This is a genomic window from Collinsella sp. LCP19S3_A7, assembly GCF_052121995.1.
Lineage (GTDB): Bacteria > Actinomycetota > Coriobacteriia > Coriobacteriales > Coriobacteriaceae > Collinsella.
The window spans coordinates 1-57,671 of record NZ_JBQKDE010000007.1 but is presented as its reverse complement, the minus strand read 5'-3'; the positions used below and the strand labels follow the sequence as shown (position 1 = coordinate 57,671).

Below are 57,671 nucleotides of genomic sequence, written 5' to 3'. Positions count from 1 at the left end.
CGGACATGACCCAGGCGCTGATCTCTTCTTCAACGGCATCGGGAAGCTTCATGCCCTTGCGACTAAAGAACTTGATGCCGTTAAACTCCGGCGGATTGTGTGAAGCGGAGATGACGATGCCGCCGTCGAGGTCGTTTTGGACGGTGAGCAGCGCCACGGCCGGCGTAGGGATAACGCCGCAGCAGTGCGGGCGACCGCCCTCGGCCATAATGCCAGCGGTCAGAGCGCTCTCGAGCATGGTGCCCGAAAGACGCGTGTCGCGGCCAACGCAAATGTCCGGACCAAGGAACTTGGTCGCCGCACGGCCAAGGCGAAACGCGAGGTCGCACGAGAGGTCGGCGTTGGCGACGCCACGGACGCCGTCGGTGCCAAAGATGTTCTGGGGCATAGGATCGCTCCTTCCCAAGTGGGCAAAACGCACTCGCCCACCCTAGTCGAAAAAGAAAAGCGGGACCCGCCGAGCAATCGGCAGGCCCCGCTTGTACATTGTATCTCGTAAGGAGATAAAACCTTAGCGCTTGGAGAACTGGGGAGCGCGGCGGGCCTTCTTGAGGCCGTACTTCTTGCGCTCGACCACGCGAGCATCGCGCGTAAGGAAACCGGCCTTCTTGAGGTCAGCACGGTAGTCGCCAGCGTTCAGAAGAGCGCGAGCGATGCCCAGGCGCAGAGCGCCGGACTGACCGGAGATGCCGCCGCCATCGCACAGAGCGATAACGTCGAACTGACCGGCGGTATCGGTCACCTTGAAGGGAGCAAGGGCGTTCTCAACGAGCTGATGACGGCCGAAATACTGCTCGGCGTCACGCTTGTTGATAGTCACCTTGCCGGTGCCGGGGACGAGACGGACGCGGGCGACGGCGTTCTTACGACGGCCGGTACCCTGGTAGACAACGGTGTTCTCAGCCATCTTTAAGCCTCCAGCTCAATCTTCGTGGGGTTCTGGGCAGCATGCGGATGCTCGGCACCAGCGTAGACCTTAAGCTTGGTCATCTGGGCACGGCCGAGGGTGGTCTTGGGCAGCATGCCGCGAACGGCGCGCTCGATGACCTTCTCCGGGTGCTTCTCCATAGCCTGGTGGAAGCTCTCAGCCTTGAGGCCGCCGTTGTAGCCGCTGTGGCGATAATAGGTCTTCGTGTCGGCCTTGTTACCGGTAAGCTGGACCTTATCGGCGTTGATGACGACAACGAAGTCGCCGCAGTCGCTGTTGGGCGTGAACTGGGGCTTGTTCTTACCGCGCAGGATCATTGCGATCTGGGTGGCAAGACGGCCCAGGACAGCACCATCGGCGTCGACGAGAACCCAGTTGCGCTGGACCTCGCCCTGCTTGGCGTAGTGAGTCGATTTCGAAATCACTTAGACTCCTCCATGTACAGTACGTGTTGTTACAGAGATTCACGGGGCTCTGCAAGTAACCCGTCCATATTACCCCGCCCGTCGCCCGAGTCAACAGGTATTTTGGCTCTGACCAGACTTTCTGCACATGTCGTCCATCGGTAATGATGTCGCGACGCTAGCGCTCGACAAATGCCTCGATATCACTCAGCAGACGCTTTGCCTCCTGACGACCCTGAATATACAGGTCGAGAAGCTTTGCCGGATCGTGCTCGACGTGACCGACCTCGACAGGCTTTTGCGGGGCAACGACCAGCGCGCGGCCCTCGCGCTCATACTTCCACAGATGCATGCGCTGGATGTTATAGCGGTCGTGGCGCGTCTCGATAGCCTCGAGCAGATAGGGGTAGTCGGCATAGCGGGCGCGTGCGGCAGGCATAAACTCGTAGGGCTTTTTCTCGTACGAGCGGTCCTGCGTGACAATGACAACCGCGCGATCGAAGCCGGCCTCCTCCAGCACGTGCTCGATGGGGACCGAATCGGCTACGCCGCCGTCGACGTATTTGTGCCCGTCGATCTCGACCGGCGGCGTCACCAGCGGCAGCGACGTCGAGGCGCGCACGGCATCGAGGTCGAGCACGGCGCTTTCGACCGGCAGGTATGCAGCGGTTCCAAAGAGCATGTCCGTCGCGACGGCGTACATCTCGATGGGGCTCGCGTCGAATGCCTCGTTGTCAAAGGGATCCAAGCGGTCCTGGACATCGTTGAAGATGAAGTCGTAACCCACGATGGAACCCGTAGACGCAAACGATGCGGCACCCATGAAGCGGTTGTCGTTGCAGAAAGTCAGGTTGATGCGGTTGGCACGGCCGATCTGGTGCGACTTGTAGTTCACGCCGTTGAGGGCGCCGGCCGATACACCGTAGACAGCCGGAATCTCGACGCCAGCCTCCATGAGGACGTCGAGCACGCCCGCGGTAAACTGCCCGCGGAAGCTGCCGCCCTCCAAGACGAGCGCGACCTTGCCGGCGTTCTTTGCCTTATCTTCTGCCGTCATGTTGACCTCCTACTGTTTCGTTTTGGCCTTCTTCTACCCAGTTTTGAGATGGAGAGCGCATGGGTTTTGGAGTTGAGGAGGACGGGGCGACTGGCGGAAAGCACGTCCCGTTCTGGGGGGCGATTCCGGGATGGACTTTCCGCCAACAACCCATCCGGAAAACGCATCCCATTCTGAGCGTAGATTCTGGGATGCAACTTCCGCTTGAGGCGTCAACGTGAGTAGTCAATTTGGGACGGGGCTATTTTAGCTGCCCTTTGACTGTCGACGAATTATTGGGGACCGGAACTAATATCGACTGGCTTATAGGGGTAGCTAAAATAGCCCCGTCCCAAATTGACTACTCCACCTTGTAGAGGCTTTGCGCGGAGAATCCGCGTATTTGCTTCGCAAATCCGCACCGGCTTCGGCCGCCTGCCGGCGTCCTCGCCCGCGGGCTAAAAACGCTTACGCGTTTTCTTTACGCCCGCGCCCTGCATAGAGTTCGGTTCTCCGCGGTGCGGGGATGACGCTGGCGCAGGGCGTTGCCGGCTGTCATCCGATCGGCATCGCATCTATATAGGGTCGAGGCTTTGCGCGGAGAATCCGCGTATTTGCTTCGCAAATACGCACCGGCTTCGGCCGCCTGCCGGCGTCCTCGCCCGCGGGCTAAAAACGCTTACGCGTTTTCTTTACGCCCGCGCCCTGCATAGAGTTCGATTCTCCGCGGTATCTATAAGTAATAAAAAAGCAGGTAGGTGCGTTTACCTACCTGCCTGTAGCTATTGGTGGAGGCGCGGAGAATCGAACTCCGGTCCACGAAAGCCCCCTGATTGGCATCTCCAAGCTCAGTCGCTGGTTTAGTCTCGGACGCTTTGCGCGCAGCGACACGCTCGCGGCATCCCAACCGGTTCGGTCTTAGCCCGCGCCATACCGATTACGTGCGCGGGAGCATTCCCCTAACATGACGTCGCGCCGGTGTCGGGGAAATCACCGGGTTGACGCGCCGCTATAAACTAAGCAGCGAGAGCCATAGGCTCAAAAGAAGAGTTGTTGTCAATTCAATTTGACGGTACCCCTGTTTAACGAGGCGAGGAGACCTCGGCTTGCTTCCTCTCTCAGAGCTATCGTGTCGAAACCAGTCGCCCCCGAATGTTGGGAAAGTCTGGATGGTATCGGGCCTGCAAACACCCGATAGCCGTCGACTTTTCAAGGAACACGCGGGGTAAACCCCGCTCGTGGATAGCTATCTTACCACGTTCTAAAGGCAGACAGCTGCTCTATGCACGAGCTGTGAAGACCCTAATGTGCACCATACTTCGCATTTTTGCCACTGAACGCGTCACGTATATTTTCGCCAAGCAAAATTGACCCGTCGAAAGGACAGTTATGGATACCAAGCAGCAACTCGTCAATGCCCTCGCAGGCCTGGGCTCAACCATTACCGAAGCTATGGATGTCATCGAAGGCTTTGTCCCCTGTGGACATCCCGCCCTCACGGTATCGAACGCCCTTGTTGCGCTGGACGCTGACGATGATGCAGCTCTCGCCCAGCAGTTTGAGACCGTCGCGGGCTTTATCGACCACGTGAGCGAGAACCGCGGCGTGGCCGCCTACCACGGCATCGAGGTCGAGCTCGCGGGTCCCAAAGCCGATCTGCTCGCAGCAATCCGCGAGGTAGGCGCCCTTATGCAGACCGCAGGCGTCAAGAACACCCAGGTCAACGAGTGGGTCTACCGCAGTCTAGCAGCACTAAACGATTCCGACGAAAAGGCCGCCGAGAAGCTCGTCGAAGCTCCCGTCATCAAGGCAGCGCTTTTGTAATTAAAGGATGCGTGGCCTTCTGAGCGCCGACGTTCCGAAGGCCACGCAAACAGTTCGCGCTAACCGATAGCCGCGCCACCACGTTCGGCCAAAGCTAGAATCGGCATCATTTGGCGCGGGGTCTTTGCTGCAAGATCGGCATGTTCGAGCAGCTTGCGATTGTTGGTCACCAAGTAATCGATCTGCGCGCGCTTGCACGCGGCGAGTACCAAGTTGTCCTCGTAATCGCGATGGAGCGTCAGATATTTGTCGGCTAGCCACAGATCGGATGCATCAGTACCCACGGCCGTGGCGTTTTCGGTCATGTTCCGAACAAACGCCAACGCCGCATCGCCAATTGCACGGACAGATGCCTCGTCGAGCGCTCCCCCGCCGGCAAGAACGCTACGCTTCAGCTCGTGTTGGACAACGTACAGCACGTCCTTGGCAATATGCACCGGAAAGAACAGCAACGCCCCCGTCTCCGTCGCCTGCCCAATAAACGTACGCGCGGCAAGCGACTCGGTATGGTCGGCGCAAAACGAATCGACCCATACGTTGGCATCCACCATGATCCTAAGGGGACCTCCACTCACAGGATCATCCCCTTTTGGCGATAATGCTCATCCATGGCTTCGGAATAGATTGTGTCCCAATCGCGATCGTCGGATACGGGCGACGTAGCGATGCCCAGGTCCGCGTAAATCTGATCCACCGCCGCCCATGATGCGACAAACGGCGAGGTGGCACCAGCGCTAGGCGGCTGGTCGTCAATGGCCGACAACACCTCTTCGCACGAACCGCCACCCTGCGCAACCTTGGCCACCACCTTTTTGATGAGCTCGGGCAGTGACCCGCCCGAAAGCCGCAGCGCCTCCTCGGCGCGGTTCTTGACCTGGCGATCCACGCGAACGTTCACCTGCGCCATGCCGCTAGCAGCACCCACGTCGATCTCGCTCCCTTCAATTGCTAGCCTCGATAGCAACTCTATATAGAGACGCTATCAAATGGTCAAATACAAAAGGCCTGCATCCGGACGACACCGATGCCGTCTGGGCGCATGCCAGATAACGTGGGCAAACACGTCTCCTAACGCAGATATGCCTTCGCGTTGCTCAGGCTGTAGGCGATCGTCGAGCCGTTGTGCAGCAGCGACGATGCCTGCGAGGCAATCGTGCCGGTAATGCCCAGTGACAAGAGTGCCGAGTTGGTGAGCATCACCTTAGAGTAGGAGCTCGTCAAACGATCAACAAGACCCTGGCTCATGCGGCGCAGGCGCACGATCGCAGCAGGATCCGTATCGGTCAGGATGATATCGGCGACCTCCTTGGCGATGTCGCTTCCGCCACCCATTGCAAGCCCCACGTCGGCCAAAGCGAGTGCCGACGAATCGTTGACGCCGTCGCCCACCATGACAACATGGCTCCCCTCGCCCTTAATGCGCTCCGCATACGCGTACTTGTCCTCGGGCAGCAGCTCGGCCTTAAACTCGTCGACCCCTGCCTCTCGCGCAATGCGCTCGGCCGTGCGCTCGGAATCGCCTGTGAACATAACGACATGCTTGACGCCCAGAGCATGCAGGTCGGCGATGACCTCACGGACCCCAGGCTTGAGCGGGTCCTCGATGCCGAGCACGCCGACGACCTTGCCATCGACCGCCAAATACAGCGGCGACAGGCCCTGCATCTGAGGCTCGATTTGCTCCTAAATGTCTGACTCGAGCTGCGCGCCCTCATCCTCGAATACAAAATGGGCGGAACCGATGATGGCGCGACGCCCTTCGATGGACGAAGCGATGCCGTGCGCCACGATGTACTCGACGGCAGCACGCCGCACGCAATGCCCTGCACGCAGGCATTCTTTACCGGAGCGCTGGCGAGCAGCTTGATGCCAGCCGTACCAAGCAGAAAACCGCCACCGACAAGCAGGGTGTTAAACGTCGGCTTCTTCATGTTGCTTCTCCCTTTTGCCGCATTGGACACGGCACGGTGCCTCAGCACCCGAGTGAATAAGTTTACTAAAGCACACTTTTGGAAAATAATTTAATTTATCTAACTATTAAGGTCAAAAATGGTTAACTTTCTGGAAATCTTAGGGTGCAGACCGGCCGACTTTCGACAATCCGTCTGCCGCAACGTACATCTCCGGCATCCAAGAAAGACTCTCCCCCGTCCCAGCAAATCGAGGTCTAATACTTTTCCCGAGAAGTGAACGAGCAAAATCGGACCCCTGAAGCATCCGCATTTTTTAGTAACAAAACCGCAGGGAAAACTCGGCAAAACCGCAGGAAACAGTGTCCAAAAAGTGTCGATGCTTCAGAGGTCCAAATAAGGTCGTTCACTTCTCGGGAAAAGTATTAAGCTTCGCTTTCCACAGCCCAAAAATGTGACCAAGGGACCGTCCCTGCGCCACATCCACAAAAAAATGAGGGTGCCAACGGCACCCTCATTCACCAAATTCCATTTAGCCCCTCCTGACCCGAACGGCCGAGTCGTCTGGCCAGCGAAGCCCCGAGTCGCCGGGGTGTTTGCTCCAAATGAGTTCCGCATGCAAAGAAGGCCACTAAATGTGGCCTTCGTCTTGCATAGGACTGTTTGAAATTTGGAGGAAATACCCCGGCGACTCGGGGCTTCGCTGGCCTCGCAGCTACGAGAGCGACGTTCTCAGCAACTCGTTGAAGAGCTTCGGGTTACCCTTGCCGCGACTCGCCTTCATGCACTGGCCCACCAAAAAGCCGATGACCTTCTGGTTGCCGTCACGATACTGCTGTGCCTGCTCGGCACAGTTTGCCAGCACCTCGTCCACAATCGGCTGCAGCGCGCCGGCATCGCTCACCTGACGCATACCGCGCTCGTCGACGATCTTGTTGGGGTCGTCGCCGGTCTGGGCCATGGCCTCAAAGACCTCGTGAGCCTGGTTGGAGCTGATGGCATCGGTCGCCAGCAGCTTGGCAAGCGCTGCCACCTGAGCCGGCGCGATGCCGGACTCGGCGAGCGACACGCCCGCGCCCTTAAGGTAGGCGATCATCTCGTTCACCAGCAAGTTTGCAACCGTCTGGGCCTCCTTGCCAGCCATACCGGCAGCGGCGGCCTCAAAGAACTCGGCAAACTCCGGGTCACCGGCGATTTGCTCGGCATCGGCCGCCTTAATGCCAAAATCGGCCTCAAAACGGGCGCGCTTGGCATCGGGCAGCTCGGGAATCTCACCTCGGCAGCGATCGATGAACTCGTCGTCCAGATCGAACGGCGCCAAGTCGGGGTCGGGGAACAGACGATAGTCGTCGGCCGTCTCCTTCACACGCATGACCACGGTGCGCTTGCGGCTGGGCTCCCAGTGGCGGGTCTCCTGATAGATAATGCCGCCCTCCTCGAGCACCTCGGCCTGGCGGCAAATCTCGTAGGCAAGGCCGTCGTGCAGGCTCTTAAACGAGTTGAGGTTCTTAAGCTCGGTTTTGGTACCCAGCTTGGTCTCGCCGCGACGGCGCAGCGACACGTTGCCGTCGCAGCGCATAGAACCCTTCTCCATGGAGCAGTCCGAAATGCCCAGCGTCACAAAGATGCGACGGAGCTTTTCCATAAACAGGCGAGCCTCCTCAGGCGTACGCAAGTCGGGCTCAGTCACGAGCTCAATCAAAGGCGTACCGCAGCGGTTGTAGTCGACGAGCGACTCGGCCGCGGCGGTAATGCGGCCCTCGGCACCACCCACGTGGACCATTTTGGCGGCGTCCTCCTCCATGTGGATGCGAAGGATGCGGATGGGCACCGTGTAGGAACCGTCCTCGCGACGCTCGGGCATCTGCAGGTTGGACGCGTCATAGCTGGCCAGATGGCCGGCGCGCTGATTGCCCTCGCGCATGGTCGACGTCATGGACGTGGACAGGCCCTCGGCGTTGGCCGAGGCGCTCGCCAGGCTCTGGGCCTCGGCCTCGCCAAACGCGCAATCGGGGCGCTCTGCAGCGCCGCGACCAGTCACGTCCAGGTCCAGGTGACCGTACATGGCAAAGGCGACCGGACCCTGCGTGGTCTGGAAGTTCTTGGCCATATCGGGATAGAAGTAGTGCTTGCGGTAGAACATCGAGTGGCGCTGGATCTCGCAGTTGGTGGCGAGGCCGGCCTTAACGATGCTCTCGATGGCGCGCTTGTTGGGCACCGGCAGGGCGCCGGGCAGGCCCAAGCACACCGGACACACGTTGGCGTTGGGCTCGTCATCGTGGCTGAGCTTGCAGTTGCAGAACATCTTGGTATCGAGTGCGGTGAGCTCGGTATGAATCTCCAGGCCGATCACGGCCTCCCAATCCTGCAGGACCTCGGAAAGCTCTTTCATTACAGCTCGCCTCCCTTCCCGGCAAAATCGGGCGCGACGGAAAGCGCGGGCGCACCCGTGGCGGCATCGGCAAAGCCGCGCTCCAGGGCGCGGGCAAACGTTAGCAGCTGACGGTCCTTAAACGCCGGACCCACCAGCTGGGCAGAAACGGGCAGCTGAGTATCCTCGCCCAAGCCCAGCGGCACCGAGATACCACCGTTGCCGCAAATGTTGAGCGAGATGGTGTACAGGTCGGAGAGGTACATCTGCGTGGGGTCGCTGATCTCGCCAAACTTAAAGGCCGTGCGCGGCGAGGCAGGCATGAGGATGGTGTCCACCTTGGCATACGCGGTGTCGTAGTCCTGCGTGATGAGCGTGCGGGCCTTTTGCGCAGCGTAGTAATACTTGTCGTACACGCCCGAGCTCAGCAGGTAGGCGCCGAGCATCTGACGGCGCTTGGCCTCGGCGCCAAAGCCGTGGGCGCGCGACAGCGAGCTCTGGTCGGACAGGTTGGCGCAGCCCTCCTCCTGATAGCCGTAGCGAATACCGTCGAAGCGGGCCAGGTTGGAGAACGCCTCGGCCGGGCCGATGACGTAGTAGGCGGCGATGGCGGCATCCAGGTGCGGCAGGTCGACCTCGACCAGCTCGGCGCCCTGGTTCTGCAACTCCTGGGCGGCGCGCTGAACAGCGGCCTTGACCTCGGACGTCAGGCCCTCGGCCTCCATAAACGCGGGGATGATACCCACGCGCTTACCCTCGATGCTGTCGTTGAGATGCTCGGTAAAGTCGACGGCGCAATCCTGGCTGGTGCAGTCGTAGGGATCGTGGCCCGCGCCGGTAAGCGCGTTCATGGCCAGCGCGACATCCTCGACCGTGCGGCCGAAGGGGCCCACCTGGTCGAGCGACGAGCCAAAGGCGACCACGCCGTAACGGCTCACGGCGCCATATGTGGGCTTAAAGCCCACCACGCCGCACAGCGACGCCGGCTGGCGAATGGAGCCGCCGGTGTCCGAGCCCAGCGAGAGCGCGACCTCGCCCGCGGCGACGGCGGCAGCGGAGCCGCCCGAGGAGCCACCGGGCACGCGCTCGGTATCCCAGGGGTTGTTGGTGCGGTGGAACGCCGAGCTCTCGGTGGAGCTGCCAAAGGCAAACTCGTCCATGTTGGCCTTGCCCATGGGCAGGCAGCCGGCATCGAGCATGCGCTGGACGCAGGTGGCGGTGTAGACGCTCTGGTAGTTCTCGAGCATGCGGGAAGCGCAGGTGGTGCGCGTGCCCACAAGGTTCATGTTGTCCTTGATGGCCAGCGGCACGCCCGCGAGCGGGGGCAGCGGCTTGCCTGCGGCACGATCGGCATCCACGCGCGCGGCGGCCTCGAGCGCAAGCTCGGGCGCCACCTGTAGGAATGCCTGGACCCCGCCCTCGCGCGCCTCGATGGCGGCAAGGGAGGCCTGGGCCACCTCGGTAGCGGTAAAGTCGCCAGCGGCAACGCTCGCGGCAATCTGGACAGCGGTAAGGGAATCGAAGCTCTGCGCCATTACTCGCTCTCCCCCTCTCCCAAAATGGACGGCACGCGGAAGTAGCGGTCGCGCGCGCTGCCGGCGTTTTCGAGCGCGACGTCGAGCGGCAGGTCGCGCTCGGACTCGCGCAGGTCATCGCCCATCACGTTGGACAGGCTTCCGATGGGATGGAACGTGGGCTCCACGTCGGGCAAGTCATATTGCAAGACGGGCTCGAGCATCTGGACGGCATCGTTCATGTAGGACGTCATCTGGGCGAGCTCGTCATCGGTCAGTGCGATCTTTGCGTACTCGGCGATACCGCGCACGTCTTTCTCGCTGAGTGCCATAGGCGCTCCCTTCCGCATAACAGTTAAACCGCTCTAGTATACAAGGCAACGCCGGCTTGGAGCAGGCGCTTTACCCAAATGCAGCGAAAACGTAACGAGGGCGGCGGTTGGCAGGCGGCGGGCCGGCGGTTCTGCAGCGAAACCGTACCGTCCATAGCGAAAACCACCACAAAGGTGCCTGTGAACTGCGCCCTTTGTGGTGGCCGGATCCGCAGGATGGCATGACCCGGGGCGCAAACCATCACAACATTCGACGTTTTTCGGCAAAATCGCGATTTTCATCGAATGTTGTGATGGTTTGGAAGTCCCGAACACCACAAAGGTGCCTGTCCCCATTGTGGTGGTTCTGAACGATGCCCTATGCCGAGACCTTGGCCTTGCGGCGCTTGCGGATCGCGTGGATCACGATGTCCAGCAGCAACAGCACAATGGCCACGACCACGATGAGCACGGCAAACTCGCGCTTGCCCCAGTGGCGACCAGCCAGCGACTTTTGCTTGTCGACGTCCTTCTTGCTGTACTTGGTGCGCACGCAGTGCACCAGCAGACGATGGTCGTTCACGCCGTAGGGCGTGCAGGTGACGAGCGTAACCTTGTCGGCTCCGGGCTCGATGGTCAGCGACTCCATCTCCTCGGGCAGCACCACCTCGGAGTCCACCATCTTGTAGGCGAGCGTCTTGTTCATGGTGTGCAGCAGCACAAGGTCGCCGGCCTCCAGCGAGTGGATGTCGTCGAACATGCTCAGGTTGCGCATGCCCGAGTGCGCGGTGAGCACGCAATGCGTCGAGGTGCCGCCCACCGGCAGGCTCGTGCCCTCCAGGTGGCCGACGCCCGCCATGAGGACTTCCTCGCTCGTGCCGTGGTAGATGGGCATGCTCACGTCGATGGAGGGAATCTCGACCCAGCTCATCATGGGGTCGCGGTCAAAGATAAGTTGCTGAGCGTAGGGCTCGATCTGATCGGCGGGAAGCTCGGTTGCCTCGCCCGCCAGCTGCTCGTTATAGGAGCGCGCCTGGAGCAGAATGCGCTCGCGCTCCTCGGCAGACAGCGCATCCACGGTGCTGGACACGGTGCTGATCTGGTTGAACACGCCCGAGGCCTCGAGCCGGTCCAAGATCCACGGCCAGGTCATAAGGCCCACGCCGATAAGGATGATGACGATGGTGATGAGCCGGTCGGCCCAGCGCGGCAGCCGCTTGCGACGGCGCTTAGGTTTTGGTTGAGGTTTAGACTGAGGGCTTGAGCCACCGTTGGCCGCGGCGTTATTGCTCTTCATATGTTTGGCGCCCTGCACCATCGCCAGTCACTCCTCTACAACTCAAGTTGTCTAAACAAATAATAGCTGATTAGCGAGCTCCTGTGCCGGACAACACAGCCAGACTGCATCATCCGGTCGAGGATAGGCCAGCATTTGCGTTTTCAAAATGTCCCGAATCGGCGGGGCGATTCGGGATACAATAGCTACAGGAAACGACGCACCCCGCGTAAGTACTTAGGAGCGCGGGCGACCAGTTTCCGACGTTGTTAAATGCCCGGGCTCCGAACCCCGGGCATTCTTATTTGCGCTTGTTGCGGCGCAAATGCCTTCTACCGTCCGCACCGCGCGTGCGCCTACGGACCTTAAACCGAACCTCATACGAGTCAAGAAACGCGATGACGAACGTGCCCACCGCCGCGAGGGCGGCGAGCGCGTTAAGGAATTTCAGCATTTGGGGACCTCCGATCGAGTCGTCGGCCGCCCGCGCACGGGATGCGTCGCAAGGTAATTTTACTGCGAGCGCATGCGCTTGCTCCCGGCAAGCGCAACATTTGCAAACATTTGTTCGATATTCATTACACCCGACCTTACGAGCATCGGCACACCGGCTGCTATATCCAAAAAATGGGGCAAACTCCAGTGCGGAATCTGTCCCGAAAAGAGAATGGCAAAGCAAGAACGTCAATGGACGAGAAAAGTGTCCGCAAGTCTCATGGCCATCACATCCCACCTGCCAAAGGGATGGGTGAGCGAGCGTTACTCCTGCTCGGACTCCTCAGCCTGCTTACGGCTGCGGATGAGGTGCGCCACGCCGATGCACAGCACCGCGCCACCAGCGATCCAAGTGAAGGTCACGCCATTGAGGCCGGTGAGGGGAAGGCCGGAGCCCTGCTGGTCGACAATGATGAAACTGAGCTTACCGGTAGACGCGGTAGCCGAATTGTTCTTCACGACACCATTTGCTGCATTGATTGCAGAATCCGCACTAGGGGTAACGTCATCGCCATTCTGGTTAAGATCGCGCTTGATGGTAAAGGTCACACCGTTTGCTGCGGAGTTGTTGTAACCAGGGGCGGGCGTAACCTCCGTGAGGACGTAGGTGCCCTCGTCGAGACCAACAACGTTAAGCTTGCCGGAGTCATCAGTTGTCAGCTTAGCCTTTGCTTCATCGGTCGTCTTGACACCATTTGCCATGATAAACTTGTTAATATCACCCTGCTCTTGCAGCGTAAACTCAACACCTTTGAGTCCCTTTGTTTCATCATCAGAACCGACCTTGGTGACATCGATACCGTAGGTGTAATCATAGGCAGGATGCTCAACCGTGGCGCCAACACCTTCGGCATGCGGATTGTTGGAATAAGTCAGCGTAACCTTATTTTTCTGGGCTTTACCAACCAAACCTTTGAATTCATCTTTGATCTTGCCATTTTCGAAAATCTTGGTGGAGTCGAGCTTGGCCTTGTACTCGACAGTCACCTTCGAGCCACTGTTCAACACAATAGAATTGCCACTCTCATCCGTGCAGTTCTTGAGATCGGTGAAGTCGACAGTTATCTTATCGTTCACGTACTTGGCGGTGTAGCAGTCAGTCTTGACCTCGGTATCACCGATCTTGACCGTGACGTCTGGCGTCGTGCTACCATCCTTAAACTTCGGCGTCATGGATTTGGGGAGCTCATCAGTGAAGGTGTACTTGTAGGTGCTGTAGGTGTTGATGTTGCTTGCAACCGTACCGGTAAGAAGATAGTCGACATAGTCGCCCATCTGAGAGTCAGCAGCCTTGTTGGGATTCTCGAATGTACCAAACGTGCCATCCACTGCGTCATCCTTGACGGCCTTGGTCACGTTGGGGACGTCCTTCTTGGGCTCCGCCTTTACATCTTCACCACCGACGACAGTGAAGATTGGCGAGGTATAGGCGTCGGTATTGCCGTTGGCCGAATCGCTAGATGTGGTCGAACCAACATTTGCAGTCACAAAGAGCCAATAGCCGGTGTTTAAAGCCTTAAAGTCTCCCTTGCTGGAATCGCCTGGGTTTGTCCAGGTTAGAGTCGAACCCTCAAGTGCGGCAGCAATCTTATCCAACGTGGAGCCAGCGTCAACCTTAGCAGTCTGGCCAACTTTATTACCGGCATTATCTTTAATGTACTTGGCCCAAGCCTGAGCGCCTGCATTCGCAGCAGGAGCCTCCGCGACGTCAGTAAATGCACCAGTCACAACACTCATAACATCAGGCGACGCCCAATCAATATCGGAAAGGGTCTTTTCGCCAGACCAGGCACTTCCATCATAATTCTGCGTAACCTTTGCCTTGAAAATCTGGATGCCCTTAAAGGTTGTGTCCTTATAGGTCTTCTCGTCAATCTTTACATTGCCGTCCGTGGCCACCGTCGGCGTGCCCGCCGCAAACGCCATGGTCACCGGGGCCATCACGCCGCCGAAGCTCAGCACTGCCGTTAGGCCGGCGGTTACTGCCAGGCGTGCGATGTTCTTGCTCATGCTCATCTTCTTTTCCTCCGTTTTCCGGTTGGTTCTCATTTGATTGGTCATCATCTGTCTGTGTCTTAGCATTTACTTCGCTACGTCTCGCCCCGCTCTCGGTGGGGCTGCCAGCTACTCTTTATGGCTGCCACCTCCCCGCCTGATCAGGAGCGCGACCACGATGAGCGCGGCTCCGGCGACCGCTGCGGCGACCGCGGCGTACATTGCCATATCGCCAGTCGAGGGCATAAAGCCTCCGGTGGTAATGCTAGGGGGTGTGCCGGTGGGCGTGTTGATGAGCGACGCCTCTAGGCTGCCCGTCGACTCGTCCGCGCTGTCGGCACGCAGGGGCGACTCGGCCGTGATGGTGAGCTTGGGCTTGGCGGCGGCCACCTGGCCGACGTCCAGGCCCTCGGCCTTGACCGTCACGGAGCGCGTGCCCTTAAAGGCGGTGTAGCCCTTGGGCGCCTTGAGCTCGCGGACCTCCAGCTTGCCCGAGTCCACGCCCGAGACGGTCACGCGGCCGTCCTCACCCGTGGTGACGGTGGCCTTGCCCTCCGCATCCCACGTGCCGCCGGCCGCCAGCGTACGACCGCGGTCGTCGGCGATGCTCAGGACCGCCCCGGCAAGCGGCTTGTCGCCGTCGCTGCCGCGCTTGGTGAGCGCGAGATCCCAGGTGTAGGCGCACGCGTCGTCGCTCGGCGTGCGGGTGAGGCCGGCGTCGCCCGACTGGTCGGCAAAGGGAGAGCGCGGGTAGCGCAGGTAGACCTCGTTGGGGTTGCCCTTCGCGATGCCGTGGTTGCATGCGCTGTTGAGCGGCGCGTTGTACACGGCGACCACGCGGGCGCCCGCGGTAAAGGCGTCGGCCCCGCCGAGCGCGGCGATCAGGTCGCCGGTGCGCACGGTGAAGGTCTTGCCGTCCGCTGCTACCTTGGTGGCGCACTGGGCCGTGATGTCGGTCCAGCCCTTCGCGGGCTCAGTGCCGGCGCGGCCGTCCTTACCGGCCGAGACGGCGTCGAAGCCGCCGTCCGCACCCGCCGCCACGTACACGCGCATGCTCGCGGCCACCTTGGAGGGGTCGAGCCCCGCGCTCATGGCGTCGACGAACCGCACCGTGTAGGTGTCGTAGGCCTTGAGCCCCGCCGGGACCGTGGCAGAGAGGCGCCAGTACAGGTCGTCGGCGACCGTGGCGTCGGCGGCCTTCTGCCAGGCGGCGGTGCTGTCCTCCAGCACATGCTTGGAGACCTTGGGGGTCGCCGCCTTGGGCTTGACGGTGACGGCGCTGCCGCCGACCAGGGCCATGATCGGCGCGGTGCCGGCCTCGCCCTGGGCGATGGCGTCGTCGTCGGCGACGATGAGCCAGTAGCCGCAGGGCAGTTCGGCCGCCGTGCCCGCATTAAGGGCCACGGACACGGCGCCAGAGCTCTGGAGGAAACGAGCGAGCTGTGCGCTCAGCGCGCTCGTAAGGTGGGAATCGGCGTTGAGCCACTCGGCAGCTTCCTGCGCTGTGGTCTGGGATTTGGGCATGCCGGCACTGTGCAGCACAGGCATTGCGGCGTCGCGCACGTCGTCGCTTGCCCAGGCGAGGTCGGTGGCTATTTTAGCGTCGTTGTCGCCATCGATGACGTTGGCGCTAAAGATCTGGTAGGCGTCGTAGCTGCTCGCCACGGTGCCGCTCACCGTGATGGAACCGGTCGAGGTCGGCGCGGCCTGCGCGGATGCGGGGAACACAACCGCGCAGGTGCCGATCAGGAGGGCAAGCAGCGCAGACAAGATCGGGAAGGAGCAAACTTTCTTATTCACGACGCTCACCTCCCTTCGCATTCGCCTTGCGACGAATGTGCATCCAGGCTGCAGCAGCGCAAAGCACCGCCGCGCCGGCAAAGTACGTCAGAGTGACGCCCGACATACCAGAAAGGGGCAAAGAGGTGGAGTAGGTGTTGGTGAAGGTGGGGCCGTGCTCATTGGGATTGTTACTGTTAAAGACAATGGGCTCCTGGTCGTCGATAGGATTACCGCCAGCGTCCTGGATCTTGGTGTAGGTTACCGTGGTGGCCTTGATTGTTCCGTCTTTTTGGTCCGTCATTGTGACATCAAATCGATAGACCGACTCGTCGTACTTGTAGTTCGTAAACGGCGTGGTCGGCCGCTGTTCGCGAACGTAATAAGTAAAGGTTTTGCTCGCACCGCGACCCGTGGAGTCGGACGCGAGTTTTTCGAGGTCTTTTAGTTCGTACTTAATCTCGTCGAAGCTTAAGGTCTGGGACTTACCAGCGTCGGTCTTGGTCGACTTATTCTGAACGTTCTTCGTGAACTCTTTGTCGGTCGCAAGCTGAAGCGTAAACTCCTTCATCTCGCCGCCCTCAACGACCTTAGTCGCCTTAGGAGTCCAGGAGCCGCTGGAGGTGTACGGAGTGTACTCGTTGGTGAAAGTCGTTGAGCTATCTTTGCAGGCAATTGGATAATAGTCATCGCTCTTCTGCAAGTTGTCCCATGATTTTGTGACACTCCACATCCCAGATGACTTGTCGAGTTCATGCTTGGTCACTTTGACCTTTTCAATCGTGTAGTTATGGATTTTGAGAGCTATCTGTACGTTCGGCTCGTCCTTTTTCGGAGCAGTCATGAGCTCGGTCGGGTTATCCTTGGCGCTTACCACAATCTCATACACAGCGGAGTCGTACGTGATACCGGGTTCAGCGCCGGAATCTTCGACCAAGTAGTATGTGATAGTGGTTGTGTCAGCTGTACCACTCGTTGCGAACTGTTCATCAAGATCAAACGTGATGTTACCGCTTGCGTCATTTTTTGCAGTTCCTACCTCAGTGCAAGCGTCGCGATTGAATTTCCCATTAACGAAAGGATCTTTCGAATCCTTGCGGTAGACCGCAAAGGTGAACTCATTCCCGGTGAGCGTTTTGTTCTCATCAGCCTGCGAATCGATTAGCTTCTTGGTCGCCTTCAGCTTAAGGCTCGGGTAGACGTACGTATCCGCAGGCACGCCTAGGTACAAGTCGCCATTTGACATGATGCCGCCGCCATGGTTCCAGGAATAATTGCCCGTGATAAACGTCTTTGCCTCGTTTCGCGCCTCATTGATCGCCGCGAGGTCTTGAAGGTCTTGAGCATTAACACCCGAGCTCAGGCCGATGCTGTTATATACCTGCACGCCACCGTTAGCGGGGATAGTAATGGCACCTCTAAGCTCTTTACTTCCCGAGTACTTGGCATCACCGCCGCCAAGCATCTTGCCGGTCACTGCCGCGATTGGTTCGCGGTGACCCTCCGCTGCAAGGAAGAAATCGGCGTGACCGTTTTCGCGAAAGTCAGGACTATTGTAGGCGGTAGTATCCTGGTTCTTTTTGTGGACAAGGCCTTCGTAGCCACCAGCGGATAGGTGAGGGGTGCCTTCGTTGCCGCTATTTTTCTCAGAATTATAATCATCTTTTGCTTCATGCTGATCTTTGGCAGACGTATTGCCAAAGATCGCTGTGCCGTAGGTGTTCGTCACCAAGGTCTTGCCCGTCGGGCAAACCGCAACGCCGCCACCGTAGCCACCGGCCTCATTGCTGCTTATATAGGAGTTATAGACAAATAGCCTGCCCGCATTAGATGCGGTATCCGAATCGCCCTGGACAAAGATACCGCCTCCGCCCCAGTCAAAGCGAGACATGCAGGAGTTATTAGTGATATAGACTGGAGTAGATTTTGACGCACCTTCTATCATCGCGTCAACCATCTGGCCCACGCGAATGCCAGCACCCTCGGAACGGTTGCTCACATTTGCGGCAATAGTTCCCCCCGTAATGTTGAGCCATGCCATTGTCTCGCGAGAACTCGCCCCGTGTCGATCGACATCGGTAATGTAAACGCCGCCGCCTGCTTCCTCAGAATAGTTGCCCGTGATCTGGCCGCCCGAAATGGTGACATAAGTACCGTTTCTAGCGGCAAGTCCAGCGCCGCCATGATCGCCATAACCATCATGGCCACAGAAATTGGTATATTTATTGTTAGTGATGTAGCCACCGGAAACAGTGACGCTGCCGTTTTCGGCCATGATGCCGCCGCCGAAACCAGCACCAGAAGGAAGTGTGCTGTTGCCGGAGATTACGCCATTAGTCATGGTGACCGTGGAGTCTTTAGCATACACACCGCCGCCACTAGGAGCACTGTTGCCAGCAATTACGCCACCGGTCAAATTAAGGGTCGAGGCACCACCTTTCTCGTTGGACACCATAATGCCCGCGCCCGCACCCGAGCTAGAAGCGCCACACACGTAGCCGCCGCGCATGTTGACGGTAGAGCCGCCCTCGGCATAGACCAAGCTGCTAACGCTGCCGTCTTGTTTTTGCGTAATCACGCCGCTCACAAGGTTAAACGTGCCGCCCTTGCCGTATTTGTTATACAGATTGATGAGCCTTAGATTTGTTTTGCCGCCGCACGCCACGATGGCGCCCTTGCCCTTAATATCGACGTTATGGCTGACAAGCGTCTCGATTGTCCCTGTACCACTCGGGGTCGATTTGGTCACGTAGTAGGTAAGATCAGACGGAATGTCATTATCGTATTTTAGCTCGACTTTCTTGCCATAATTATCGGGATTCAGGTCCTGCCCCTGATCAGTCAGCCGTTGGACATCGTTAACCGTCTCAGTCACCGGCGCGGAGTCCTTAATTTCGTCCTTAATTGTAAGTGTTGCGCCGCCAGCAACATCGAATAACGGCTTGTCGGTGTTCAAGCACTTGATCTTATTACCGTTTAGATTAAGGGTGATATTGATGGGGTTATCGTCAGTTTGTTCAAGCTTAATCTCATCGCTGCATTCAATATTGTTAACAAGCGTAAAAGTAGCCCGGCCCTCATTATCGCGAAAACTCTTTTCAGAAAGCTTCGAGCTGAGTTCAGCTCCACTACTGATTTCATGAGTCGATCCATTCTCTGCAGCAAGTGCGATCGTGCCCTCGTCGTTAGCATCATCATCCGCAGGCGGCGCGGCGCCCTCGGCCTCCGCGTCATCGGCTGTCGAGTCTGCTGCAACGGTATCCTCGTTCGCCCCATTCTCGACGTCGTCGTTCGCGTCATTCTCGACGTCGCCGTTATTCTGGTTTTCGGCGACTTTGCCCGTGGGATTGTCCGCACGGGCGTCCTTGCTTAAAGTGCCCTCGTCCGCAGCAACCTCCTCGGCAGCAACCTCCTGAGTGCCATTGGCAATGGCCTGCGAGATCGGAGGCATGACGAGCGACAGCACCAAGCTCAAAACGGAGGCTCCGCACAAAACGCCTGCTAGCACACGATGCATCGCTTTATTGCTCTGCTTAGATTTGTCTGAATTTGCTTTCATCGATGTCTCCTCCCCAAGAGACCGCGATCTTGCTCTTTCACTATCAAACGTATCTGCGCAACCTGAAATTGCGCACGCTTAGTGTACATATTGTAACGATTGTTTAGACATCTGAGCAAAATATACCGACATTTTTCTAGCGGATTCTCAATTCTCTTGACATTTGCTCAGATTTACCTTCGTTTATTCGCTATCTATTTTTTGTTTCTACTGGTAATTTAGTTGCCCATCATTTTTTAATGGCATTAGATTTGTTTGCATAAATTTTTGCTCAAGAGCAAACATCCCGCTCACGGTCGAAAATCGACCGTGAGCAGTAGGTCATTAACCGGAAGGAATATCCTACCAAACTGATGAGAATATCTTTAACCCATCGGTGGTTAGAAGCGTAATGTTCAGACAACCATATTTGTATTTGCGCGCAGATTGTAGGCATCAACTCGCCCAAATCGCCTGAGGCCACCGCAAAGGTGCCTGTCCCCTTTGCGGTGGTTCTCCCCCGGCGCTACAGCAGATGCTCCTCGATAAAGATCGCGATGCCGTCTTCGTCGTTGCTCGAGGTTACAAAGTCGGCGGCGGCACGGGTGGCGTCGCTGCCGTTTGCCATGGCCACGCCCACGCCGGCGTCGGCCACCATGCAGGTGTCGTTATCGGCATCGCCAAACACGCAGATGTTCTCGAGCTCCATGCCGCTGAGCTCCGCCACGCGCACAAGGCCGCGCGTCTTAGACACGCGCGGATCCATGAACTCGTAGAGTCGTTGCGTGGTCTGCAGAGCAGCCGCTTTAACGGTGTCGTCGGCAAGCGTCGACGCCCGCTCAATCACCCGCGGCATTACCTCGGGCGCCATGGTAAACATCACCTTGGTCTGCGGCTCGCGCAAAAACTCGGCAAAGTCAACCACCTTGTAGGGCACGCCGTCGACACGCGACAAGTGCTCGACGCACGCATCGCTCTCGGGCACATAGAGCACGCCGTCCCGAGGGCAAACGGGCGTTGCCGGCAGGTCTGCCATGTGCTCGCAAATGCGCGCGATGGTCTCGCCCGGCAGCGGATAGCTCAGCTCGTTGATGTCGTGCGCGCGGTCGATGACCTCGGCGCCACCGCAGCCCACGAGCACGTCCACCAGGCCTTCGATACCCCAGAGCTCGTACATGGCCTCGGTCGCGTGGGCGTCGCGCCCGGTGCACAGGCCAAAGAGCACGCCACGCTCGCGCAAGGCGCGGATCGCCGCCACGGTGCGCGGGGACACCGTGTGCCGGCTCGTGAGCAGCGTGCCGTCGATATCGCAGAGTACGGCTTTAATGTGGCTGAAGGTGGCGTCCATGGGGGCCTTTCTGGGTTGTGCGGCGGTGCTGAATGTGGTCGGAAATGGTGTACATGGTATACCAAGGCGCAGGCGCGGCCCGTCAAAGCAAAAGCCACCACAAAGGAGCCTGGCCCCTTTTGTGGTGGCCGAACCCGAAGGGTGGCCTGGCCCGGGGCGCAAACCATCACAACATTCGACGTTTTTCGGCAAAATCGCGATTTTTATCGAATGTTGTGATGGTTTTTACTGCTTTGCGGCACGATCCAAATGCCGGTGTCCAAACAGCAGCAGTGCCGCGGGAACCGCCGTCACGACCATACCCGCCCCGATGAGCGTCTGCTGCACGCCAAACGTCGCCGCCAGCCACGGGGCAATCGCCAGCGGCGCCACGCCGGCGAACATGTTGCCAAAGCCCATGACCGAGTTGACGCGACCGAGCTGTTCGAGCGGGGCCGTCGTTTGCACGATCGTGTTGTGGAGCGGGTTGACGACGCCCCAGGCCACGCCCAGGGCAATCTGGCCGACAAGGGCTACGCCCACGTACGGCGTTCCCACGTAGAGCAGGCTTCCCAGGCCCACGGACAGAAGCGCCACAAGCAGCGTCTTAAGGTTGACCAGGTGCGGCGGCAAGCGGAGCGCGACCACGGCGCCCAGCACCGCGCCCACGCCGCAGGCAGACGAGAGCCAGCCCATCCACTCGACACCGACGTGCAGGACATCGCGGTAGAAGAACGACTCCAGCGGATCGAAGGCGCCATAGCCAAAGTTCGAAAGGAAAATAATGCAGAACAGCAGGGCGAGGACGCTGTTGGTAAAGACTGTCTTGATGCTGGTCACGAAGGTGACGCGGGTGGATTTATTGGAGTCGGAGCTTTGATTGGCAGTACTTGCCGTTGTGCTGCTATCCGCGGGAGCACTTTCGCGCGCGGCGACGCGACCTGCTTGCGGCCTAAAGCCCCAACCGGCGACGAGCGCCAGTACGGTAAAGATCATCATGAGCAAAAACACCGCGTGTGACGATGCAGCCGCCGCGACAAAGCCGCCCAGCGTGGGGCCGACGATAATGCTCACGTTGGAGGACATGGTGATGGCGGAGTTGATGTCTTTGAGCTCGACGGGGTCGTCGGTGAGATACGCCGGATAGGACGTGGCGACGGGCTGGGCGAATCCTATCACAAAGCCCAGGAGCATCGCGCCGGCAAGGACTGTTCCGGTCGCGCTGCCACAGGCGATAATCGCCGCGCCGGTTGCCAACGTGCCAAAGATACTCGCCCGGAAATGCCGGCACGGACCCCAAGCGTCAAGCGCCGCTCCACCCGCAAAGGATCCCAGGATCACGAAGACGTTCATAAACAGGACGGCCAGCGATGTCGCAACGACCGAAGCGCCGTCCGCATAGGTGAGTGTTCCGATAACACCGATAAAGTAGCTGGTCTGAAAGCCGGTATATATGAGGAAGCGCATTGCCACCAGGTGCTTAGCCTGCGCGGACAACGAAGGGTGAGGTTTTGAGAGAAGAGATACGAGCACGGAGACTCCTCGTTTCATACGAATACGGGCGGTGGACATTCGTCGCCGTCTGTCAAATCAATCTATCCGCATGAAACATTAAGGACGCATCAGGACCCTTCTCTCCGTTTTTCGCCCGTCATGAACTACTTGGTAGATTGTAAGGCATGTCACAAAAATCTACCAAAGCAAAAACCACCACAAAGGTGCCTGGCCCCTCTGTGGTGGAAATGACGTTTGCCCAGATAAAACCTGCCAAAATGAACCTGTCCCTTTTTGGCAGGTTTTAGGCCAGATGGTCTTGGATAAGGTCGCAGATGGCTCGGGCGTCGTTGATGTTGATGGCTCGGGTCGCAAAGCCTGCGTCGAAGGCCTGACGTGCCAGGGCTTCGTTGCAGGCAAGGGCCAGCGTGCGGCCGTCGACCAGGTCGAGCGAGCTCTTGCCGCGCAGACGGTCGACACCGGAGCGCGCGACCACGATGTTGTCGAAGCCCTCGGTCTTGTAGCCCTCGATGATCACCACGTCGACATCGTTGTAACGCGACAGCAGCTCGCGCGCGGGCATCTCGTCCTCCTCGCGCGTGTCGGCGTACTCCGCCCAGCGCGTGGCGCAGATGAGGCCCACGTGCTTGGATCCGGCTTGGTGATGGCGCCAGGTGTCCTTAGCGGGCACGTCGATATCAAAGCCGTGGTGCCCGTGATGCTTGAGCGATCCCACGCGCAGGCCGCGGCGGGTGAGCTCGGCGATAACCTTCTCGACGAGCGTGGTCTTGCCCGAGTTTTGGTAGCCGATAAACGCGATCGCGGGGACGGCCGGTGTCGGAGCTGCGGGCGCGACGGCGACGGGTGCGCTCGCGGGTGCGGCACCGTCAGTGGCCACGGCCTCAACAGCAGCGGCCTGACGCTATGCGCGGTCCCACACGCCCGAGCGGCCGCCCTCCTTGTGCAGCAGGCGCACGTCGACGATCTCCATACCGCGATCAACCGCCTTGCACATGTCATAGATCGTTAGGCACGCGGCACTCGCGCCGGTCAGGGCCTCCATCTCGATACCCGTCTTGCCCGTCACGCCGGCCGTAACCAGTACGTGAAAGCCAACCTGCCCGTCCGCGCGCGCCGGTGCCCAGCCCTCGGGCACGTCCTCGGCCGGCGTCCCCGCCGGAGCGATGGGCGCAATGTCGCACTTGCTCTTGGTAATGAGCAACGGATGGCACATGGGAATGATGTCGCTCGTGCGTTTGATGGCCATGATGCCCGCCACGCGCGCGCAGGCAAGCACGTCGCCCTTTTTGGCGCGGTCCTGCAGCACCATGGCCTGTGTCTCGGGATGCATGAGGATGGTGCCCTCGGCGATGGCGATGCGATGGGTCTCGGCCTTGTCGGACACATCGACCATGCGCACCTCGCCCTTGGCGTCCACGTGCGTCAGCTCGTTGCGACGTGCGTCACGGGAGGGTTCGGTGGCCGCGCTGGAAGTCGGCTGCGCGGACGCGTCGGTGTTGCCAGCATTCGCCGCGGCCGTGACTTTGTGGGCAGACATCGCGGCCCTGCGAGCGGCTTTGGTGGCGTCGGCGTACCTGCTCTTGGCCATATGATCATCCTCCGATTTGGGACATAAATCGTTGCGTGCCCTCAATTATCGCGTGTTCCTGCGGTTTGTGGGCCACGGCATCGCGCCAAATCGAAAGTACCTGTATATCATCACCACGGCGCAGGGCGTCGCGCACCGAATACTCGGCATCGCTAAACAGGCACGGACGCACGTTGCCATCGGCCGTCAGGCGCAGACGGTTGCAATTCGCACAAAAATGGTTGGACATGGCGCTAATGAAGCCAACCGTTCCCGCCGCGCCCGGAAAGCGCCAATAGCGCGCAGGGCCCGCGCCGGCAGGAGCATCGTTGATGTCGAGCGGCTCGAGCTCGCCCAGTCCCGTCGCGGTGGCCCCGGCATTGATGCGCGCCCGCAGCTCGTCACTCGGCACGGTATCGCTCGCGTCCCACAGCTCGGGATTGAGCGCGGGCGCATGCGGGTCCACAGCGCAATGCGAGCTCGTGTGCTCGTCGCCGATGGGCATATATTCGATAAAGCGCAGGTGAATGGGACGGTCGAGCGTGAGCCGCGCGAGGGCCGCCACATCCTGGTTGAGCCGGCGCACAACAACGCAGTTGACCTTAACGGGCTCAAAGCCCCAAGCCAGCGCCGCGTCGATGCCGGCCATGGTCTGCTCGAGCCGACCCAGGCGCGTGATCTTTCCAAAGAGCGTAGGGTCGAGCGTGTCGAGCGAGATGTTGACGCGGTTAAGCCCGGCATCTTTGAGCTGCGGCGCCAGCTTGGGCAGCAGGGCGCCGTTGGTGGTGAGCGAGATGTCCTCGATCTGAGGGATCGCGCGGATGTCGCGAATAAGCGGAATAATACGGCGGCTGACCAGCGGCTCGCCGCCCGTCAGGCGCACGCGGCGAATGCCCTCCCCCGCCACCAAGCGCACAAAGCGGGCGATTTCCTCGGCGCTGAGTAACTCGTCGTGTGCACGGGGCGCCACGCCATCGGCCGGCATGCAGTAAATGCAGCGGAAATTGCACTTGTCGGTAACGGCAATGCGCAGGTAGTTGATATCGCGGCCAAAACCGTCATGCTGCACGTGCCCGTCCACGCAGCCCTCCCCTCACGCGGCGTTTTATTCTTCGAAAAACATAATACCCCACGAGAGAATCATGCCGACACCCGTACGACAGGACAGGTCGCTTCGAACAAGACCGGCTTTCCAAGCCCATCCTCAACACACAAACCTTGACTCTACAATCGTTGTAGGGTTTTCACTACACTGGTACGGAAACAGACCCAGCCAGAAAGCCCCACCTATGGAACACGACCTCACACGCGGCAATGTCCTTAAGACCATCGCGGTCTTTGCCCTGCCCTATATGCTCTCGTACTTTTTGCAGATGCTCTACGGCATGGCCGACCTGTACATGATGGGGCAGTTTAGCGGTGCCGCCGGCATCACCGCCGTGGGCAATGGCGCGCAGACGCTCTATATCATTACCGTGACGCTCGTGGGTCTGGCCATGGGAACGACGGTTATCGTCGGCCACGCCGTGGGCTCGCGCCGCTTCGATCGCGCCGAGACCGTCATCGGCAACACCATCACGCTGTTTATGGGTGTCTCGGTAGTGCTGGCAGCCATCCTGCTCGCACTGTGCCCACAGATCGTGGCACTTATTGGGACGCCAGCCGAGGCAGTCGAAGGAACCGCCGCCTACCTGCGCATCTGCTTTGTCGGCATTCCGTTTATCGCCGCATACAACATCCTCTCGGCCATCTTTCGCGGCCTAGGCGATTCGCGCTCGCCCATGTACGTGATCGGCGTGGCGTGCATCATCAACATCGCGCTCGATTTTCTGTTTATCGGCCACTTGGGGCTCGGCCCCGTGGGTGCGGCACTCGGCACGGTAACCGCCCAGACGGCAAGCGTTGCCCTCGCGCTCGTGTGGCTTAAGAGCCGCCGTACGAACATCCACGTTAAGCGTAGCGACCTGCGTCCCCAGCCCGAGGTGCTCGGCGGCATCCTTAAGATCGGCGTGCCCGTGGCCGTGCAGGACGGCTGCATCCAGGTGGCGTTTATGTTTATCACCGTCATCGCCAACCATCGCGGCCTGGTCGACGCCGCCGCTGTGGGCCTGGTCGAAAAGATGATCAGCTTTTTGTTCATTGTACCGAGTTCCATGGGCGCCACCGTCAGCGCACTCACGGCGCAAAACGCCGGCGCGGGCAAGGGCGACCGTGCGCGTCAGGTGCTCAAAGACGCCATGACTATCTCGGTGGTGTACGGCTGCCTGATCACGGTGCTGATGTGGCTGGTGGCGCCGGCGTTTATTGGCTTTTTTGCCAAGGACGCTGCAGTAGTCGCTGCCGGCACCGGCTATATGCGCAGCTACATTTTCGACGCGATTTTTGCCGGCATCCACATTTGCTTTAGCGGCTTTTTCGCTGCATACGGCAAGAGCTACATCGGCTTTGCGCACAACGTGCTGGCCGTGGCACTCATTCGCGTGCCGGGCGCGTGGCTGCTGTCGAACGCCTATTCCGACACGCTGTTTCCCATGGGCATCGCCTCGCCGTGCGGGTCGATTCTGTCGGCAGTCATCTGTGTTGTCGCGTTTACCGTGCTCAACCGGCGCGGGGCTTTTGACAAGTTAGCAGCGTAGCGGGGCAACGCGAAATCGCCCTCATTGACGACATCATCAGCGACGACCCCGCGACCTACGTGACGCAGATCACGATGCCGGTTTCCCCAACAAAGTAAGAACCGCCCGGAAGGCATCGCGCTTTCGGGCGGTTCTTCAATTTGACTATTGATGCCTTAAGCCTGGGGCACCTCACCGGTAGCCAAGATCTGCTCGAGCGCGTCCTCGTCCAGCACGGGCACACCCAGCTGCTCGGCCTTGGTAAGCTTGGAACCCGCTTTGGGACCGGCAACCAGATAGCTCGTCTTCTTTGATACGCTGCCCGAAACCTTGGCGCCGAGCACCTTGAGCGCCGCGCCCGCCTCGTCGCGCGTGCGGTTGACGAGCGTGCCGGTGAGCACGAAGGTCAGACCCGCGAGCGGCTGTGCGTCGGCGAGCTCGCCTGCCACGCCAGCGTCGGCTGCGGCTTGCGCGTGCGCGGCGTCCAAATCGACCTCGAGCGACAGGCCCGCCTGGCGCAGACGTTCCAGGACGGCAAGGTTCTCGGGCACGGCCAGGAACTGCTTGACGCTCGCCGCAATCTTGGGGCCGATGCCCTCGCACTCGGCAATATCCTCTTCGCTCGCCAAGATAAGCTTGTCAATCGACAGGAATCGCTCGGCGATGACCTCGCCCACGCTCTTGCCCACGTGACGGATGCCCAGGGCAAACAGCACGCGACCGAGCGGCTGACTCTTGGACTTGTTGAGCTCGGCGATGATTTTCTCGGCCGTCTTGAGGCCTACCGGAATGGGGTCGCCCTTCTTAACGCCCTTTCTGCTGTTGGAGCTGGCATAGGTGCGCCCCGTGTCCAGGCCGGCGATGTCGTCGACCGTGAGCTGGTAGAAGTCTGCGACGTCGTGAATCAGGCCGGCGGCGATCATCTTGTCGACGATCTCGTCGCCTAGGCCATCGACGTCCATGCAGCCGCGGCTCACCCAGTGGAGCAGGCGCTCCTTGAGCTGTGCGGGGCAGTCGATGGACACGCAGCGGTAAGCCACCTCGCCATCCTCGTGGACCACGGGGCTGCCGCACACGGGGCAGACCTCGGGCATATGCCAGTCGACCGAATCGGCCGGGCGCTTGTCGAGCACCGGACCCACGACCTCGGGGATAACGTCGCCCGCCTTGTGCACGATGATGGTGTCGCCCTCGCGCACGTTTTTGCGGCGGATCTCGTCGATGTTGTGCAGCGTGGCGCGCGCGATGGTGGAGCCGGCAACCGTCACCGGGTCGAACTCGGCGACCGGCGTGAGCACACCGGTGCGGCCCACCTGGATGCGAATTTCGCGCAGGATGGTCTGCTTTTCCTCGGGCGGAAACTTAAAGGCAATGGCCCAGCGTGGTGCGCGAGCGGTAAAGCCCAGGTCGAGCTGCTGCTGGAAGCTGTCAACCTTTACGACCACGCCGTCGATGTCGTAATCCAGGTCGCCGCGGTGCTCGAGCGCCTGGGCGCAGAACTCGTGGACCTCGGCCGGCGTGGCGCAACGAGCCACGTTGGGGTTGACGCTAAAGCCGGCGCTACGCAACCAGTCCAGAAACTCGCGCTGGCTGTGGACGTGCAGCGGGTCGGTATCGGCGATGGCATAGATAAAGGTGGCCAGGTCGCGGCGCGCCGTGACCTTGGGATCCTTCTGACGCAAGGATCCGGCAGCGGCGTTGCGCGGGTTGGCGAAGGGGTCGCGGCCCTCGGCATCGGCCTCTTCATTCAGACGAACAAAGCTGCCCTTGGGCATGTACACCTCGCCGCGCACTTCGATGGTGCGCTCGCGGTCGGCGCCCATGTGAGCGAGCGCCGGCTCGGACAGGTGCATGGGCACATCCTTGATGGTACGGACATTGAGCGACACGTCCTCGCCCGTGGTGCCGTCACCGCGCGTGGCGGCGCGCACAAAGGTGCCGTTTTGGTAGGTAAGCGCGACGCCCAGACCGTCGATCTTAAGCTCACAGGTATAGGTGACGCTACCGGCGCCGAGCGCATCCTCGGTGCGCTGGAGCCAAGCGTCGAGCTCGTCCAGATCCATGGCATCGTCCATGGAATACATGCGCGCCATGTGCGTGACCGGCGTAAACTGCTCGCTCACGTAGCCGCCCACGCGCTGGGTATAGCTGTCGGGCGTCACCAGGTCGGGGTAGGTAGCCTCGATTTCCTGCAGCTCAACGAGCATTTTGTCAAAGGCGGCGTCCGTGATCTCGGGCGCATCGAGCATGTAGTAGCGGTAAGCATGGTAGTCGAGCTCGTGGCGCAACTCAGCCGCGCGCGCTGCCGCCTGGGCACGGGTATCGGCCGGTGCGGCGGTATCCGTGCTCGCTGGCGTTTCGGTATCGATGTCCACGCCGTCACCAAACAGGCTCGATTGCTCCATAGCGGCACTCCTTCGCTCGATTTCAAACGGATACAAGAGTACCACCGGTCGCAATGGGGCCGAATAGCAGTCTCAAACCGCACCGAATTGGCAGCGACCGGACCAGGGTTGGACAGTTAGTTCAGATTTGTATAATTACGCGCGCCGAATCGAGCTGAAATATCGGCTTTTCGCCCCAATCAATCGTTCTGAACGGCAAATTAGGTTTGCTTCCGTCTTCGAGACACCCATCTCGGCCCGTCTTTCATTTCAAAACCGCTCAAAACACGCCTCTGACCGCACCCGTTATATACAAATCTGAACTAACTGTCCAAGCCCTTCCGAACCATGCCCTTGCCATTTCTAAATGATCCGTTTTCCTCCGTCCCCAACGGATCAATAAGAGAAGAGGGGCTGTCCCGCGCTGGCGGAACAGCCCCTCTGGCTTCGATATGTGCGATACAGCTCGTTAGAAACCCTGACCGTAGCCTTGCCCCTGACCCTGTTGGCCCAGCAGTTCTTCCAGGTACTGGCGCAGTTGCTCGTCGGTAATGCCGCCGTTGCCGGTGTCGGTCGCGCTGTCGTTCTGCTGCTGGTTCTGCAGCTCCTCATCAGAACCCAGCTCGACCGTGACCTTCTTCTCTTCCTTGCCGCGCACGAGCGTAATCTCGACCTTCTCGCCCACCTCGTGGCTGCGCAGCGCGATAATCAGGCCATCGGCGCTCGTAATCTCATCGTCACCCAGCTTGGTGATGACATCGCCCTCTTGGATGCCAGCCTTGGCGGCAGGACCGTCCTCGACGACACTTGCCACATACGCGCCGCTATCGGTGCCGAGATTGTTAGTGCGGGCGTTGAGCGCGTTGACGCTCGAAAGCGTGGCGCCCAGGTACGGATGAACCGGCGTCTTGCCGTCGATGATTTGGTCGGCGATGTTCTTGGCATAGTTGACCGGAATGGCAAAGCCCACGCCCGAGCTGGAGCCCGAGTAGCTCTCGATAAGAGAGTTAATACCCACGAGTTCGCCATTGTCGTTAACGAGCGCGCCGCCGGAGTTGCCCGGGTTGATGGCGGCATCGGTCTGGATCATGTTGGCGTAGATGGTGTTGCCGCTGGTAGAACTCATGGCCGTGGAGCGATACAGCGCCGACACAATGCCCGTGGAGACAGATTGCTCGTTGCCGAACGGCGAGCCGATCGCCATGACCCACTCGCCCACGTTAAGCTTGGAGGAATCACCAATCTCGATCGGCGTGAGCTTGGAGGCGTCAGCATCCTTGAGCTTGATGACGGCCAGGTCGCTCGAGGCGTCGTTGCCCACGAACTCGGCCTCGTAGGTGGTACCGTCGTCCATGGTTACCACGTACTGATCGTAACCATCGACCACATGGTTGTTGGTGAGGATGTGGCCCTCGGTATCGAGCACCACGCCCGAACCGACGCTGCCCGAACCATCCGACTCGTCGGCAGACTGCGAAAGCGATCCATTCTGGCTGCCGCCCGAAGTGGCGGTGATGGAAACGACGGAGGGCAGGGCCTTGGCAGAAACGGCCTCGGCAAGCGTGGTGTCCTCGGAGTCGATCGTAATCTTTTGCGTCGATGAACCCGAAGCACCCGCCGTCACGACATTCTTTCCGCCGCCAATGTTGAGCGTGCCACTCATAATGAGCGCGATGACCAGCAGGGCGCCGCAGGCGCAGCCGGCGAGCGCCGTAATAAAGATCGGCAGCTTTTTGGTCTTGGTCTTGACCACCGTGTGCTTGTTTACAACCTGCTGACCGCCCAGCGGCTGGCCGGTCCGTGTGTCGTAGGCCTGCACGTAGGGAATGTTGCCGTCGGCAGGCGTCGACTCCACCTGCACGCGCGGCTGCTGCTGGGTCTCGCCAGCGTTGCCCGCATCCTGGGGACGCTGGGAATCGTTCTCGCTCATAGCTGCGATCCTTTCGTCTAATAACCAAAGGCCCGCCAAACATGTGGCGGGCCATCATTGTTCACGTTGAGTTGTACCCCAATATGCGGGCGAACGTGTATGAGAACGCAATCTTTAAGGAATGCTTAAGTTCTGCTGCAAACTCGAAAGGGATCCACGCATGCGGCAAAACCACCACGAAGGCGCCTGCCCCCTTTGCGGTGAAAAGCTAGTCCTTAAACAGATAGCCCACGCCGCGGACGGTGGTAATGTGCGCCGCGATCTGCGGGCCCACCTTGGAGCGGATGCGTCGGATGTGCACGTCGACGGTGCGCGTGCCGCCGCAGTACTCAAAGCCCCACACGCGGTGCAGCAGCACTTCGCGGCTGTAGGCACGGTTGGGATGCGTCGCCAAAAAGCTCAGCAGCGAGTACTCCATCAGCGTCAGGTCGATGGGCTCGTCGTCGAGTGTCACCTGGTAGGTAGCCAGGTTAATCTCGAGGTTATCGATGTTGAGCACATCGTCGGCGGCGACGGTCTCCTCCTCGCCCATCAGGCGCTGCGCACGAGCCTTGAGCTCGTTGGGCGTCGCCGTGGGGCATACAAAGTCGGCATGCGCGTGATTGGGCAGGCGCAGGGTGCCGAGCGCCTCGTCGTCGACGATTACCAACATGGGAACGCCGCCGCGGTCGTCGAGCCATTTGGCAATCTGATCGATGCGGTCGCTGCGGATGCCATCGGAATCGAGGATCAGCAGGTCAAAGTCATGCGCCGCAGTCGGCGAATCGGGGGTTGCCAGGCTCACCTCGACACCCAGGGTGGTCGTCAAGCTGCGGGCAAACTCGTGGAAGCGCGTCGTGCGCGCCATGAACAGGGCACTCTTTTCGGACATATCGACCTCCAAGGAAATGAGCTCAATCGTACTGGAACAAGCCGGCGCGATTAGGAGTTCGCCAGGTAGTGCTTGATCTCCCACTCGGTGATCGTGGACTCAAACTTATGCCATTCGTCGCGCTTCTTTTTGAGGAAGAAGCTGTGGATGTGCTCGCCGAGGGCATCCTTCATAAACTGCGAGTCCTCAAACACGTCGAGCGCCTCTTTGAGCGAGCGCGGCAGCGGCGTATAGCCGGCCTCGACCATCTGACGGTCGGTAAGCTTGAGCGTCTCGGCCGTTGCCTCGGGCGGGAGTTCCAGCTTGCGCTCGATGCCGTCCAGACCAGCCGCCAGCGTGACGGCGTTGACCAGGTACGGATTGGCCATGGGATCGGGGCTGCGCAGCTCGATGCGCGTGGACAGCTGCTTGCCGGGCTTGTAGACCGGGATGCGGACCATGCTCGCGCGGTTGCGCAGGCCCCACGTAGCGTACTGTGGCACGGAGTCGCCGCCCGTGGTGATGCGCTTGTACGAGTTGACCGTGGGGTTGGTGATGGCGCTGATCTCGCGCGCGTGTGCCAGAATGCCGGCCATATAGTGCTTGGCGATATCGGAGAGGTGGTACTTCTCGTCGTCCTCGCCCCAAAAGACGTTGTTGCCGTCGTGGTCGAACAGCGACTGATGCAAAAACATGGCGCTGCCGTCCTCGCCCGCCAGCGGCTTGGGCATAAAGGAGGCGTGGCAACCGCTCTCGTAGGCCTGCTGCTTAATGATGAGTTTGGCCGTGGTGATGGCGTCGGACATGCTCAGGGCCTCGGCGTGACGCAAGCTAATGCCGTGCTGCGAGCGGCCGGCGGCGTGGAAGGTGTACTCCACGGGCACGGACATCTTCTCGAGCGTGAGCACCGTATTGCGGCGCAGGTCGCGAGCGGCATCGCTCACCGAAAGGTCGAAGTAGCCCACGTTGTCGAGCGGCTCGGGGGTGTGCTCGTCGGGGAAGTAGTAATACTCCAGCGCGGCACCCACGTTGAGCAGGTAGCCGGCCTTCTCGGCCTTATAGAACATGCGGCGCAGGGCGTCGCGCGGGTCGCCGGCAAACGGCTTGCGATCGGGAGTGCACACATCGCAGAACACGCGGGCGACGCCGTTATGGCTCGGGCGCCACGGCAGGATCTGGAAGGTCGAGGCGTCAGGGAACGCGAGCATGTCGGCTTCCTCGGGCGTGGCAAAGCCCTCGATGGCGGAGCCGTCAAAGCCAATACCCTCCTCAAAAGCGACCTCGAGGTCTTCGGGGCTAATGGCAAAGTTCTTGAGGCGGCCGAGAATGTCGACAAACCACAGACGCACAAAGCGGATGTCACGCTGCTCTACGGAACGGAGTACGTAATCGATGTTCTGCTGGTTCATGTCGCTCCCCTTTCTTTCGGGCGGGTTTCGACTGGTCTATATCGCAGATACTATCGCAGAAAAATGTTTCCGCAGGGTTAAAGCGTATCAAGCGCCCAAAAAACGTGCGCGAACAGGCAGTTACGAACGAGCGGCTAGCGCGAGGTCGAAGCGCGGTGTTCGATGTGGCCGGGAACCTCGATGCGTTCGGGCGCCAGCTTTGCGGCATCGCCCACGGTGGTGGTAACAACGTCGATACGCTCGGAGAGGCGATCGACCACGCGCTCGGCGATGGTGGGGGTGTCCTGCGCGGCCGTGGTGACTCCGCCAAAGAGCACATGGTTCCAGGGACAGTCGTCAAACGTCGCGATCTTGAGCCCCGCCGGCAGCGAGGGACCAAGCTGCGCCAGCGCCTCGGTCAGGCTCAGGAAAACCAGGCCGTTGACGGCAATGAGGCCGAGCTCTTTTCCTGCATAGCCGCGGATGGTCTCGTCCAGGCGGCCGACGCCCGTGGCACCGCCATCGGCCAGGGTGACGACCTCGCCGGAAAGGCCGCGGCGCGAAAGCTCGTCGGTAAAGGCCTCGTCGCGCTCGCGACGGACGGGGCTGTCGTCGCTTGCTTCGGTGAGCAGGCACAGGTGCTCGCTGCCCGCAGCAGCCAAGGCGTCTACCAGGCCGGCGACCAGCTCACGGTTGTTAGATGTCACCAGATCGACACCGCCGTCGGCAACGTCGCGGTCGAGCAGCACAACGGGCAGGCGTCCCGCTGCCGCGACGATCGCCTCGTCGTTACCACCGCAGGTATTGACGACCAGGCCGTCCACGCCAGCGTCGATAAGCCTGGTGAGCGACTCGGCCTCCTTGGCGGGATCGTTGCCGCTAATGGCTGTCATGAGCGAGCAGCCGCGCGCGGCGGCGCTGGCGGAAAGGCCCTCGAGCATGGCGCTAGAGAACGGGTTGGCGATGTCGGCCAAGATCACGCCGATGAGGTTGGTACGCGAGCTGCGCAGATTGCGCGCGGCGGCACGTGGGCGATAGCCGGTACGCTCGATAACCTCCGCAATGCGAGCACGGGTTTCCTCGGTCATTTGCCCGGGGCGGTTATTGAGATAGCGCGAGACCGTGGCCGGGCTCACACCCGCCTCGACGGCAATGTCCTTGATTCTCATCTGCGCCATAGCGCACCCCGTTTCCCCATTGTCGGCAGTCTGAGCCATTTTAGGCATTTTTTAAAATTCTCGGTTGCAAAACGCTGTAGGTGAGCAGCATCGTTTTTGCGTCTCGAGCAGATGAGATAATGGGCTAGATAGCCGAGTCTTTGGACAGCTCAAAATAATCGGGATGTAAGGCGATAACCGGACCTTGCTCTTCGGGCATCAGGTGCAGGTGTGTCTCGGCCAGATAGCTCGCCGCGTCGGTATCGCCCCTCTTAATGGCCTCGAGAATCCGGCGATGCTGCCGACGAATCGGCTCCCAATCTAGATCCTGCGACACCATACGCAACCAGTTGTATCGCTCAAAATGCGTATTGACGCTCTTCATCCAATCCCACAACATGTGACGGCCGGCAATCTCAAAACACGTCTCATGGAACAGGTTGTCCAGGTCAAAGAAACGACGCGTTTCGCCATGGTCGAGCGACTCGGACTCGGCAAGAATCTGATCGAGCCGATGCTTTTGCTCGGGCGAGGCGGCCGAACAGCATTTAATAAGCACGCTTCGCTCGAGTTTCTCGCGCAAGAAACAGGCGTTCTCGGCGCGCTCCATGCTGATCTTAGAGACGTAGGTGCCGCTTTTGGGACGCGTTTCCACCAGCTCCTGCTCACGCAGGCGCACAAAGGACTCGCGAATGGGCGTACGCCCGATTCCCGTCTCCTTTTCCAGACCAATCGCCGAAAGGCGCGTGCCGGGCTTGAGCTCGGCATAGATGATCTTGGAGCGCAGTGCATTGTATGCCTGATCTTGCAAGCTTTGATTATGCTGGTGCTGTTCCATAAAGCCCTCGGATAAACCCTCGGTTAGTCGAATACCACCATGCAATACTATCGCATCGACACGCCCCAGCTCCCAATCAGTCTTTTTGGGACGGGGCTCTTTTAGCTACCCTAGCCCGCAGATCGGCCCCTTGCCACAAAACTGGCCCATCTACTACGTTAACACGGATAGCCTCGGCCATACCAAAAACCGTGAAAACAAAACCGCAGGTAGGCAGCTTGTCGATTTTCAAAAAAGCCGACTATGGTTGACCCCTGAGGCTTAAACGTAGTAGATAGGCCCTTTTCGTGGCGCAGCACTACTGCACCCCAAATTGGCACCCCGAGCCTGTTATAAGTTGCTGCGAAATACGGACGGTTGATGATCAAGGCGCGCTATGCGGGTTGCTATAGCTCGAACGTCCCACGTCCGATGCACCAAAGCGTTTGCGACAGCTTCGCGAAACGCCTCGAGAGGAATTCGATCGGTTTGGACGCGCTCCATCCCTTCGATACGCTCATAACGGTAGTAGCGTGCAAACATAGCCACCGCCCTGTCCACCTGCTCAATTGCGGATATATTTGTCGCCGCCTCGCGATCCAAGTATTACATCCTCGGTATCACCAAAACGGACGCAGTCGATGCCCGGAAAATCATTCTTATCCGCCAAAATCGCCGCAGCGTTGGTATAGCCATCTTTGCCGAGCAAGCGAAGCGTGCGCATAATATCCGGCGTTAGCTCAGAAATGCCGAGATGTTCAACACACTTATGCTCGAGCGTGTGAAAACTCAAGTCCTGGCGAGCCGACGTGAGCGCGTCGAACGTTACGTTGCTGCCTTCGAGCGTCAGCCTGCCATACTCAAACCGGTCGACCTCCACCGTTGCCGAATCGTTTCGCCTGTAGGCCTTCAAGATATAAGACGAAAACCGTTTGCGTACTGATTCATCCGAGACACAAACGGTTTTCGTCTTGATTTGCGTACGGAATTAAGACGCATAATTTCGCTTTCGTATGGCTCAATCGATCACGATACGATGTATCTGCACCTGGCCTACAACCGCAACATGATTGTGGAAGGCACACAGACAAAAGGCATTTAAGGCTCGGCAATGATCTTTCTATGATAAAACGCAAGCGGCGGCCGCCCAAACACGGGACGGCCGCCGCTTGCGTTGTATCAAATGGTGCAATGGGGTCAGGTTCACATGCACCAAGTTGGTGCAAAGCAACCTGTCCCCATGCAACAAGGGGTTGACTAGAGCTCGCAGGCGACCTTGTAGCCATCGCCGATGGCGTCGCGAATGTTGCCGCACTTGTTGGCATCGCCCAGCACGTGAGTGGTAACGCCGGCTGCTGCCAGGTCGTCGGCCAGCTTGGTATTGGGACGATAGCCCATAGCAAGCACCAGCGTATCGGCACCGGCGATGGTGTGGACCTCGCCGTCCTTCTCGTAGCTGATAGTATCCTCGGTAATCTCGGTCACCTTGGCCTCGGTCAGCACGTGAACGCCCTTTGAGAGCATGCGCGTGATGAGCACCGCGCGACCGGCACCACCCTCGTTGGCGGCGAGCGTCTTGGTCATCTCGATGACGGTGACGTCGCGGTTGGCCGGCGACAGGTCGTTGACCAACGGGGCCAGGTAATCGGCCGTCTCGCAGCCAACGGTGCCGCCACCCACGATGACGATCTTCTTGCCCGGGAAAGCCTTGCCGCCCAACAGGTCGTCGGCCGTCATAACCTGCTTAAAGCCCTGCATGAAGGCCGGGGCGATAGGCTCGGCGCCATAGGCCAGGACGACCTCGTAGCCGGCGTAGTCACGCTGAATGTCCTCGGCAGTAAGCTCGGTGCCAAAGACGCACTTTACGCCGGCCTCGGCCAGGCGACGGTACTGATACTTGATCACGCGGGTGAGTTCCTGCTTTGCCGGCGGAACGGCTGCGATGCGCATCTCGCCGCCCGGCTCGTCCTGCTTATCCACGAGCACCACGTTATGACCGCGTTTGGCGGCAATGTAGGCTGCCTCCATACCCGCGGGACCGGCGCCCACAACCAGTACGTTCTTGGCCTCGGCGGCGGGCTCGTAGCCAGCCTCGTCGCGCTCCACGTCCGGGTTGACGGTGCAGGAGATGCGCTTGCCAAACATAATGCCGTTCAGGCAACGCAGGCAACCGATGCAGGGACGGATCTCGTCGGCGTTGCCAGCGGCTGCCTTGTTGCAGAACTCGGCATCGCACAGATTGGCGCGGCCCATCATACAGATGTCGGCAGCGCCGTCCTCAATCAGCTCCTCGGCGATCCAGGCCTCGTTAATGCGTCCGACGGTGGCGACGGGAATGTTGACGTGCTTTTTAATCTCGCGCGAGCAGGCGGCGTGCGAGGCCTGCTGGGTACCGGCGGCGGGAATCGCGGAGCCACGCTTGATGGTGGTGCCGCCCGACACGTGAATCATGTCGACGCCGGCCTTTTCCAGGCGACGCGAGACGTAGATCATGTCGTTGAGGGTCAGGCCGCCATCGGTGTACTCATCGCCCGAGATGCGGACGTCGATGATAAAGTCCTTGCCGCAGCGCTCGCGAATCTCGGCGATGACCTCGAGCAAGAAGCGCATGCGAGCGTCGAGCGAGCCGCCGTACTCGTCGGTACGCTTGTTGTAGAGCGGAGTCAAAAAGCCGCCGAGCATGCCGTGGGCGTGTGCCGCATGGACCTCGACGCCATCGACACCGGCCTTCTGCATACGTACGGCAGCGTCGCCAAACTGATGCGTGAGCTCGTGAATCTCATCGACCGTGATAGGACGCGGTGCCTCGCGGGCATAGGACGGGCCCACAAAGGACGGAGCGATCAGGCGCGGCGTGCCCGGAATGTTAAAGGCCATGTAGGCGGGGTGGAAGAGCTGCGGCATGATCTTGCAGCCATACTCGTGGACGGCCGCGGCGAGCTTTTCCCAGCCGGGGATAAACGTGTCGTCGTAGCAGCACATGTCACCCGGCAGATAGGTATAGGTGGGCTCAACCGTCACGACCTCGGTAATGATGAGGCCCACGCCGCCCTTGGCACGGGCACGGTAATGATCGACCAAGTCGTCGGTCACATAGCCGTGATCGGCTAGGTTGGTGGACACCGGCGGCATAAAGACGCGGTTCTTGACCTCGGTCGTACCGACCTTGATCGGGCTAAAGAGCATCGGGTAGGCACAGGACTCCATACAGGGTTCCTTTCGTTTGAGCCGCTCGGCGGCAGTTGCTAACACACCTATCGTATCAGCAGCTGCCGTATCTGCAGTCATACATGCCCAAGCGCCGTTCGGCTAATGAATACCGCGGCCCAAGTCTTCGGCGATTTTGTCCACGCCCTTAAGTGCGGCGCACGTCTTTTTGTTGGAGCAATGTCCTGTGCAAACGCCACCCTGAGCACAGTCGGCGCAGGTGCCCTTGCGGTAGATGCGCACGCATACCGCGACAAACGCAATACCGATAACAGCCAGAACAACAATATCGATAGGTGCCATAGCAAGCCTCCTCTAGTTAACCAGCACTTACTTTACCCTATTTTCCACCTACCAAAAAGGGACAGGTTTATTTTGGTCGGTTTTATCTGCGGAAACGCCACATCTTACTTCTGGAGCAAAGCAATCTGTCCCCCATTACGCCAAAAAGCCCGAGTGTCGCTGGGACACCCGGGCTCGTGGAAAGGGGCTAATCCTTATTCGGACTTAAGCGGAAACTGCGGCGGAAGCAGTGTTGGTCTCGTCCTCGTCGGTCCATGCATGCGCAGGGATAGGGCGAAAGATCTGGAAGAGCATCGCAACCAGCAGAACGATGGCCACAATCGTCCAGATACCAAACTGTCCCAACACAAACAGGTTGTAGAACTGGTTGATGAACAGGCCGATCACCCAAGCGAAGGCGCACTCGTAACCGATGGCAATCGCGGTCCACTTGCCGGAGTCCATCTGGTTGCGGATAGTACCCATGGCGGCAAAACACGGAGCGCACAGCAGGTTGAACGCGCCAAAGGCAACGCAAGCGCCCATGGTGGGGAACATACCGGCAAACGCGGTCCACAGGCTCGGGTCGGTCTCGGCGGCATCAGCCACGGACAGCAGCGAGCCGGCGGTGGCGACGACGTTCTCCTTAGCCACAAGGCCCGAGACGGTCAGCGCAGTTGCCTGCCAGGTGCTAAAGCCGAGCGGAGCGAAGATCCAAGCGACCAGGTTACCGAGCATGGCAAGCACGGAGTAGTCCATGAACTCCTCGGGGATGCCGTCCATTGCAGGCAGGAAGCCAAAGGAACCGTTGTAGCTTCCAAAGTTGGAGAGGAACCAAACAACGACGGTGGATGCGAAGATGACCGTGCCGGCCTTCTTGATAAAGGCCCAGCAGCGCTCCCACACGTGCAGTGCCCAAGAGCGGATCGCCGGGAAGTGGTAGGCAGGAAGCTCCATAACGAACGGCGTCGGGCGACCGGCGAAGAGCTTGGTCTTCTTGAGCATAAGGCCCGAGGCGATGACGGCGAAGACGCCCAGGAAGTAGAAGAGCGGGCTGATCCACGCGGCGGTGGTGGAAGAATCGCCGATGATGGAACCCATGAGCAGGGCGATGATCGGCAGCTTGGCGCCACAGGGAATAAACGTGGTGGTCATGACCGTCATGCGGCGGTCCTTCTCGTTCTCGATGGTCTTGGTGGCCATGACGCCGGGGACGCCGCAGCCCGAGGACACGAGCATGGGGATAAAGGACTTACCGGACAGGCCAAAGCGGCGGAACACGCGGTCCATGATGAAGGCGACGCGGGCCATATAGCCGCAGTCCTCCAGGAAGGACAGCATGACGAACAGCAGGAACATCTGCGGCACAAAGCCGAAGATGGCGCCCAAACCGCCGACGATGCCGTCGCAGACCAGCGAATCGACAAGACCACCTTCCTCGGTACCGCCCGCCACAAGAGCGTCGTGCACCACGGTGGTGATACCCGGGATATAGGGGCCGTACTGCGCCGGGTCAACCGAGTCGGCATCGTCGCCCGCAGCCTCGACGGCTGCATCGTAGGCGTCGCGGCCCTGACCGAGCACATACCAACCGTCGGTGCCAAAGAGCTGGTCGTTGGTGAAGTCGGTCACCGTGCCACCTAAGGTGGAAACGGCGATGTAGTACACGCAGAACATGATGACCACAAAGATCGGCAGGCCCAGGATACGGTTGGTAACCACACGGTCGATCTTCTCGGAGGTGCTCATCTTGGCCGGAGCCTTGGTGAGGCACTCGTCGATGATGTGCGCGATGACGCCATAGCGCTCACCGGTGATGATGGACTCGGCGTCGTCATCACAGTCCTGCTCGCACTGGGCGACCAGCTCTTCCACGCGAGCGGCCTTCTCCTTGGTGAGGTTGATGAGCTTGCAGGCGTCCGCATCACGCTCGAACAGCTTAACCGCGTAGTAGCGACGCTTGTTGGCGGGAACGCTCGCCGGCAGGTTGTTTTCGATGTGGTCCAGAACGTCCTCAATGGAGGAATCGAACTTGTGCTCCGGCACCTGGCCCTTGGAAGCAGCGGACTTCTTAACCTGCTCGAACAGTTCCTTAATACCCTTGTTCTTAAGGGCCGAAATCATCATGACCGGGCAGCCGAGCTTCTTGGAGAGCTTGTCCGTGTCGATCTTGTCGCCGTTCTTCTCGACCAAGTCGGCCATGTTAAGGGCAACGACCACGGGTAGGCCGGTCTCGATAACCTGAAGCGCCAGGTACAGGTTGCGCTCGAGGTTGGTGGCGTCGACCACCTGGACGACCACATCGGGCTCGCCGCTCATGAGGTAATCGCGCGAGCATTGCTCCTCGGGGCTGTAGGGGGAAAGCGAGTAGATGCCGGGGAGGTCCGTGATGGTAACGTTCTTGTCGCTCAGGAGCTTGGCCTCCTTTTTCTCAACCGTGACGCCGGGCCAGTTGCCAACGTAGCCGTTGGCGCCGGTGATCAGGTTGAAAAGCGTGGTCTTGCCGCAGTTGGGGTTACCCGCCAGCGCGACATGGATCTGAGAATCCGCCATTCAATCCTTCTTCCTTGTTTGCCCGCGCTGCTTTCTCCGCGCAGGATGGATAATGTGCTTCAAAGTTACTGCATTAAGTTAGAAATATCTAACTTAATCTGCAGAAATATACGTCGTGGGCCCTTACTGGACCTCGACGACGGCCGCCTCCTCCTTGCGGATGGAAAGCTCGTAGCCGCGCACATTGATCTCGACCGGATCACCGAGCGGTGCAACCTTCACGACCTTAAACGAAGTGCCCTTGATGAGCCCCAGGTCCATAAGGTGGCGGCGAAGCGCGCCCTCACCGTGAAGCTTGACGATGGTAGAGCTCTCGCCCACCTTAACGTCACCCAACGTCTTCATCCTCTTGTCCCCCTTTCGGTTTTTATGAAATGCTGCGGATTAACCGACGGTCATGATGTGCATGGCAACCTTGGAATCGATGCCAAAGCGTGCGCCCAGCACCGTGACGATGATATTGGCGCCACTCGAGCTCACCACGTGGATCTCGCTGCCCTCGATAAAGCCGAGGTCCTTGAGACGGTGCTTTATGTCCTCATCGCCCTTTACACGAGAAACGTGCACGGTTTCGCCCGCTTTTACCATCGAAAGCGGCATGGCCGGCATCTGCGGTCCGCAAGACATGAGTGAGCTCCTAACATCGGTTCGTCCTCAACATCGACGCGATAAAAGTTAACCGTGTCTATGTTCGAACTAGTAAACTAACACGCGGTTAACTTTTTGGAAAGAATCTCTATTCAGTTTTCGAAAAAGTTTCCCATATTAAACAAAGGCACCGCAAAGACGGTCTCTTTGCGGTGCCTTGTCATACCAATGTATGCAACAGAGGGGACTCTCCCTTTTTCACATTGTTACGCTTAGAGCGAGAGGTTTCTGATCGACGTGACGCACGAGGCCTCATCCGCGCCCGAAACACGAAAAACAACGCTCTCGCCGCACTCACCATAGAGGGCCATGAGTCCCATGATATCGCGGCCATCCGTGTGGCGATCGCCGATGCTGACCGACACGTCACTACGATGCTTGGCGATAATGTCATAGAGAAGCGCAACCGGGCGGGCATGTAGTCCCAACGGATCTTTAATCGTCTTTGTAAACTCGACCATGTCCCCTCCCGCAGCATCGCACATTTGGCCGGCCAAACCCAGCCACGTGGTAGTTATTGTAGCGTTAGATGCTTGTCGAGAGCTCCTCTGAACACCTCGTGGGCAAAAAGTGGCAAATATGAGTACTGTCGCCAATTTAGTAGCAGCAAAATCGAGAGCAAATTGCCTACTTTGGGCTATTCGAAGAGGGTGAAAGCCGTCAAACGCCCTTTAAAGGGGGTTAGATAAATTGATTTTGAGCCCATTTTCGCTCAGAACAGGCCGAAAAATATGACACCTCTTTTGCGACAGTACTAGTACTCATATTTGGCATTTTTGCCCACAGGGTCCAAAATCAATGTCCCAAAACGCAAAAGGAGGGACCCGAAGGGCCCCTCCATAGGAAAGGGAATCAGGTTGTTCCTCAGCTGTGGATAAATCCCAGCTTCTACTCCATCATATCGAGAACAGACGGACGCAACTCGCTCTCGGCAGCCTCGGGATCGGTCTCGCGCAGGCGGTTGATATAGCGGTTGTACCACATCACGGCAAGGCCCAGGAAGACAACCACACCGCCAACGTTGTAGACCAGCGTCAGCCACAGCGGCTGATCGAGCGGAATGGTGCCGCAGATAAGCACGAAGCAGAAGACCACAAGCAGGAATGCGGCAACGACCAGGCCAAAGCTGCGCGAGCCCATGCGGAAGTCACGGGGAGCGGCGTCGAAGTTCTTGCGCAGCATAAAGTAGGCAAGCAGAATCAGCAGCGGCGGGAGCAGAGCGGTGGCAGCCGTCATGTTGGTGACGATCATGAGCAGGTCGTCGAGGTTGCCGGAGCCCAGGGCCGGGATAATCAGGATGGGGACGACGATGGCGAACTGCAGCCAGGCAGCGCGGGCAGGAATGCCGTGCTCGTTGAGCTCGACGATCTTGCTACCAAAGACGCCCTTGGGGATCTCGGTGAAGAACACCTTGATGGGAGCGGAGGTCCACATCATGAGGGAGCCCAGCGTGGCGGCAAGAAGGATCAGGCCAATGACGCGCGTGGACACTTCCATGGGAATGCCAAAGTGGGCAAAGACGGCGCCGAATACGTCGAAGATACCGGTGGAGATGGCAACGCTGCCCTCGGGGATGAACAGGTTAACCAGCAGCGAAGCGCCTGCATACAGAAGGCCGATGGTCAGGCCGGCGATAACGACAGTGCGCACGAAGGCCTTGACGCCGCCCTTAAGGTCGTTAAGGAACACGCCGACAGACTCAGCGCCGCCAACGCCCTGGATGATCCAGGCAAGCGTACCGAAGAAGCCCCACATAGTTGCGAAGTTGCTCATGTCGGGAGCCATGTTAGCGGGCGTGGGAGCCGTAGCGAACTCAACGCCGCCAAAGGCAGCAGCCAGGGACAGCAGGATGAACACGGCAGTCAGGCCGAGAGCCGCGGTCGAACCGAAGGAGGAAATGGAACCGATCCACTTAGCGCCCTTAGTCGACACCCACGTGGCAATAGCAAAGACGACGATCTCGATAATGGTGATCCACAGCTGCGAAAGCTCGGCATTGGCACCAAAGAACACGTAGCTCGCGTAGATGATGACGTTGGGCAGGACGGACGCAAAGTAGAACAGGTTAACGAACCAGTAGCTAAATGCCGTCAGGAACGCCCAGCGACCACCCATCGAGGTCTTAACCCATGCGTACACACCCGACTCGGAGTCCTTGTTGAGGCCGACGAACTCAGCGGTAACCAGGGTATAGGGGACAAAGTACAAAAGTGTGGCGAAGAAGAACGCCGGCGCAGCTGCCAAGCCGATGGCTGCGTTGTTGTTGATGATGTTCTTGATACCGAACACGGCGGCAACCGTCATGCCCAGCAGAGCGAACGAACCGATCGTTCCTCGTTTTTCAGAGCTCATAAGCCCTCCCAATCATCTATTAAATGTCATCTAAAACCGTCCGAGCTGCAAGCGCAAACACGGACGGTGCACCTGCTAAGGGGAATGGGAAAAAGGGAGTCAACAAAGCCATCCCCCTTAACGGCACAAAGCAAACGTCCAGGCGGACGAATACTACTTGTTGGGGAAGGAATAACCTTCGACCGTCACGTGCAGTACGACGACGCGGGGATCCGTGGCATCGGCCACGACACGGTAGGCCTCGTCGATCTCGACGACGGCAACGCCGCCGGCGGGAATCGTCACAGTCTCCCCCGTACCCTCAAAGCGCTCGCGATCATCGATATCGCTGTAAGCGCGGGTGCAGGTGAGGCCTGCCTTGGGGGCAACCTCGACGGTCAGGTCGCCGTCGAGCGGGGCGAGCACGGCATGATAGCGACGGTGACCGACCAGATCGACAGTAGCCGCCTCGTGGGCGTTCACCCACCAATACACCAGCGAGTCGCCGATGGAGTAAGCCACGTCGTGCTGCAGGTCGGCAACACCATCGAGCGCCTGGCCGGTGCGCATCCACTTCTTGACGGACTTCATCTGAGCGTCGAAATCGGCGCGCGAGTTAAAGACATGCATGGCTTATGCCTCCTTAATGGGTGCCAGCGCCTGAGCAAGGTCGGCAGACGTCAGCGGTCGCAGGGACACCTCGAAGCTGAAGCTCTCAAAACGGGTGCGATAGGAATCGAGCACCTCGGAACCCCAAGAGTTCGAACCAAGACCGAGCAGCTGGTCGTTGATGTTGACCGTGACCGTGTCGCCCTTGACAAGGTCGTAGACGTGCTTGGCGTTATCGATGGCCTCGCAGCTATAGGGCCATGCCGAGAACGAGAACGGGTTGGAGGCGGCGTCAGCTGGACGAGTCACCAGCACGCCGTCACCGTGGCTAGAGCGCAGGGCAACCCAGCGGGCACCCTCGCGGTTAGCGCAATCCTGGGGCATGACATACGGCGTGAACATGTCGTCGACCGTAGTGCGGTAATGGCCGACCGGGTTGGCGCGCAGCGAGTCCGGATAATTCTCGCCCGGGCCGTGACCGTACCACTCAACGGCACGATCGCAACCGGGGACCTCAAAGGAGATGCCGATGCGCGGGATGATATCCGAGTAATCGCCGTAGGGCTCGCCGGAAACCTTGAGGTCGACGCGACCGCTCGGAAGCACGGTGTAGACGAGCTCGACGCGCATGCCGAACGCGCGGACGGGAGGAGCGATACGCTGGCTCACGGTAACGACGACCGCATTGCCATCCTGCTTCCAAGAGACCTTGCGGGTAGACGTCTGCATCACATCGATGAAGTTGTCCTTCCACAGGGAGTCATACTCCTGGGCGTGGTTGTCGACGAGCGGATGCCAAAAACCAACCTGGGGACCAGAGACCATGACGTCGCGGCCGGATGCCTTCCACTCGCTCACGGTACCGTTAACTTTGCTGAAGGCCAGCTCGCCGTTGAGGGAGTGAATGCGGATCTCCTGCTCGGTCTCCTCGACCGTAAGCTCAGGACGAGCGGGGGCGGCGATGGCCGGCGCCGGATGGTTGGCGATGGCAAACTGGCTAGCGCCCAACTGGAACATCGGCTCGCACCAGACGTGAGCGGCCATGGTGTAGGCGCGCACGGTCAGCAGGGTCTCGCCCACTGCGGCCTCGCGAATCACCAGTGGCAGATGGACGGACTCGCCGGGGGCAACCGCACCGGGTATGAGCGTCTTGCGGCAAACCACATCACCGTCCACCAGGGTCTCGGCCGACAGGCAGACATCCTCGAGAGTGGTGAACCAACGCTTGTTCGTGACGGTCAGCTCGCCTGCCTCGGCGTCATAAGCCATGCGGACCGGGCAGATGACCTGGCCGTACTCGGTAAGGCCTGGGCTCGGCTGCTGCCAAGGGAACACCATGCCATCGATGCAGAAGTTGCTGTTGTTGGGGTAATCGCCGTTGTCGCCACCATACATATCGTAGGCAACGCCGTCCTCGGTCACAGCAGCCAAACCGTGGTCGCACCACTCCCAAATGAACTGGCCTTGGATGCAATCCCAACGATCGAAGACCTCCTGGTACTCGGACAGGCCTCCGGGGCCATTGCCCATAGAGTGACCGTACTCGCAGTTGATGCGCGGCTTGGGGAACGGATGCTCACCAAAGTCGTTCATCTGCGACACGCGGGAGTACATGGTGGAGATAACGTCGACGGTATCGGCGTTGCGATCCTCCTCGTAATGGACCGGACGACCGTCGAGCTCGTGAGCCTTGGCGTACATCGCGCGGATGTTGCAGCCATAGCCGCTCTCGTTGCCCATCGACCACATAATGATGCAGGCGTGGTTGCGCTCCTGCATCACCAGGCGCTCAATACGGTCGACGTAGGCCGGCTCCCATGCTGGGTCGTCGGTGACCAGGGCGATATTACCGATATTCTCGAAGCCGTGGCTCTCCATATCGGTCTCGGCGACCAGCATGATGCCATACTCATCGCACAGCTCGTAGAAGCGCGGGTCATTGGCATAGTGAGAGGTGCGCACCGCGTTGATGTTGTGCTGCTTCATGAGCTCCAGGTCGCGGCGCATGCGATCGAGACCCACGGCGCGGCCCTTGTGATCATCGTGATCGTGGCGGTTGACGCCATGCATCTTAAAGTAGGTGCCGTTGAGGTAGATATGATTGTCCTCGACCGTCACCTCGGCAAGACCCTGGCGATGCGGAACGTACTCGCTGACCTCGTCACCGTCGTAGACTTCAAACGTAAGGTCATAGAGGAAGGGGTCCTCGGGATTCCAAAAGTGAGCATCGGTCACGCTGCACTCGGCATGGCCGTCGACACACTCACCCGTAGCCACCACGTTCCCGCCATCGCTGAGCGCATACACAACGCGGGTAGCGCCCTCGGCCACCGTATCGAGCGTGATCAGAGCGGCATCGCCCTCGCGGTGCGTGCGGAACCTAAAGTCGACCAGGTGCGCGGCGGGACGCTGCATAAGGTACACATCGCGGAAGATGCCCGAGGCCCACCACATGTCCTGATCCTCGATATAGCTGCCATCGCTGTACTGCAGGACCTTGACCGCAAACAGGTTGTCGCCCTCGACGAGCGCGTCGGTCACGTCGAACTCGGCAGACAGGCGCGAGCCCTTGGTCATGCCGATATACTGACCGTTGACGTACAGCTCGCCATAGCTCTCGATGCCGTCGAATCGAATGATCTCGCGAGCGCCGGCAGGAACGGCGGGAAGATTGACGATGCGCTGGTAGACGCCCGTGGGGTCGTCGGAGGGAACGAACGGCTGGTCCACCGGGAACGGGAAACCCTCGTCGGTGTAGGCAAGGTTGCCATAGCCGTCCACCTGCCACAGGTGCGGAACCTCCACGTGATCCCACTCGGGCTCGTACATGGAGAGCTCCTCGTTGGAGACGGCAGCAGGCCCCTCAAAGAGGCGGAACTGCCACGAGCCGGACAGCTGGACAAACCCGCGCGACAGCTCGCGGCTGTACGTTGCAGCGAGATCGGCGGTCTCGTAACCCATAAAGTACGCATGGGGTGCCAGGCGGTTCCTGTGGGTGAGCGCTTGGTTTTCCCAATCGTTAATGGCGTCCATGGTGATGCTCCTTCGTCATCATAGTGATTCTTGTGCAACCGGTTGTCCTTATCTTAAGGGCGATGCAAAAAACTGTGCAACCGGTTGTCCGCTGAACGGTTGATTTGGCCGGATTAACGGTGCAACCGGTTGTACAACCGCGACACTTATGTCAACCTGAGTATCGGAACTCAGCGCAAAACAGCATTCTTAAGCTCGTAGGCAACCGCCACGCCCGCTGACATCTCACCCACACGAGACGTATTCGATTGCGGCTTGGTTGCAAAACGACACCGGTCACCGGATATCATCAACGCTGTTCAGGTGCACTATAGTAAGCTGTATCCGCACAAGTCCGTATCAGTGACAACATCGACCACATTTTCCAGGAGACGCCATGACCCAACCAGTTCGCACCGCACCTACGCTTGCCGAGGTTGCCGCAGCTGCCGGCGTGTCGCGCTCCACGGCATCGCGCGCCCTCAACGATTCGCCCCGCATTAGCGAAGAAACCAAAAAGCGCGTCCGCGCAGCGGCCAAGGAAGTCAATTTTGTCCCCAACGCTCGTGGCCGAGCGCTTGCTGTCGGGCGCACGGAAATCATCGCCGTGCTCGTGACCGAGCCCCTGAGTGAACTCTTCAGCGACCCCACCTACAGCGAGTTTTTGAGCGGTATTACCGAGGAACTGTCGGAGTCGTCCTATCTGCCCGTAATCTTGCAGGCGTCTTCTATGCATGAGCGCAACCGCGCACGCGAGCACTTTGAGCGCCGCTCGTTCGACGCCGTAATCGACGTCTCCCCCTACAAGGGCAGCGAGCTGCTCGAGGTACTGCGCGAGCTGGGCGTTCCGACTGTATTGTGCGGTCAGCTCGAGGGCCACCCCTATCGCGATGTGTTCTCGACGGTCTACTCTGACGACGAAGAGGGCGGACGCTTTGCAGCGCTCGCTATGAAAGAGCGCGGGCGTAAGGATATCGTTGCCGTGCTGGGACCTCAGGACAACCCCGCCGTCACCGACCGCCTTCGTGGCTACCGTGCCGTCTTGTGCGAAGACCTCCCAGACGCAAACGTTATCTATACCGGCTGGAACAGCGGAGATGGCTATCAGGCCATGCACCAGATTCTCGCGCGCGAGATTGCTTTCGATGGCGTGCTCTGCGGATCGGACCGTATCGCGGCTGGCGTCATCACCGCACTCAACGAGGCAGGCCTATCCGTTCCGGTGGACGTTTCCGTCGTCGGCTTCGACGATCACGAGATTGCGGCGCGCTGCGTCCCCGCGCTCACGACCGTCCGCCAGCCCCTGCGCGAAGAAGGCCACATGGCCGCCAACATTGCGCTCGACATGATCAAGGGTGCCGAGCCCACCACCTCCGTGATGCACATGCAGCTAATCCAGAGGGACTCGCTATAAGAAACTGGGGCAGGCTTTCCGCCAGACAGTTGTTGCGGAAAGCCTGTCCCGTTTTGAGCGCTCATTCTGGGACACAGTTTCCGCCAGAAGGCTCAACCGGAAACTGTGCCCCATTATTTTGCCGAATTCTGGGCCGCGCTTTCCCAGAGGACCCCCTTTGGGAAAGCGCGGCCCATTCTGGACGCAGATTCCGGGACGCACTTTCCGCGACGTCCGGTCACCCTATGCCCTCGCAGCGCCCGCGCATAAAAAACGAGGGAAGGCACGCGTCCTTCCCTCGTTAGAGACAATATGCAGCCGCTCGCCTACATCAAGCGCAGGCTGACGTCCTTGAGCTGGGCGCCGGAAACGGCACTCGGGGCGCCCGACATAAGGTCGGAGCCGCTGGCCGTCTTGGGGAACGCCATGACGTCGCGGATAGAATCGGAGCCGGTAAGCAGCATGCACACGCGGTCCAGACCCAGGGCAAAACCGCCCATCGGGGGCGCACCAAACTTGAGCGCCTCCATGAGGAAGCCAAACTGCGACTCGGCGCGCTCCTCGGTAAAGCCCAGGAGCTTGAGCATGGACATCTGCATCTCGGCGTTATGGATGCGCATGCCACCGCCGCCGGCCTCAAAACCGTCCATGACAAAGTCGTAGGTGCAGGAACCGGCAGCCAACGGGTCGGCCTCGATCTTGGCGATGTCGGTCTCGGTCGGCAGAGTGAACGGCTGGTGCTCGGCTGCATAGGCCTTGCGGTCCTCATCCCAGTGGAACAGCGGGAAGTTGACGACCCACAGGAAGTCGTGACCCTCGCGTTTGATCTCGAGTGCGTTGGCCATGTGAGAGCGCATGCCGCCCAGGATCTCGTCAGAGAGCAGGCGCGGGCCGGCGGCGAACATCACGAGGTCGCCAGGCTCGACGTTCATGCGCTCGCGCAGAGCCGCCATCTCCTCGTCCGAGAAGAACTTGACGATGGGGCTGTTGATGGAGCCGTCCTCGCGGAAAGCGATCCAGGCCAGACCCTTGGCGCCAAACGTGGAGGCCACGCCGGCGAGCTTATCGATCTTGGCACGTGCCCAGGCACCGGCTCCCTTGGCGTTGATGGCCTTGACGACAGAGCCCTCCTCGTTTGCGGCAGTTGCAAAGACCTTGAACTTGGAGTTGGCAAAGATGTCGGTCAGATCGACCAGATGCATGCCATAGCGGGTATCGGGCTTGTCGGAGCCATAGGTGTCCATGGCCTCCCAGTAGTCCATGCGACGCAGCGGCGTGGGCATCTCGACACCCATGCGACCGAAGGCGTCGGCCAAGACCTCTTCGAGTGCGCTCATGACGTCGTTCTGGTCCACGAAGGACATCTCGATATCGACCTGGGTGAACTCGGGCTGACGGTCGGCACGCAAGTCCTCGTCGCGGAAGCACTTGGCAACCTGGTAGTAGCGCTCGACGCCACCGACCATGAGCAGCTGCTTTAGGAGCTGCGGGGACTGCGGCAGGGCGTAGAAGTTACCCGGCTGAATACGGCTGGGAACGATGAAGTCGCGGGCGCCCTCGGGCGTAGACTTGAACAGGGAGGGCGTCTCGACCTCCATGAACTCACGGTTGTGAAGCGCCTCGCGAATGGCAAAGGTGAAGTCGGAGCGCAGCTTGAGGTTGGCCATCATCTCGGGACGACGGAGGTCCAGATAGCGATAGCGCAGACGGGTGTCCTCGCTGGTCTCGATGCCGTCCTCGATCTGGAACGGCGGGGTGACGGAGGTGTTGAGCACCTCGGCGTGGTCGGTCAGGACCTCGATCTCGCCGGTCGCGAGCTTGGCGTTGGTGGTCTCCTCGCCACGAGCGCGCACGACGCCGTGAATCTTGATGGGCCACTCGGGACGCATGGTCTCGGCGATCTTAAAGGCATCGCCGTCGGAGTGCTCGGGGTCGAAGGTAAGCTGCGTGATGCCCTCGCGGTCGCGAAGGTCGCAGAAGATAAGGCCGCCGTGGTCGCGGCGACGGCTCACCCAACCGGTGAGGGTGACCTCTTCGCCCACGTTCTCGCGGCGAAGCTCGCCGCAGGTACGGGTGTGCATGGAATGCTCGTCGATGGGACGGGTCTGGCTCATACCAGTGATCCTCCTTTATGGATCTGTGCCGCCCCGTGTCGTTCCGGGCGGCGTCGTACAGATTTGCCCAGCCTGCGTAAACCGCGCAGCCGGACATGGCGTTCTATCTTATCGCACCCGCGCCGATGCACCGCGAAAAAGTGGCTCCCGCTCAAAGACTTGACGGAGACGAAACAATTGATGCGGCCTGGCCGTCGCCAAGGCGCGCCGCGTGCGACAATGTGCCTACAATACAACCGCACTCGGAAAGGCCCACCATGACTGCACGCCTCATCGTTATGGATATCGATTCCACGCTCATCAACCAGGAGGTCATCGACCTGTTGGGCGAGGAAGCAGGCGTGGGCGGGCAAGTTGCGCGGATCACCGAACGCGCCATGCGCGGCGAGCTCGACTTTAAGCAGGCGCTCGAGGAGCGCGTGGGCCTGCTTGCCGGCCTGGACGAGAGCGTTTTCGAGCGCACCTTTGAGCGCGTGACGTTTACCCCCGGCGCACTGGAGCTTGTGCGCTCGGCGCACAGCAAGGGCTGGAAGGTCGGCGTGGTAAGCGGCGGCTTTCACGAGGTCGCCGACAAGATTGTAGCTGCCGTGGGCATCGATTTTTGCCTGGCCAACCGCCTGGAGGTCGTAGACGGCAAGCTCACGGGCAAGCTGGCGGCAGACGTTGTGACCAAGGAATCCAAGCTTATCCAGCTACTGGATTGGGCGGTTGAGTGCGGTGTCGATATGGCCCATACCGTGGCGATCGGCGACGGCGCCAACGACATCCCCATGATTCAGGCCGCGGGCACGGGCATCGCATTTTGCGCCAAGCCCAAGACGCGCGAAGCCGCCCCGTTTGCCATCGACGAGCGCAACCTGATGCTCGCCATGGATATCATCCTGCGTGACTAGCCGATCCATCTAACAACAGAATCAAATCCCCTATATCTAGTTTCCGAACAATTTTGTCTTAGTGTTCGGAAACATACCCTTTGAGTGCTAGACTTTGCGCCGTCGAAGGGAAGATATATGGATAAGCGAGATCTTGAGCAGCTGCTGAGCGATGTTGCCGACGGAGCAGTCACCCCGGCAGTCGCCCTTACGCGCATCCAAACGGCGCCAACCGCCGATCTGGGTTTTGCGCAGCTCGATCTTTCGCGCGGGGTGCGCCAGGGAGCCGGCGAGGTTGTCTACGGCGCCGGTAAAACCGCCGAGCAGATTGCCGCCATTATCAAAGCGCTGCGCGATGCCGGTCAGGAGCGCATCCTAGTCACGCGCTTGGACGCCGAGAAGGCAACCCGTACCTCGGAGCTCCTCGACAACGGTATCGACCTGGGATATGTCCCGAACGCCCAGCTCGCTCTCGTAGGCGGCAAGCCCTCCCCTACCGGTAACGGACGCATCGTTGTCGCCTGCGCCGGCACGAGCGACTTGCCCGTCGCCGAAGAAGCCGCGTTGACGGCCGAGTTCTACGGCAACGAGGTCGACCGCCTCTACGACGTAGGTGTCGCCGGCCTGCACCGTCTGCTCGCGCATGCCGAGGAACTTGCCCAGGCACAGGTGGTCATCGCCATCGCCGGCATGGAGGGCGCGCTGGCGAGCGTTATCGGCGGTCTGGTAAGCTGTCCGGTCATCGCCGTTCCCACCAGCGTGGGGTACGGCGCGAGCTTTGGTGGCGTAGCCGCGCTGCTCGCCATGCTCAACTCCTGCGCCAGCGGCGTTTCGGTCGTCAATATCGACAATGGCTTTGGTGCCGCCTACCAGGCAAGTCTTATCAATCATCTGAGCGCCGGAACACCCTGCGCCCGTTAAGGAGCATTCCATGTCCAACCATCAGCATACGCTTATCATCGACGGCACCTCGGGCATCAGCGGCGATATGACCGTCGCGGCCCTGCTCGACCTGGGTGCCAGCGAGGAGCACCTGCGCGAACAGCTCGCCACGCTGCCGGTCGACGGCTTTACGATCGCCGTCACGCGTGCAAACAAGCATGGCATCGACGCCTGCGACTTTGACGTTCAGTTGGCAGAGGAGCTCGAGAACCATGATCACGATATGGCCTGGCTCTTTGGCAACGAAACAGCTGCCGAGCACACGCACGAGCATGAGCACCACCATCATGACCATGGCGAACACGAACACGAGCACTGCCACGAGCATACACACGAGCATGACCATGAGGCTCACGGCCATGGCCACGAGGATCACCATCACGCCCACCACCATCACCACCGTTCTTTGGCGGACGTCACCGCCATCATCGACGGCTCACAGCTAAGCGATGGCGCCAAGCGTCGTGCCCTCGCCATCTTTACCGCACTCGCTGCCGCCGAGGCCAAAGCTCACGGCAAAACGCCCGACACCGTCCTGTTCCACGAGGTGGGCGCCATCGACTCCATCGTCGACGTCTGCTCGGTCGCCATCTGCCTCGACGACCTGGGCATTGAGGATGTTGTGGTCGAGTCGCTCTCCGAGGGCCACGGAACCATCCGCTGCGCCCACGGCCTCATGCCCATTCCCGTCCCCGCTGTCGTCAACCTGTGCCAGGCAGGCAATATCGCCCTCACGCCTGCACCGGTCGCCGGCGAGCTCGTGACGCCAACGGGCGCCTCCATCGTCACCGCGCTGCGCACGTCCGACCAACTGCCCTCACGCTACCACATCGAAGCCGTCGGCTACGGCGCCGGCAAACGCCCCTACGAGGGTTGCTCCGGCACGCTCCGCTGTCTGCTCGTTCACGCGGACGCATAGCCATGGATGCCCGCAAGGCAAAAAGCCGCGCTGCCATCGTTGCGGCGTTCTCCGAGCTCCTGCGCGAAGAGGACTACGGCAAGATTGCCGTCGGCGACATCATCGCTCGCGCCCATGTGGGTCGGGCAACGTTCTATGGCCTCTTCAAGAGCAAAGATGACCTGCTCGCTGAGTTCGTGTGCGATATCTGCACCCATGCCCTCGACGATGACGGTACACCCCTCAATGACCCGCTCGTACAGGTCGAGCATATCCTCAACAACCTCTGGGATCGTCGTCAGGGCGTACGCGCTCTCGTAGCCGGCGCCGGCTCGCGCGTCTTCGCCGACTGTCTCCGCAAGACCATCATGTCGCGCGCAGCCGAAACCGTCCCTGTCGACCCCGCAGGCCCCGCCAGCACCATGGATCGCAACTTCCTCCTCCACCACATAGCCTCAAGCTTCGTAGCCACCGTCCAATGGTGGGCCTGGCACAACTTCCAAGCAGATAAGGCCGACGTAGCCAAAGACTACCTCTCAGCCATAAAACCCCTCTTCACCTAAGTAAGAGGCTCATCCCAAAGCATTGCCCCAACCCAAGGCGCCCGCGCATCCCAAAGTGTCACTCGCACTTCAACGCCCCCCAACAGCAACAAGCCCCTCCCATCCAAATTCAGATATATATGTTGGGTTGCTTGTACGAACGCAACAAAGACCCCGCAGCTGTCCGCATGGGGTAACTTCCCAGCGCATTCCGCAGGACGAAAGAACCCCCGCCGCACGAAGTGCGCAGCGGGGGTTCTTTCATGTCCGAGGACGCGCTGGGAAGTTACCCCATGCGGCCAGTGGACAACTATGTGGCCTTGGACTAGAACATGCCCAAGAAACCGTGCACAAACAGCGCGGCCAGAGCGGCACCGATAAACGGCGCGATGCCAGGAACGAGCAGGCCGTACTTCCAGTTGTTGTCAGCCTTGTTCTTGATCGGCAGCACCTGATAGGCCATGCGAGGACCAAGGTCGCGTGCCTGGTTCATGGCGAAGCCGGTGATGCCACCCATGCCCATGCCAACGGCCCAAACGATCAGGCCGACGCAGATGGCGAGCATCAGAACGTTCTCGCCGGCGCGGCTAGCGGCAGCAAGGATGGCGCTGATGAACACAAAGGTGCAGATAGCCTCACAGAAGAAGTTGCGGGCATAGTTCGTGCCCTCGGTGGTGGGGTTGGTCGAGAAGATGTTGCGCTGGGCAATGGGGTCGACAACGCCCTCGGAAGCCTTGAACTCATCGGTATACATAAACCAAGCGATTACGGCGCCCACAAAGCCGCCGAGCATATCGGCAATCATGAAGGGGATGCAGCTGCTCCACGGCACCAGACCGACGATGCACTGGGCAAGCACCATAGCCGGGTTCATGCACACGGCGCCGCCAAAGACAAACAGGCAGACCGAGATGCCAAAAGACCAGGTGGTGATGGCAAACATGTGGCCGGAGCCCTGATACTTGGTGCCCTTAAGCACGGTATCGCAGTGTACGCCCACGCCAAAGATGATCATGAGGGCCGTTGCACCGAATTCGCAAAGGAGTTTGGTAAGCATAAAACCTTATCTTTCTTGTCGGTTACAAACGATTCGTTTAGGCCGCGCGCTAGTGCTGAGCGACGACAACGCCCAGGCCATCGGGAATGACGGCTACCTTGGCATCGGCACCCTTCATTTCAAAGGCGAGCTTGAGTGCCTCCTCGAGGGTGTTGACCGGCGTCATATGCATATCCCTGAGCATCTGGTGATCGCACAGGTCGGTGACCATGATCACAGGGTGATGCGCCAGGATGCGGGCAAAGATCTGGCTCGTCCACTGGTCGGGCAGGGTCTCGTCCTTAGGACGGTCGATGCAGGCGCGCTCAAACTCTGCCGGATCGTTGTCAGCGATGTTGTGATAGAAGCCCTCGCCACCGTGACCATCGGCGCAACCGGCGACATCGATGATCACGCCGCCCTCGGTAAGTGTGGCCTCGGCAGCGCACATGCCCTTCACGGCCTGATAGACGTTCTGATCGAGCGGATAGCCACCGTTGGTGGTGATGGCAATCTCGCACTCGACGGGCTCAACGCCGGCAAGGCTCTTCACGAACTCGCAGCCGGCCTCGTGCGCCTTGTGAATGTCGCCGGCAAAGGAGCCGATGACCTCGTGCTTGCCGTTGAGCACCACGTTGAGCACAAAGGCAAGGTGAGCCATCTCGGCAGCGGCAAACATGTCCTCGCTCACGTGATTGTGGCACAGGTTGCCGGCGCGCGAATGGGAATCGTTCACAAACTGGCCGTTGTGGTTGTACATGATGGTCTTGTAGCTGGCGATGCCGGGCAGCACGGACTTGCGGCTGCCAGAAAAACCGGCAAAGAAGTGCGGCTCAATAAAGCCCTCGGCAAGCAGTAGATCGCAATCGGCGGCAATCTTGTTGATGATGCACTCGCCACCAGAAGGCAGGGTGCCAATCTTTTCCATCATGCTGTCGTCGGTCGCGACGTGCATGACAATTTCCTCGTTGGCAACGATCTCCTCGCCATACTTGTTGACGAGTTCCTCGTGCGTCGACGGACGATGCATACCCGTAGCAACCAGAATGCGAACGCGCGCCTCAGGCGCAGCGGAGTGGATGTGATGCAGCAGAATAGGCATCGTCACACGCGAGGGAACGGGGCGCGTATGGTCGGAGCTAATGATGACAATATCCTTCTTGCCAGCGCAAAGCTCCTCGAGCGAAGGCGATCCATAAGGGTTGGCAAGCGACTCCTCTACCAGCTCTTCCTGCGATTTTGCAGTCTTAAACTCGTTTTGGTGACCTTCCATCACACCCGCGAAGTTCTTATCCTCGAGCTCTAGATGCAATGTCTTGTGGTCAAACGGCAGTTCACATTCAAACAATGACGAGCGCCCTCTTCCTTTCAACTGACACACTAGATAAACCGTTGGAAGGATACGCCGCTCACTGAAAAACGCCACCGTCCACCGAGTCGTTAACACAACGTTCATATTTGACCCACAACAAAACGGCCGCGATCCCAGGAGGGACCGCGGCCTCCTGTCAAAGAAGCTATGGGCAGGGTGGATTACGCAGCGCCGAGGCAAACATCAATCCTGTGGCATGCGCGTGTAAGCTATCTTGCATAAATAGGTCAATATACTGCATAGAATGACGCATTGGGTTTCGAACCGCAACATGGTAGCCCCCTCCGGAGCGTGCATTTTTGCGAGTATTCAGCATCGCAAGATAAGATTTTGGTGTCAAAAGTCTTTCAAAAGGTAGATCGTCCTCATGACTCGTCCCATCTGGATAACATGCGGCGAGAAACCAGCCATATATGAGCATCGCCAAGGCCCAATTGTCTTGAAAAATCATCAACAAAGGCAGCGAGGGCCGGCTATGGCCTTATGCATCGATCTTTGGCTGCTGAAAACTCCGTTTTTTGCACGTCGCCCCAGGCACCACCCTCACCCAGCGGCCTTCCGCCGAAGCTGGACATCGCAAGGCCCGCCATCAGTTTACTTTTAGGCACACTCCGCAGGACGCAAGAAGCCCTCGCCGCACTCCACGCTATGCGCGAAGCGCGCCATTCTTCTCCTCAGCTTTAATTCCAGAGGACCGAGGACGAAGGGGCCCGACGGGTTTCCCTCTGAATGCATTCCGCAGCACGAAGCCCTTTCCAAACGCGCGAAGCGCGCCATTATTCCCCCAGCAGTAATCCGCCGAAGACCGGACATCGCAGGGCCCGCCATCAGTTTACTTTTAGGCACACTCCGCAGGACGCAAGAAGCCCTCGCCGCACTCCACGCTATGCGCGAAGCGCGCCATTCTTCTCCTCAGCTTTAATTCCAGA

Annotated in this window: 46 protein-coding genes and 1 other RNA gene (1 of these 47 running past the window's edge); 7 read left to right on the top strand and 40 right to left on the bottom strand. The window is 59.7% G+C overall.

Features of this window, described 5'->3' with window-relative positions; translation table 11 throughout:
- The 5 genes from glmM to ssrA all read right to left on the bottom strand — a co-directional run.
- Positions 1–388, bottom strand: partial view of a phosphoglucosamine mutase gene (gene glmM / locus ACTQV3_RS04865; RefSeq protein WP_441042375.1) — the 5' portion only. It extends 950 nt beyond the left edge of the window; the window shows 388 of its 1,338 coding nt (coding positions 1–388); its start codon is at positions 386–388; the stop codon falls past the left edge of the window.
- Positions 389–511: 123 nt separating this feature from the next.
- The gene (gene rpsI / locus ACTQV3_RS04860; RefSeq protein WP_022094634.1) at positions 512–907 is read right to left on the bottom strand and encodes a 30S ribosomal protein S9; all 396 of its coding nucleotides are present in this window, start codon (positions 905–907) and stop codon (positions 512–514) included.
- A 2-nt stretch (positions 908–909) separates the two neighbouring features.
- Positions 910–1,353 (bottom strand): 50S ribosomal protein L13, encoded by a 444-nt coding sequence (rplM, locus tag ACTQV3_RS04855; RefSeq protein ID WP_370450665.1) that lies wholly within the window; start codon positions 1,351–1,353, stop codon positions 910–912.
- A gap of 157 nt (positions 1,354–1,510) precedes the next feature.
- Positions 1,511–2,389: a patatin-like phospholipase family protein gene (locus ACTQV3_RS04850; RefSeq protein WP_441068011.1), complete on the bottom strand. Its 879-nt coding sequence runs from the start codon at positions 2,387–2,389 to the stop codon at positions 1,511–1,513.
- A gap of 765 nt (positions 2,390–3,154) precedes the next feature.
- Positions 3,155–3,518: a transfer-messenger RNA gene (gene ssrA, locus ACTQV3_RS04845) on the bottom strand.
- Positions 3,519–3,757: 239 nt separating this feature from the next.
- On the opposite strand from ssrA, the gene ACTQV3_RS04840 reads away from it, so the two are divergent.
- Complete coding sequence (locus tag ACTQV3_RS04840) at positions 3,758–4,192, top strand: hypothetical protein (RefSeq protein ID WP_427719414.1); 435 nt, start codon at positions 3,758–3,760, stop codon at positions 4,190–4,192.
- A gap of 59 nt (positions 4,193–4,251) precedes the next feature.
- On the opposite strand, the gene ACTQV3_RS04835 is transcribed toward ACTQV3_RS04840, so the two are convergent.
- The 16 genes from ACTQV3_RS04835 to moaA all read right to left on the bottom strand — a co-directional run bounded on the left by ACTQV3_RS04835 (position 4,252) and on the right by moaA (position 24,871).
- Entirely contained in the window at positions 4,252–4,767 is a 516-nt protein-coding gene (locus ACTQV3_RS04835) for a type II toxin-antitoxin system VapC family toxin (protein WP_441068009.1), read from the bottom strand.
- The gene (locus tag ACTQV3_RS04830; protein WP_441068007.1) at positions 4,764–5,117 is read right to left on the bottom strand and encodes a hypothetical protein; all 354 of its coding nucleotides are present in this window, start codon (positions 5,115–5,117) and stop codon (positions 4,764–4,766) included. Before ACTQV3_RS04830 ends, ACTQV3_RS04835 begins: the two co-directional genes overlap by 4 nt.
- Positions 5,118–5,260: 143 nt before the next feature.
- The gene (locus ACTQV3_RS04825) at positions 5,261–5,857 is read right to left on the bottom strand and encodes an HAD-IC family P-type ATPase (protein ID WP_441068005.1); all 597 of its coding nucleotides are present in this window, start codon (positions 5,855–5,857) and stop codon (positions 5,261–5,263) included.
- 18 nt (positions 5,858–5,875) lie between these two features.
- Positions 5,876–6,007: a hypothetical protein gene (locus tag ACTQV3_RS04820; RefSeq protein WP_441068003.1), complete on the bottom strand. Its 132-nt coding sequence runs from the start codon at positions 6,005–6,007 to the stop codon at positions 5,876–5,878.
- Positions 6,008–6,817: 810 nt separating this feature from the next.
- Positions 6,818–8,494, bottom strand: a complete 1,677-nt coding sequence (gatB, locus tag ACTQV3_RS04815) for an Asp-tRNA(Asn)/Glu-tRNA(Gln) amidotransferase subunit GatB (RefSeq protein ID WP_368139013.1) — start codon at positions 8,492–8,494, stop codon at positions 6,818–6,820.
- A complete protein-coding gene (gatA, locus tag ACTQV3_RS04810; RefSeq protein ID WP_441068001.1) occupies positions 8,494–10,008 on the bottom strand; it encodes an Asp-tRNA(Asn)/Glu-tRNA(Gln) amidotransferase subunit GatA in 1,515 nt (504 codons plus the stop codon). The genes gatB and gatA overlap by 1 nt, the downstream gene beginning before the upstream one ends.
- The gene (locus ACTQV3_RS04805) at positions 10,008–10,319 is read right to left on the bottom strand and encodes an Asp-tRNA(Asn)/Glu-tRNA(Gln) amidotransferase subunit GatC (protein ID WP_022095059.1); all 312 of its coding nucleotides are present in this window, start codon (positions 10,317–10,319) and stop codon (positions 10,008–10,010) included. The genes gatA and ACTQV3_RS04805 overlap by 1 nt, the downstream gene beginning before the upstream one ends.
- 358 nt (positions 10,320–10,677) lie before the next feature.
- On the bottom strand, positions 10,678–11,595 hold the full coding sequence (locus ACTQV3_RS04800) for a class C sortase (RefSeq protein WP_441067999.1): 918 nt from the start codon (positions 11,593–11,595) through the stop codon (positions 10,678–10,680).
- 738 nt (positions 11,596–12,333) lie between these two features.
- Positions 12,334–14,079 carry a SpaA isopeptide-forming pilin-related protein gene (locus ACTQV3_RS04795; protein ID WP_441067997.1) on the bottom strand — a complete coding sequence of 582 codons (1,746 nt, stop codon included), beginning with the start codon at positions 14,077–14,079 and terminating at the stop codon, positions 12,334–12,336.
- 114 nt (positions 14,080–14,193) lie between these two features.
- On the bottom strand, positions 14,194–15,864 hold the full coding sequence (locus ACTQV3_RS04790) for a SpaA isopeptide-forming pilin-related protein (protein WP_441067995.1): 1,671 nt from the start codon (positions 15,862–15,864) through the stop codon (positions 14,194–14,196).
- Positions 15,857–19,402 carry a Spy0128 family protein gene (locus ACTQV3_RS04785; RefSeq protein ID WP_441067993.1) on the bottom strand — a complete coding sequence of 1,182 codons (3,546 nt, stop codon included), beginning with the start codon at positions 19,400–19,402 and terminating at the stop codon, positions 15,857–15,859. Before ACTQV3_RS04785 ends, ACTQV3_RS04790 begins: the two co-directional genes overlap by 8 nt.
- Positions 19,403–19,907: 505 nt before the next feature.
- Positions 19,908–20,729, bottom strand: a complete 822-nt coding sequence (locus tag ACTQV3_RS04780; protein ID WP_441067991.1) for an HAD family hydrolase — start codon at positions 20,727–20,729, stop codon at positions 19,908–19,910.
- Between the two features lie 225 nt (positions 20,730–20,954).
- Complete coding sequence (locus ACTQV3_RS04775; RefSeq protein WP_441067989.1) at positions 20,955–22,241, bottom strand: MFS transporter; 1,287 nt, start codon at positions 22,239–22,241, stop codon at positions 20,955–20,957.
- A 265-nt stretch (positions 22,242–22,506) separates the two neighbouring features.
- A complete protein-coding gene (gene mobB, locus ACTQV3_RS04770) occupies positions 22,507–23,100 on the bottom strand; it encodes a molybdopterin-guanine dinucleotide biosynthesis protein B (protein ID WP_441535917.1) in 594 nt (197 codons plus the stop codon).
- Between the two features lie 24 nt (positions 23,101–23,124).
- Positions 23,125–23,811, bottom strand: a complete 687-nt coding sequence (gene moaC / locus ACTQV3_RS04765) for a cyclic pyranopterin monophosphate synthase (protein WP_441535918.1) — start codon at positions 23,809–23,811, stop codon at positions 23,125–23,127.
- A gap of 4 nt (positions 23,812–23,815) precedes the next feature.
- Positions 23,816–24,871 carry a GTP 3',8-cyclase MoaA gene (gene moaA / locus ACTQV3_RS04760; RefSeq protein WP_441067985.1) on the bottom strand — a complete coding sequence of 352 codons (1,056 nt, stop codon included), beginning with the start codon at positions 24,869–24,871 and terminating at the stop codon, positions 23,816–23,818.
- A 208-nt stretch (positions 24,872–25,079) separates the two neighbouring features.
- On the opposite strand from moaA, the gene ACTQV3_RS04755 reads away from it, so the two are divergent.
- Positions 25,080–26,426 carry an MATE family efflux transporter gene (locus ACTQV3_RS04755; protein WP_441064107.1) on the top strand — a complete coding sequence of 449 codons (1,347 nt, stop codon included), beginning with the start codon at positions 25,080–25,082 and terminating at the stop codon, positions 26,424–26,426.
- Positions 26,427–26,581: 155 nt separating this feature from the next.
- On the opposite strand, the gene ligA is transcribed toward ACTQV3_RS04755, so the two are convergent.
- The 16 genes from ligA to ACTQV3_RS04675 form a co-directional block, all read right to left on the bottom strand.
- On the bottom strand, positions 26,582–28,810 hold the full coding sequence (ligA, locus tag ACTQV3_RS04750) for an NAD-dependent DNA ligase LigA (RefSeq protein WP_441064105.1): 2,229 nt from the start codon (positions 28,808–28,810) through the stop codon (positions 26,582–26,584).
- Between the two features lie 448 nt (positions 28,811–29,258).
- The gene (locus tag ACTQV3_RS04745; RefSeq protein WP_441067983.1) at positions 29,259–30,719 is read right to left on the bottom strand and encodes a S1C family serine protease; all 1,461 of its coding nucleotides are present in this window, start codon (positions 30,717–30,719) and stop codon (positions 29,259–29,261) included.
- A gap of 208 nt (positions 30,720–30,927) precedes the next feature.
- The gene (locus ACTQV3_RS04740) at positions 30,928–31,590 is read right to left on the bottom strand and encodes a response regulator transcription factor (RefSeq protein WP_161145500.1); all 663 of its coding nucleotides are present in this window, start codon (positions 31,588–31,590) and stop codon (positions 30,928–30,930) included.
- 50 nt (positions 31,591–31,640) lie between these two features.
- The gene (locus ACTQV3_RS04735; protein WP_427795045.1) at positions 31,641–32,978 is read right to left on the bottom strand and encodes a glutamine synthetase family protein; all 1,338 of its coding nucleotides are present in this window, start codon (positions 32,976–32,978) and stop codon (positions 31,641–31,643) included.
- Positions 32,979–33,112: 134 nt separating this feature from the next.
- Positions 33,113–34,135, bottom strand: coding sequence for a LacI family DNA-binding transcriptional regulator (locus ACTQV3_RS04730; RefSeq protein WP_441067982.1), 1,023 nt, complete (start codon positions 34,133–34,135; stop codon positions 33,113–33,115).
- A gap of 124 nt (positions 34,136–34,259) precedes the next feature.
- On the bottom strand, positions 34,260–34,952 hold the full coding sequence (locus tag ACTQV3_RS04725) for a GntR family transcriptional regulator (protein WP_441036923.1): 693 nt from the start codon (positions 34,950–34,952) through the stop codon (positions 34,260–34,262).
- A gap of 544 nt (positions 34,953–35,496) precedes the next feature.
- Positions 35,497–35,811, bottom strand: a complete 315-nt coding sequence (locus ACTQV3_RS04720; protein ID WP_154518607.1) for a hypothetical protein — start codon at positions 35,809–35,811, stop codon at positions 35,497–35,499.
- A gap of 377 nt (positions 35,812–36,188) precedes the next feature.
- Positions 36,189–38,138: an NAD(P)/FAD-dependent oxidoreductase gene (locus ACTQV3_RS04715; RefSeq protein WP_441067981.1), complete on the bottom strand. Its 1,950-nt coding sequence runs from the start codon at positions 38,136–38,138 to the stop codon at positions 36,189–36,191.
- Positions 38,139–38,240: 102 nt separating this feature from the next.
- Positions 38,241–38,441 carry a hypothetical protein gene (locus tag ACTQV3_RS04710; RefSeq protein ID WP_117634210.1) on the bottom strand — a complete coding sequence of 67 codons (201 nt, stop codon included), beginning with the start codon at positions 38,439–38,441 and terminating at the stop codon, positions 38,241–38,243.
- Positions 38,442–38,645: 204 nt separating this feature from the next.
- The gene (feoB, locus tag ACTQV3_RS04705; protein ID WP_441067980.1) at positions 38,646–40,973 is read right to left on the bottom strand and encodes a ferrous iron transporter B; all 2,328 of its coding nucleotides are present in this window, start codon (positions 40,971–40,973) and stop codon (positions 38,646–38,648) included.
- Between the two features lie 123 nt (positions 40,974–41,096).
- Positions 41,097–41,318, bottom strand: coding sequence for a FeoA family protein (locus ACTQV3_RS04700; protein ID WP_006234774.1), 222 nt, complete (start codon positions 41,316–41,318; stop codon positions 41,097–41,099).
- Between the two features lie 39 nt (positions 41,319–41,357).
- On the bottom strand, positions 41,358–41,600 hold the full coding sequence (locus tag ACTQV3_RS04695; protein ID WP_229770688.1) for a FeoA family protein: 243 nt from the start codon (positions 41,598–41,600) through the stop codon (positions 41,358–41,360).
- 233 nt (positions 41,601–41,833) lie between these two features.
- The gene (locus ACTQV3_RS04690; protein ID WP_195838595.1) at positions 41,834–42,082 is read right to left on the bottom strand and encodes an HPr family phosphocarrier protein; all 249 of its coding nucleotides are present in this window, start codon (positions 42,080–42,082) and stop codon (positions 41,834–41,836) included.
- A 427-nt stretch (positions 42,083–42,509) separates the two neighbouring features.
- On the bottom strand, positions 42,510–43,973 hold the full coding sequence (locus tag ACTQV3_RS04685) for an amino acid permease (RefSeq protein ID WP_441067979.1): 1,464 nt from the start codon (positions 43,971–43,973) through the stop codon (positions 42,510–42,512).
- A 153-nt stretch (positions 43,974–44,126) separates the two neighbouring features.
- Positions 44,127–44,582 carry a hypothetical protein gene (locus tag ACTQV3_RS04680; protein ID WP_441067978.1) on the bottom strand — a complete coding sequence of 152 codons (456 nt, stop codon included), beginning with the start codon at positions 44,580–44,582 and terminating at the stop codon, positions 44,127–44,129.
- Between the two features lie 3 nt (positions 44,583–44,585).
- On the bottom strand, positions 44,586–47,594 hold the full coding sequence (locus ACTQV3_RS04675; protein WP_441067977.1) for a glycoside hydrolase family 2 TIM barrel-domain containing protein: 3,009 nt from the start codon (positions 47,592–47,594) through the stop codon (positions 44,586–44,588).
- A gap of 376 nt (positions 47,595–47,970) precedes the next feature.
- Between ACTQV3_RS04675 and ACTQV3_RS04670 the strand changes: the two genes are divergently transcribed.
- Positions 47,971–48,987, top strand: a complete 1,017-nt coding sequence (locus ACTQV3_RS04670) for a LacI family DNA-binding transcriptional regulator (protein WP_441067975.1) — start codon at positions 47,971–47,973, stop codon at positions 48,985–48,987.
- A gap of 305 nt (positions 48,988–49,292) precedes the next feature.
- Here the strand turns inward: ACTQV3_RS04670 and aspS are convergent, their stop codons facing one another.
- Entirely contained in the window at positions 49,293–51,080 is a 1,788-nt protein-coding gene (gene aspS, locus ACTQV3_RS04665; protein WP_427729277.1) for an aspartate--tRNA ligase, read from the bottom strand.
- 257 nt (positions 51,081–51,337) lie between these two features.
- Between aspS and serB the strand changes: the two genes are divergently transcribed.
- The 4 genes from serB (at position 51,338) to ACTQV3_RS04645 (ending at position 54,355) form a co-directional block, all read left to right on the top strand.
- Positions 51,338–51,973, top strand: coding sequence for a phosphoserine phosphatase SerB (gene serB, locus ACTQV3_RS04660; RefSeq protein ID WP_441067974.1), 636 nt, complete (start codon positions 51,338–51,340; stop codon positions 51,971–51,973).
- 117 nt (positions 51,974–52,090) lie between these two features.
- On the top strand, positions 52,091–52,873 hold the full coding sequence (gene larB, locus ACTQV3_RS04655) for a nickel pincer cofactor biosynthesis protein LarB (protein ID WP_427719817.1): 783 nt from the start codon (positions 52,091–52,093) through the stop codon (positions 52,871–52,873).
- Positions 52,874–52,883: 10 nt separating this feature from the next.
- On the top strand, positions 52,884–53,813 hold the full coding sequence (locus ACTQV3_RS04650) for a LarC family nickel insertion protein (RefSeq protein WP_441067972.1): 930 nt from the start codon (positions 52,884–52,886) through the stop codon (positions 53,811–53,813).
- A 2-nt stretch (positions 53,814–53,815) separates the two neighbouring features.
- Positions 53,816–54,355: a TetR/AcrR family transcriptional regulator gene (locus ACTQV3_RS04645; protein WP_304211247.1), complete on the top strand. Its 540-nt coding sequence runs from the start codon at positions 53,816–53,818 to the stop codon at positions 54,353–54,355.
- Positions 54,356–54,659: 304 nt separating this feature from the next.
- Here the strand turns inward: ACTQV3_RS04645 and larD are convergent, their stop codons facing one another.
- A complete protein-coding gene (gene larD / locus ACTQV3_RS04640) occupies positions 54,660–55,391 on the bottom strand; it encodes a D/L-lactic acid transporter LarD (protein WP_441017382.1) in 732 nt (243 codons plus the stop codon).
- Between the two features lie 49 nt (positions 55,392–55,440).
- The gene (larA, locus tag ACTQV3_RS04635; RefSeq protein WP_441067970.1) at positions 55,441–56,718 is read right to left on the bottom strand and encodes a nickel-dependent lactate racemase; all 1,278 of its coding nucleotides are present in this window, start codon (positions 56,716–56,718) and stop codon (positions 55,441–55,443) included.
- Between the last annotated feature and the right edge of the window lie 953 nt (positions 56,719–57,671).

Excerpts from the sequence above, each read along its gene's own strand:
- larB (WP_427719817.1), top strand. The coding sequence starts at position 52,091 with ATGGATAAGCGAGATCTTGAGCAGCTGCTGAGCGATGTTGCCGACGGA.
- ACTQV3_RS04680 (WP_441067978.1), bottom strand. The coding sequence starts at position 44,582 with ATGCATGTCTTTAACTCGCGCGCCGATTTCGACGCTCAGATGAAGTCC.
- larD (WP_441017382.1), bottom strand. The coding sequence starts at position 55,391 with ATGCTTACCAAACTCCTTTGCGAATTCGGTGCAACGGCCCTCATGATC.
- ACTQV3_RS04685 (WP_441067979.1), bottom strand. The coding sequence starts at position 43,973 with ATGAGCTCTGAAAAACGAGGAACGATCGGTTCGTTCGCTCTGCTGGGC.
- ACTQV3_RS04825 (WP_441068005.1), bottom strand. The coding sequence starts at position 5,857 with ATGCAGGGCCTGTCGCCGCTGTATTTGGCGGTCGATGGCAAGGTCGTC.
- gatB (WP_368139013.1), bottom strand. The coding sequence starts at position 8,494 with ATGAAAGAGCTTTCCGAGGTCCTGCAGGATTGGGAGGCCGTGATCGGC.
- ACTQV3_RS04715 (WP_441067981.1), bottom strand. The coding sequence starts at position 38,138 with ATGGAGTCCTGTGCCTACCCGATGCTCTTTAGCCCGATCAAGGTCGGT.
- ACTQV3_RS04645 (WP_304211247.1), top strand. The coding sequence starts at position 53,816 with ATGGATGCCCGCAAGGCAAAAAGCCGCGCTGCCATCGTTGCGGCGTTC.
- ACTQV3_RS04745 (WP_441067983.1), bottom strand. The coding sequence starts at position 30,719 with ATGAGCGAGAACGATTCCCAGCGTCCCCAGGATGCGGGCAACGCTGGC.
- ACTQV3_RS04800 (WP_441067999.1), bottom strand. The coding sequence starts at position 11,595 with ATGAAGAGCAATAACGCCGCGGCCAACGGTGGCTCAAGCCCTCAGTCT.
- ACTQV3_RS04740 (WP_161145500.1), bottom strand. The coding sequence starts at position 31,590 with ATGTCCGAAAAGAGTGCCCTGTTCATGGCGCGCACGACGCGCTTCCAC.
- ACTQV3_RS04700 (WP_006234774.1), bottom strand. The coding sequence starts at position 41,318 with ATGAAGACGTTGGGTGACGTTAAGGTGGGCGAGAGCTCTACCATCGTC.
- feoB (WP_441067980.1), bottom strand. The coding sequence starts at position 40,973 with ATGGCGGATTCTCAGATCCATGTCGCGCTGGCGGGTAACCCCAACTGC.
- serB (WP_441067974.1), top strand. The coding sequence starts at position 51,338 with ATGACTGCACGCCTCATCGTTATGGATATCGATTCCACGCTCATCAAC.
- ACTQV3_RS04755 (WP_441064107.1), top strand. The coding sequence starts at position 25,080 with ATGGAACACGACCTCACACGCGGCAATGTCCTTAAGACCATCGCGGTC.
- ACTQV3_RS04710 (WP_117634210.1), bottom strand. The coding sequence starts at position 38,441 with ATGGCACCTATCGATATTGTTGTTCTGGCTGTTATCGGTATTGCGTTT.
- ACTQV3_RS04725 (WP_441036923.1), bottom strand. The coding sequence starts at position 34,952 with ATGGAACAGCACCAGCATAATCAAAGCTTGCAAGATCAGGCATACAAT.
- ACTQV3_RS04670 (WP_441067975.1), top strand. The coding sequence starts at position 47,971 with ATGACCCAACCAGTTCGCACCGCACCTACGCTTGCCGAGGTTGCCGCA.
- ACTQV3_RS04690 (WP_195838595.1), bottom strand. The coding sequence starts at position 42,082 with ATGGTCGAGTTTACAAAGACGATTAAAGATCCGTTGGGACTACATGCC.
- ACTQV3_RS04650 (WP_441067972.1), top strand. The coding sequence starts at position 52,884 with ATGTCCAACCATCAGCATACGCTTATCATCGACGGCACCTCGGGCATC.
- gatA (WP_441068001.1), bottom strand. The coding sequence starts at position 10,008 with ATGGCGCAGAGCTTCGATTCCCTTACCGCTGTCCAGATTGCCGCGAGC.
- aspS (WP_427729277.1), bottom strand. The coding sequence starts at position 51,080 with ATGAGCCAGACCCGTCCCATCGACGAGCATTCCATGCACACCCGTACC.
- ACTQV3_RS04795 (WP_441067997.1), bottom strand. The coding sequence starts at position 14,079 with ATGAGCAAGAACATCGCACGCCTGGCAGTAACCGCCGGCCTAACGGCA.
- ACTQV3_RS04780 (WP_441067991.1), bottom strand. The coding sequence starts at position 20,729 with ATGGACGCCACCTTCAGCCACATTAAAGCCGTACTCTGCGATATCGAC.
- ACTQV3_RS04695 (WP_229770688.1), bottom strand. The coding sequence starts at position 41,600 with ATGTCTTGCGGACCGCAGATGCCGGCCATGCCGCTTTCGATGGTAAAA.
- moaC (WP_441535918.1), bottom strand. The coding sequence starts at position 23,811 with ATGGCCAAGAGCAGGTACGCCGACGCCACCAAAGCCGCTCGCAGGGCC.
- rpsI (WP_022094634.1), bottom strand. The coding sequence starts at position 907 with ATGGCTGAGAACACCGTTGTCTACCAGGGTACCGGCCGTCGTAAGAAC.
- ACTQV3_RS04785 (WP_441067993.1), bottom strand. The coding sequence starts at position 19,402 with ATGAAAGCAAATTCAGACAAATCTAAGCAGAGCAATAAAGCGATGCAT.
- ACTQV3_RS04850 (WP_441068011.1), bottom strand. The coding sequence starts at position 2,389 with ATGACGGCAGAAGATAAGGCAAAGAACGCCGGCAAGGTCGCGCTCGTC.
- ACTQV3_RS04730 (WP_441067982.1), bottom strand. The coding sequence starts at position 34,135 with ATGGCGCAGATGAGAATCAAGGACATTGCCGTCGAGGCGGGTGTGAGC.
- ACTQV3_RS04805 (WP_022095059.1), bottom strand. The coding sequence starts at position 10,319 with ATGGCACTCAGCGAGAAAGACGTGCGCGGTATCGCCGAGTACGCAAAG.
- ligA (WP_441064105.1), bottom strand. The coding sequence starts at position 28,810 with ATGGAGCAATCGAGCCTGTTTGGTGACGGCGTGGACATCGATACCGAA.
- ACTQV3_RS04735 (WP_427795045.1), bottom strand. The coding sequence starts at position 32,978 with ATGAACCAGCAGAACATCGATTACGTACTCCGTTCCGTAGAGCAGCGT.
- ACTQV3_RS04840 (WP_427719414.1), top strand. The coding sequence starts at position 3,758 with ATGGATACCAAGCAGCAACTCGTCAATGCCCTCGCAGGCCTGGGCTCA.
- ACTQV3_RS04675 (WP_441067977.1), bottom strand. The coding sequence starts at position 47,594 with ATGGACGCCATTAACGATTGGGAAAACCAAGCGCTCACCCACAGGAAC.